The organism is Leptolyngbya sp. GB1-A1 (assembly GCF_039962475.1).
Lineage (GTDB): Bacteria > Cyanobacteriota > Cyanobacteriia > Elainellales > Elainellaceae > Leptolyngbya_A.
Window position 1 is genome coordinate 344,557 of record NZ_JAMPLI010000003.1, and the last position, 56,011, is coordinate 400,567.

31 protein-coding genes and 1 pseudogene (1 of these 32 cut by a window edge) are annotated in these 56,011 nt (G+C 51.3%); 16 read left to right on the forward strand and 16 right to left on the reverse strand.

Annotated elements, in window-relative coordinates; all coding sequences use genetic code 11:
• Window positions 1-1,534 carry the 3' portion of an MFS transporter gene (locus NDI45_RS05395; protein ID WP_348246703.1) on the forward strand. 77 nt of this gene lie to the left of the window's left edge, so only the last 1,534 of its 1,611 coding nucleotides appear in the window; the start codon falls outside the window, past its left edge; it ends in the stop codon at window positions 1,532-1,534.
• Here NDI45_RS05395 and NDI45_RS05400 read toward each other — a convergent pair.
• The 5 genes from NDI45_RS05400 to NDI45_RS05420 form a co-directional block, all read right to left on the reverse strand.
• The gene (locus NDI45_RS05400) at window positions 1,419-3,662 is read right to left on the reverse strand and encodes a family 1 glycosylhydrolase (RefSeq protein WP_348246704.1); all 2,244 of its coding nucleotides are present in this window, start codon (window positions 3,660-3,662) and stop codon (window positions 1,419-1,421) included. The two genes, NDI45_RS05395 and NDI45_RS05400, sit on opposite strands and share 116 nt — an antisense overlap.
• Before the next feature lie 144 nt (window positions 3,663-3,806).
• Window positions 3,807-4,268, reverse strand: a complete 462-nt coding sequence (locus tag NDI45_RS05405; protein ID WP_190790078.1) for a hypothetical protein — start codon at window positions 4,266-4,268, stop codon at window positions 3,807-3,809.
• A gap of 199 nt (window positions 4,269-4,467) precedes the next feature.
• Window positions 4,468-5,982 carry a hemerythrin domain-containing protein gene (locus NDI45_RS05410; RefSeq protein ID WP_348246705.1) on the reverse strand — a complete coding sequence of 505 codons (1,515 nt, stop codon included), beginning with the start codon at window positions 5,980-5,982 and terminating at the stop codon, window positions 4,468-4,470.
• Window positions 5,983-6,021: 39 nt separating this feature from the next.
• Window positions 6,022-7,320 carry a carbamoylphosphate synthase large subunit gene (locus tag NDI45_RS05415; protein WP_348246706.1) on the reverse strand — a complete coding sequence of 433 codons (1,299 nt, stop codon included), beginning with the start codon at window positions 7,318-7,320 and terminating at the stop codon, window positions 6,022-6,024.
• A gap of 26 nt (window positions 7,321-7,346) precedes the next feature.
• Complete coding sequence (locus tag NDI45_RS05420; protein WP_348246707.1) at window positions 7,347-8,243, reverse strand: isoaspartyl peptidase/L-asparaginase family protein; 897 nt, start codon at window positions 8,241-8,243, stop codon at window positions 7,347-7,349.
• Window positions 8,244-8,712: 469 nt separating this feature from the next.
• Here NDI45_RS05420 and NDI45_RS05425 point away from each other — a divergent pair, with 469 nt between their 5' ends.
• The 3 genes from NDI45_RS05425 (at window position 8,713) to NDI45_RS05435 (ending at window position 13,435) form a co-directional block, all read left to right on the forward strand.
• Window positions 8,713-9,330, forward strand: a complete 618-nt coding sequence (locus NDI45_RS05425) for a superoxide dismutase (protein ID WP_190790852.1) — start codon at window positions 8,713-8,715, stop codon at window positions 9,328-9,330.
• A gap of 319 nt (window positions 9,331-9,649) precedes the next feature.
• Window positions 9,650-12,427, forward strand: coding sequence for a CBS domain-containing protein (locus NDI45_RS05430; RefSeq protein WP_348246708.1), 2,778 nt, complete (start codon window positions 9,650-9,652; stop codon window positions 12,425-12,427).
• A 114-nt stretch (window positions 12,428-12,541) separates the two neighbouring features.
• The gene (locus tag NDI45_RS05435) at window positions 12,542-13,435 is read left to right on the forward strand and encodes a DMT family transporter (RefSeq protein WP_348246709.1); all 894 of its coding nucleotides are present in this window, start codon (window positions 12,542-12,544) and stop codon (window positions 13,433-13,435) included.
• Between the two features lie 30 nt (window positions 13,436-13,465).
• Here NDI45_RS05435 and NDI45_RS05440 read toward each other — a convergent pair whose 3' ends face one another.
• A complete protein-coding gene (locus tag NDI45_RS05440) occupies window positions 13,466-13,732 on the reverse strand; it encodes a hypothetical protein (protein ID WP_190790850.1) in 267 nt (88 codons plus the stop codon).
• Window positions 13,733-14,007: 275 nt separating this feature from the next.
• On the opposite strand from NDI45_RS05440, the gene NDI45_RS05445 reads away from it, so the two are divergent.
• Window positions 14,008-14,934, forward strand: a complete 927-nt coding sequence (locus NDI45_RS05445) for a LysR family transcriptional regulator (RefSeq protein ID WP_348246710.1) — start codon at window positions 14,008-14,010, stop codon at window positions 14,932-14,934.
• Window positions 14,935-15,198: 264 nt separating this feature from the next.
• Window positions 15,199-17,082 carry a glutamine--fructose-6-phosphate transaminase (isomerizing) gene (glmS, locus tag NDI45_RS05450; protein WP_348246711.1) on the forward strand — a complete coding sequence of 628 codons (1,884 nt, stop codon included), beginning with the start codon at window positions 15,199-15,201 and terminating at the stop codon, window positions 17,080-17,082.
• 420 nt (window positions 17,083-17,502) lie between these two features.
• On the opposite strand, the gene NDI45_RS05455 is transcribed toward glmS, so the two are convergent.
• The 3 genes from NDI45_RS05455 to NDI45_RS05465 all read right to left on the reverse strand — a co-directional run bounded on the left by NDI45_RS05455 (window position 17,503) and on the right by NDI45_RS05465 (window position 22,455).
• Complete coding sequence (locus NDI45_RS05455) at window positions 17,503-18,630, reverse strand: ATP-binding protein (protein ID WP_190792604.1); 1,128 nt, start codon at window positions 18,628-18,630, stop codon at window positions 17,503-17,505.
• Entirely contained in the window at window positions 18,631-20,736 is a 2,106-nt protein-coding gene (locus NDI45_RS05460; RefSeq protein ID WP_348246712.1) for a histidine kinase dimerization/phosphoacceptor domain -containing protein, read from the reverse strand. It lies immediately after the preceding gene.
• A 1,074-nt stretch (window positions 20,737-21,810) separates the two neighbouring features.
• A complete protein-coding gene (locus tag NDI45_RS05465; RefSeq protein ID WP_190792602.1) occupies window positions 21,811-22,455 on the reverse strand; it encodes a Uma2 family endonuclease in 645 nt (214 codons plus the stop codon).
• Between the two features lie 472 nt (window positions 22,456-22,927).
• Between NDI45_RS05465 and NDI45_RS05470 the strand changes: the two genes are divergently transcribed.
• The 5 genes from NDI45_RS05470 to NDI45_RS05490 all read left to right on the forward strand — a co-directional run bounded on the left by NDI45_RS05470 (window position 22,928) and on the right by NDI45_RS05490 (window position 32,017).
• Window positions 22,928-23,725: a VanW family protein gene (locus tag NDI45_RS05470; protein WP_190792601.1), complete on the forward strand. Its 798-nt coding sequence runs from the start codon at window positions 22,928-22,930 to the stop codon at window positions 23,723-23,725.
• A 336-nt stretch (window positions 23,726-24,061) separates the two neighbouring features.
• Window positions 24,062-24,262 carry a hypothetical protein gene (locus tag NDI45_RS05475; RefSeq protein WP_190792600.1) on the forward strand — a complete coding sequence of 67 codons (201 nt, stop codon included), beginning with the start codon at window positions 24,062-24,064 and terminating at the stop codon, window positions 24,260-24,262.
• A 236-nt stretch (window positions 24,263-24,498) separates the two neighbouring features.
• Entirely contained in the window at window positions 24,499-29,499 is a 5,001-nt protein-coding gene (locus NDI45_RS05480) for a translocation/assembly module TamB domain-containing protein (protein WP_348246713.1), read from the forward strand.
• Between the two features lie 85 nt (window positions 29,500-29,584).
• Window positions 29,585-30,325, forward strand: a complete 741-nt coding sequence (locus tag NDI45_RS05485) for a cytochrome c biogenesis protein CcdA (protein WP_348246714.1) — start codon at window positions 29,585-29,587, stop codon at window positions 30,323-30,325.
• A gap of 294 nt (window positions 30,326-30,619) precedes the next feature.
• On the forward strand, window positions 30,620-32,017 hold the full coding sequence (locus tag NDI45_RS05490) for a cytochrome c biogenesis protein (RefSeq protein WP_190792597.1): 1,398 nt from the start codon (window positions 30,620-30,622) through the stop codon (window positions 32,015-32,017).
• 65 nt (window positions 32,018-32,082) lie between these two features.
• On the opposite strand, the gene NDI45_RS05495 is transcribed toward NDI45_RS05490, so the two are convergent.
• Complete coding sequence (locus NDI45_RS05495; RefSeq protein ID WP_348246715.1) at window positions 32,083-32,601, reverse strand: hypothetical protein; 519 nt, start codon at window positions 32,599-32,601, stop codon at window positions 32,083-32,085.
• 49 nt (window positions 32,602-32,650) lie between these two features.
• Window positions 32,651-33,703: a hypothetical protein gene (locus NDI45_RS05500; RefSeq protein WP_348246716.1), complete on the reverse strand. Its 1,053-nt coding sequence runs from the start codon at window positions 33,701-33,703 to the stop codon at window positions 32,651-32,653.
• A 278-nt stretch (window positions 33,704-33,981) separates the two neighbouring features.
• Here NDI45_RS05500 and cobA point away from each other — a divergent pair.
• Together cobA and coaE are read left to right on the forward strand one after the other, a co-directional pair.
• A pseudogene (cobA, locus tag NDI45_RS05505) lies at window positions 33,982-35,639 on the forward strand (uroporphyrinogen-III C-methyltransferase).
• The gene (coaE, locus tag NDI45_RS05510; RefSeq protein ID WP_190792591.1) at window positions 35,632-36,291 is read left to right on the forward strand and encodes a dephospho-CoA kinase; all 660 of its coding nucleotides are present in this window, start codon (window positions 35,632-35,634) and stop codon (window positions 36,289-36,291) included. Before cobA ends, coaE begins: the two are co-directional and overlap by 8 nt.
• 32 nt (window positions 36,292-36,323) lie before the next feature.
• Here the strand turns inward: coaE and NDI45_RS05515 are convergent, their stop codons facing one another.
• On the reverse strand, window positions 36,324-39,476 hold the full coding sequence (locus NDI45_RS05515; protein ID WP_348246725.1) for an SMC family ATPase: 3,153 nt from the start codon (window positions 39,474-39,476) through the stop codon (window positions 36,324-36,326).
• 558 nt (window positions 39,477-40,034) lie between these two features.
• Between NDI45_RS05515 and NDI45_RS05520 the strand changes: the two genes are divergently transcribed.
• Window positions 40,035-40,565: a GerMN domain-containing protein gene (locus tag NDI45_RS05520; protein WP_190792590.1), complete on the forward strand. Its 531-nt coding sequence runs from the start codon at window positions 40,035-40,037 to the stop codon at window positions 40,563-40,565.
• Here the strand turns inward: NDI45_RS05520 and NDI45_RS05525 are convergent.
• Window positions 40,562-41,266 carry a cation diffusion facilitator family transporter gene (locus NDI45_RS05525; protein ID WP_190792589.1) on the reverse strand — a complete coding sequence of 235 codons (705 nt, stop codon included), beginning with the start codon at window positions 41,264-41,266 and terminating at the stop codon, window positions 40,562-40,564. The two genes, NDI45_RS05520 and NDI45_RS05525, sit on opposite strands and share 4 nt — an antisense overlap.
• A 594-nt stretch (window positions 41,267-41,860) precedes the next feature.
• On the opposite strand from NDI45_RS05525, the gene NDI45_RS05530 reads away from it, so the two are divergent.
• Window positions 41,861-45,907, forward strand: coding sequence for a PAS domain-containing protein (locus NDI45_RS05530; RefSeq protein WP_348246717.1), 4,047 nt, complete (start codon window positions 41,861-41,863; stop codon window positions 45,905-45,907).
• Here the strand turns inward: NDI45_RS05530 and NDI45_RS05535 are convergent.
• A complete protein-coding gene (locus NDI45_RS05535) occupies window positions 45,904-47,571 on the reverse strand; it encodes a D-Ala-D-Ala carboxypeptidase family metallohydrolase (RefSeq protein WP_348246718.1) in 1,668 nt (555 codons plus the stop codon). The genes NDI45_RS05530 and NDI45_RS05535 overlap by 4 nt on opposite strands.
• A 114-nt stretch (window positions 47,572-47,685) precedes the next feature.
• Entirely contained in the window at window positions 47,686-51,060 is a 3,375-nt protein-coding gene (locus NDI45_RS05540; protein ID WP_348246719.1) for a S41 family peptidase, read from the reverse strand.
• 811 nt (window positions 51,061-51,871) lie between these two features.
• Here NDI45_RS05540 and NDI45_RS05545 point away from each other — a divergent pair.
• Window positions 51,872-52,993 carry a glycosyltransferase gene (locus tag NDI45_RS05545; protein WP_348246720.1) on the forward strand — a complete coding sequence of 374 codons (1,122 nt, stop codon included), beginning with the start codon at window positions 51,872-51,874 and terminating at the stop codon, window positions 52,991-52,993.
• A gap of 248 nt (window positions 52,994-53,241) precedes the next feature.
• Here the strand turns inward: NDI45_RS05545 and dnaK are convergent, their stop codons facing one another.
• Complete coding sequence (gene dnaK, locus NDI45_RS05550) at window positions 53,242-55,143, reverse strand: molecular chaperone DnaK (protein ID WP_190792584.1); 1,902 nt, start codon at window positions 55,141-55,143, stop codon at window positions 53,242-53,244.
• Window positions 55,144-56,011: the final 868 nt, after the last annotated feature.

Below are 56,011 nucleotides of genomic sequence, written 5' to 3' on the forward strand. Positions count from 1 at the left end.
TTTTTCTAGCGTGACTGGCGGAGTGCTGATTAGTAATTTTCTCGTCGAGCTGAAGGCAACGCCGCTTCAGATTGGGATGCTGGCTTCGATGCCAATGGTGGCAAATCTCTTGCAGCCCCTTGGGGCTTATTTATCAGATTGCACCACGAGCCGTCGTCGCTATAGTCTCTGGGTTTACGGCTTTTCCCGCTTGCTGTGGCTGCCGCTGGCGATCGTCATCCTGATTTCTAGCCGACATCCTAACCAGTTGCAGCCGATGATTTTCGCGACGTTGGTGGTGATGCTGATTACGCATTTGATAAATGCAATCGGCAGTGCTTCCTGGCTGTCTTGGTTGGCGACACTGGTTCCCCGACAGTTGCGCGGACGGTATTTCGGCTTGCGGAATAGTGCCTTTAGCCTGACCGGTTTGATTGCCCTGCCGCTGCTGGGTGTGGTTGTCTCGCGCTGGACGGGGGGCAGCATTCAGGGATTTGGCGTGATGATGATTGTGGCAGTTGTTGCAGGAGTCATTAGCCTGGGCTTTCAGTCGCGCATGGTCGATGTAAATCCACAGGCGAATATTGGCTCTCAGGCAAATATTGGTTCTCAGGAAAACATTAGTTTTCAGGGAAATATCAATCCGCAGGCAAATGGTTCTGGCCCGGCAGTCTCTCAACCCGAAAATGCGGTGATTTGCGATCGCGCTCAAGAGGAAACTGTGGAGCTTTGTCCTGGAATGCAGGAGATCGAGGAGAGCCAGACGAGCCACCCGGTCGCCAGTTTGCCTCAGACAGCTGACCCCAGCCTTTTCTACAAACTATTCCACAACTCTCATTACGGGCTATTCCTGCTCTACTTCGGCTTGTGGGCATTTGGGATTAACCTCAGTAATCCCTTTTTTAATCTGTATTTACTGAATGATCTGGCTCTGGATTTGAGCTGGGTCACGCTCTACAACGGGATAGGAGCAGGCGCGAATCTGCTGATGCTTCTTCAGTGGGGTAGGCTGGCAGACCGGATTGGCAATCGATCGATTCTGCTGCTGAATGGGCTGCTGGTTGCGGTGACGCCGCTGTTCTGGCTGGGGACGGGTGCAAATTCACACTCGCTCTGGCTCTGGTTTCCGCTTCTGCATCTTTTAGGCGGTGGGACGGGGGCGGCGATCGACCTGTGCATCAACAATCTGCAATTTGCGATCGTTCCGGTGCAGCACCAAACCAAGTATTTTGCAACCACGGCGGCGATCGGGGGTGTGGCGGGGGCAATGGGGGCGTTAGCAGGGGGCTGGCTGGCGCAATCTAGCAATGCAGGTAACATCACAGAACTATTTGCGCTTTCCAGCATTTTCCGGCTCGTTGCGCTGCTGCCGCTGGCCTGGCTCCAGGAACCTCAGCGGCAATCGCTCAGAAACACCCTGCAACGCTGGTCTACCCCGTTCAGGCTGAAACGCGCTCTTTCAGATATCGCCCGATCGCCTGCTCCAGGTCCGGCAACAGCACCCCTCGTTCACTTGTCAGCGCACTGTAAACCGGACGAGGCGCAACCCAGTTGAGTTCTTTAGCAGGACGGGCATCAATGCGAGTGTGATCAAGTCCTGCAAGCCTGGCAGCTTCCCGTGCGAGGTCTGCCCAAGCGATCGCCCCCTCGTTTGCCAGATGCCACAGCCCAGATTCGCCATCAATCAGCAAGTCCAGCGTCACGTTGACCAGATCGGGCACATAGGTAGGCGAAACGATCGCATCCGATGCGGCAATAAACGGTTGTCCGGCTGACAGGGTGCGAAGGGCGATCGTCAAGAAGTTATAGGCATCCCAGGGGCTAAAGAAGGCACTGGTGCGAATCACTAGAGAATTGGGATGAGCGGCTAGAACCTGCTGTTCCGCGATCGCCTTACTCCGTCCGTAAACGTTAAGCGGCGCGACTTGCTGACTTTCCGTATAGGGTTCAGCGCGGTTGCCGTCAAATACCAAATCCGAGGAAAATTTCACCATTGCAATGCCGCGATCGGCACAGGCTTCCGCTAGAATCGTTGCCCCTTCGGCGTTGACGCGATGGCACAGGTGCGGTTCCCGCTCGGCATCATCGACTCGCACGTATCCTGCTGCATTCACGATCGCCCACGGCTGCAATTCCTTCAACGCTTGCGCTACCGAAGTAGAGTCTGTAATATCCATCTCCTGACGAGACAGCAGGTGATAGGGAATGCCGCGAATTTCACAAAGGCGAGCAAAGGCTTGTCCCAGGGTACCCGTCGCGCCCGTAATGAGCAGTGGCGGCGTGGAAGCGGCAGCAGAATCTTTTCCAATCCGCCTCATCTCGACGGAGCGACAAACCGCCCCTGATTCTGTATCAATCCATCCGCCTGATTTTTGTGAATAGTTAACAGGTGGGTAGAGCAACCGCTGCGATCGCTGCCACCACCCGGGGAGATCCAGTAACGGGTGGGTATATTCCTGCCCTGTGGCGATCGATTGCACCATTTTAGCGATCGCCGTCGGACGGGGCACCGCCGATCGGACATCAAATACACCCGGCTCGTAAAATCCATCGTCGCGAGTCACCAGGCTATTCCAGTCGTAAGTCCCCAGCAGCGACCAGACTGTGACGGCTCGAAAGTCTACCCCTTCATTTCGTACTGCCTGAGCCACCTGCCAGATTTCTTTCAGCCAGCGCAACTGCTCCTCGCGAGTACAGCCTAAATGGGCTTCAGTAATAGCAATCGGCTGCCCATAGCGTTGCCAGACTTCCTTTAGCAGAGCCGCGTGATCGTAAATGCCATCGGCACAGACCCACACCGCTTCCACATCGGCGTATTGATGCTTGCCATTGCCGCCCCGCGTATGTTCGGGATAGCGTTCCATTCGTTCATCAATAAACCGATCGCCGCACACATAACGATTAATGCCGATAATATCGGGCGGACAGGAATTGTCTTCAAACCACAGCAGTTCGTCTGCCTCAACGCCTGCCCCCAGCAGATAGCTCCACAGGGGATGGTCAGGATTGACGCGCCCGCACAGCAAATCGAGCGACAGCCAGCGGCGATCGTTCTCAAGCTGTGCCTGGTATGTCAGCAGAGGCGTGCTAAAGGTTTTGCCCAGATCTTCGGTTTGTACGAGCTGTGCCCGCGGATTAATTTCTCGAATTGCCTGCATGGAAAGCACCGTGGCACGGCACTCGTGAATCAATGCTTTGGCAAACATCAGGTCATCGCGCTCATGCGGATACCAGTGACCATACAGCCCGCTAAATCTGGCAGTCGTTAACGGCTCATTCACAGGCGTGTAATGGCTCAGCCAGGGATATCGCTCGGCAACCGCCCGCGCATATTCTGCCAGCTTTTCTGGAAATGCCGGATCGATCAGGCTGGTATCGCGAGGACCGCTGCCGTGATGCACTAATCCGGCGATCGGACAAATGCCCAACTCATCCAGCATTTTCAGCCGCTCATCTGCCCATGACCAATCTGCCTGTTCTACCCCATTCGGCGCAATGCGTTCCCACAGGATCGGATAGCGGATCATTTCCACACCCAGCGCGGCGAATCGTTTCAGATCCTCAATTCGATTGGCGTGTCCATTCCATTCCATTTGGTCAAAATATCGATCGCCAATTCGATTCACCGTACATTCCAGTCCAGCCCACACGGCTGGCGGGGACATCTTTTGCGTTGAATTCATCGACTTCCTCACTTTGTTCTACTGCGTCAGCTTGTTCTATTGCGTCAACTTGTTCTACTGCATCAATACTTTGTTCAATGCTGCGTAAGCTACTGTGTTCGATCACGTCGTGATGCACTGCCGCGCTGAATGTTCAACCCATCTCTAACGCACTTCCTGAATCAATAAAACTGTCCAAGTGGAGATGAAAAGCAGGGGTAAGACGATCGCAGGCATTTGGGCTAAACGACGAGTCAGCGTTGTACCTTGGATTGGCGGATAATGCTCGGTTGTATCATCCTGCGGATAGGTTTGAAACAGGTTCCGTAATTCAGCCATATAAACCAGGGAAACCAGAATTCCGACATAAATCAGAATGCTTGTGATTAAAGAAATGCCAGGAACGATCCAGAGCAAGAGTTGATGTAACTCTGCATAGCCGCCATTCTCTGGGTCAGGCGGTGAAGTTAAAAGTGTCGCAAACCCGCTAAAGAAGAATGACTGTGAAAGAATGAGCCAGTTTACCCGCTGACTCATCGAGTCATCTTCATTGCTGATTTGCTCATGGATCAATTGGTAAAAATCAGCCGTAGGCAGCGGTTTAGATAAGTCGATCGATTTGGACATTTATTGATTTACAACTAATTGATTTAGAGGTTAAAGATCGATGATCGAAATCCGAACAGCCCCCCAATTCCAGGGAAACTGAGCCAGCCTTCCCTAAGTTTCAAAGTTCGCCAAAGTTGGGGAATTTAGAGGGAAATGCAGCCCCTCGAACACTCCTCAAACTCACTTCCGCCATCGATCGCCTGCTATGTGATTCTGACTACTCTAAAACTCCATTCGTTGGAACATCTTGTTTCGCCTGGGAATCGAAGTAGAGGAACAGAACAAATAAGATTGCAAAGGTCAAATCAAACACACCGGACAGCAGATAAAACGGATGAAGACTGCCGATCAAAGTATGATAAGCAAGCAATCCAAAAACGCTAAATTGGGCGAAAATCCCGAGTTTGACAATGCCGCGATTTTGCGTAACGTCCTGGCTCACCCACCAATAACCAATGCCGATGATGAAAACGAAGCCATAGAAGAGCTGTGAGTATTCGAGATTGACGAGTGGTTCTGTATTCAAAAATTCTCGTACCCATCGATCGCCTATCAGAAACAAAACGGCTTCAACCCAGTTGATCACAGCCTTCGTTTGAAACACAAGCTTCCACGGAATTCTATGATTCATATAAACAAACCAGGGTTTTGTGTTGCCACCACCTCTGCTCTGACTCATCTGCGGCTCTAATACAGGGATAGCTCTATGGTGTTCCTGCTCCTGTTCCTGTAACTGACTTTTAGCGGCTTTGAAATCCGTCGCCAATTGTTTCTGCTGATCGTTACTGAGATACTGTTTAATGCGGGGAAAGATATCATTCTCCTCTTGATCGACATGACCTCGAACCGCAAGCCTCACCTGTTCAATTCGTGTTTTAAAGCTGGGGTCGGCAGGATCGATTTGCTTGACCTCATCCAGCAGCTTGATCGCATCATCGGTTTGATCAACAATTTCCTGCATCTGCTCGTAGTAGGGGCTGAGAGCCGGATAGAAAACCTGTTCTTCAGCTAAGCCGTGAACCTTGACATCCCGATAAAGCTGCCCAAAATACTCCTGAATTTTTTGTGGATCATCACTTCCTAAAATTTCGGCAAACAGAATATCTGCCTTGCTGTGATCCATCAAAAGCAGATCGCGGAGGCTCATCTCATCATCCGATCGCGTCACCACACTGCCCACGATGCCTGTGAAAGCTGCAACCGCATCTTCGCCTCTTGCCAATAGTCCCTGAGCCGGATCTTGTCCAGTCAGTTCACGCACCCCCAGCACTTCTAAGATTCCTTTGAGCCGTTCTTGATGAGCGCGGTTTTCAAAGTTGATGGCATGTAAGGGCGCGATCGCTGCTTCAATATCAGCCCCAACTACCTGTGCTGCTTTGTGAATGATCAGTCCTGCCATCGTCTGCTGATGCTTCAGCAATTCATGCTGCAAAACTTTCTCAGACAGGGTTAATTCAGTATCTTCTATCAAGTGTTGGGTGTTCTCAAGACTTTGCTCAACCGTTTCCTTTAACTCACCCGGAACCCCATACTGAACGATGACCGTTTCCAGAATGCCCAGGTTCTTTTCATCCTGTTTTAGCATTTCCTGCAACTCATGATGAATCTCATCATCTTCGATCGCATTCAGGAGTAGCTGATCGTTGTGAATTAGCAGATTTTGCAATGCTTTCATCTCTGCTAACTGCATGGCGATTGCTATTCGTTTTGTATCGTCGATCGCTGCCGTCATTTTGGGTTGCCTTCCAATTGTTTATCAGCGGTTTATTATTTAGCCTGTTAAATGCAATCCTTTTTGGTGCAAACTCTGCTCAACCTGCTGCATCTCCTCTACGGTTTCTCCAGTGACAATGCCGTAAATTTCGGTGTAGATTTTTCCATATTTCACTTTTTCCAGAGCCGAGAGAATCAAGAAATCTCTGCGATCGAGATGCAACTTGAGCGTTGTCAGAATGGAGTCAAGCGTTCCTTCCATGCGATAATCGCTGGAGTATTTTGCGATTGTTTTATTCAGCTTCAATAGCTGATGCCGCTGGAGACAAAGAGGTGTAGAACCATTGATGCGGAAGTTAGCATCGATCGCGTAAAGTTCGCCGTTCCGATTCTCTAATACATCAAAACCAATGACTCCAAAGTATCCTTGCTGATGGGCATATTTTCCAACTGCCGCAATCATCGAGGAAAACTTGCTCAAATCATTGGTGTAGTCAATCACGCCTCCCAAGTATGTCCCTTCAGAGCTGACAAGCTGCTGAGTTACGCCAATTAACGTGATTTCTCCAGCTTTATTAACGTAAAACTGTACACAGTAATTATTTACTTCATGCTTAACAAAATCGGAAACAATAATTGTTTCGAGCAGTTTAATTTTGAGATACTTCTCTAATTCTTCCAGGCAGTAGTTCAGGTCACTCTGAGTACGGATGATATAAGTTCCCTCACCGGAAAGACCATGCGACGTCTTGATTAAGTAGGGGAATTGGGAAGGGAGCGGAATTTGATCAAGACGAACTTCACTTAACTGATAAGTTTGATAAGTAGGGCAGGGCACTCCTAATTGGGAAAGCGTTGCTTTACTGAGCAAGCGGTAATGAATTTCTGGATCAACAGCGTGTCTTTCGGGCAGCAGGTGATCAAAGGGAAAGAGGGTAATGACGCGATCGATTTGGTTACTTTGCAGTTGCCCAGAGGAGTCATTACCCTGACTGAGATCATCCAGATATGTTGAGCAATCCAGCTTCTCTGCTTGTAAATCGCGAAAGCCAAAATGCTCGCGCCAATAGTGGATCAGTGTGTTACTAGGTGGACTGATGACCACACCGCGCAGCCCGTGCCCCAACACTGCTAAATTCTTCCAGGGTTCTTTCTGGCAAATCTTATCGAAGGATGTTTTGGTTGATTCGCCGCTGCCATCTTGCAGAAAGTATTTTTGCGTGTTTGGATAAGCTGCCCAGCTTGCTGTCGCTGGGTAGTTCAAAATCAGCGCGTAGTTTCCGTTGCTAATGTCTTGAGCAAACAAATCAGAAAGTGAATTGCCCTGAAAAAACTGGAAGGAGGTTTGAGAAGCCATAGCGGGGAGGGGGTTAAACAGAGGAGTTAAACAACTGTGAACTTTTGATCCTGACGGGTAAAAAAGGCAGGCTGCTTTAGCTCATCGGACATATAGGCAACTGCCATTTCAGATGAGTTATGTGCCCAGCCAACTTGTCCCTCTCGATCGATCAAAATACAGCCTGCTTCTCCCGCCACTCGATCGATTAGGGTGTCGATCGCATGTTGCGCTGCATCATCGGGATGCTTTCCGGCAACCAAGGCATCGATCGCGGTTTTTGCCAGTACGACTGGAATAATCGACTCACCATCTCCTGTCGTCGAACAAGCTCCAGAGCGGTTATCGGCATACAAGCCGCAGCCGACTAATGCAGTATCGCCGACTCGCCCCTGAGGTTGCCCAGTGGTTCCGCCTGTGGAAGTTCCGGCGACCAGATTCCCATTGACATCTAACGCGACACAGCCCACCGTATTGGGGCGGTCTAAAACCTCAAGTTCCTCTTTCCACTCCTGATACTGTTCTTCACTGACCAAATCTTCTTTAGCACACACTTCTAGCCCGTGTTCTAGCGCAAACCGTTCCCCGCTTCGTGCCACGAGAAATCGGGATTTTTCCTTCATAATCTTGTGAGCAACAGAAATCGGATGGCGAACGCCCTGGACAGCTGCGACGGCTCCCCAGTCTAGTGTTGCCCCGTCCATGATTGCGGCATCGACTTCAACTTCGCCTTCACTGTTCATCGTCGAACCGAAGCCCGCATTAAACGTCTGATCCGTTTCAAGGACACGAATCGCTGCCTCAACCGCTGCGGCTGCACTGCCTCCGGTACGTAACACCTCCCAGCCCGCCTCAACTGCCGCTAAGCATCCCGCTTGATTTGCTGCCACCTTATCTTCTGTAATTGTTTTTGCTCCACCATGAACGATGATGACTGGTTTCATACTTTTTCTTTTCCTCACACAGTATTTTTTAGAGGATTTTTTTAGAGGATATTTGCGGCAAAAAATTACGCCGCTTTGAGCCTTGAAAGCACGTCCAGCTTTCCAATTTTGGAGACTTAAGACAGAGCAGTAATAATCATCCCGAAGCATACCAGCTTGATTTTCTAAGGCATCTCTATCCCAAGAGTCACCTAAGACAATTAGAGGAATGAGATCCGATAACGCAAGTTTGTAATCGGCTGTTTTAGCTTCTGAGCAGCCTGGCTTTGGAGCGAGCCTGTATCCTCTTAGCGTTGAATCCGATCGATCTAAAGCGATACAGCGACAGCAACTTTTCCGCTATATCCTTCCGCCTCTTTACTGGTTTTGATAGAAATTTCTGTTGAAAATTGGTTTTGATAGTTTTCTCTTTCAAAAGATTCGTTAGAATAATCTGTAGAAACAGTTGAGAGAATAATAAGGATTCACTATGGCATTTGAAGTCCCCGCACTGCCCTATAACTTCGACGCGCTCGAACCCTACATCGACGCTCAGACCATGCAGATCCACCACGACCTGCATCACGGCGCATACGTTAAGAACCTGAATACGGCGACCGAATCCCACTCTGACCTGCAAAGCAAGAGCATTGAAGAACTAATTCGCGATCTCAATACTGTTCCAGAAGCCGTTCGGACTGCCGTTCGCAACAATGGCGGCGGACACCTCAACCACACGATTTTTTGGACGCTGATGGCTCCTAATGCAGGCGGTGAACCGACTGGGGCGATCGCAGAAGCAATCAATGACACCTTTGGCAGCTTTGAAACCTTTAAAGAGCGGTTCAACGATTCTGGCGTGAAGCGGTTTGGTAGCGGCTTTGTTTGGCTGGTGCGCTCTAGCGACGGCAAACTCGAAATCGTCAGCACCCCCAACCAGGACAACCCGATCACCGATGGTCACTACCCGATCATGGGCAACGATGTTTGGGAACACGCCTATTACCTCAAGTACCAGAACCGCCGCCCCGAATATCTGAAGCAGTGGTGGAACACGGTGAACTGGGAAGAAGTTAATCGCCGTTTCGCACAGTGTTCTGCTGGTTAATGATTCGCAAATGGCATGACGATCAGGGAGACGATCGCTGGATTGCCTTAAGAAACAGGTGCGATCGTTCATCCTCAGCTTTGTGCAGCGTTAGGCGGCAGAGTTAGGCTGCTCACTTGCCTATTCATTACACCCCTTTCACACCCCTTTAATTAAGTCGTTTAATTAAATCGTTTAGGGCGAAGCAGGTGCGATCGAGTTTTCCATTGAATTGGGGAGGCTCTTTCGCATTGCTTCGTCTTTTCAGGTTGTTTGGTCAAAAGCGGGGAGACGATCGCTAAAGTAAAGAAATCGTTTTGCCATTATTTCTACAGTGACTATGGATATCATCCTCTGTCATACCACGGCTGACTTTGACACCCTGGGCGCGGCGATCGGCTTAACGCGGCTGCATCCGGGAGCGCGAGTTGTGTTGACGGGGGGAAGTCATCCCACAGTGCATGATTTTTTGGCGTTGCATCGGGATGAATATGCGCTGATTGAGCGACGATCGGTAAATGCTGATCAGATTCGATCGCTGATTGTAGTGGATACGCAGTGGCGCGATCGGTTGGGCAAGGCGGCGGAATGGCTGGATTTGCCGGGAATTAAAGTTACGGTGTACGACCATCATCCCGATGGAGATATTGCGGCAGACGAAATGTGTGTGGAGGCGATCGGGTCAGCCACCACGCTGATCGTGGAGCAGCTTCAGGCGGCACAAATCACGCTGACTCCGGCAGAAGCAACCGTGATGGCGTTGGGCATTCATGTGGATACGGGGTCGCTCACGTTTGATCATTCGACTGTGCGAGATGCAGCAGCGTTGACCTGGCTGATGGCTCAGGGCGCAAACCTGCGATCGATCGGGGAATATGTAGAGCCAGGATTATCTCCAGAGCTGCAAGAGCTGTTGACGATCGCCCTGGAGCAAATGCAGACGGAAACCATTCGCGGCAATTCGATCGCCTGGGTGCTGCTGCCCGTGGGAGGTCATGTGGTGGGGCTGTCGAATCTAGCATCGCGGCTGCTGACCCTGACCGAGGCGGATGTGCTGCTGCTGGCGACGCGCTTTAATTTAGGAGACGGTACGGAAGAACGGTTGACGGTCATCGGACGATCGCGAGGTGGACTGGGATTAGACGAATTGAATCTGGGTGAGCTGTTCCAGCCATGGGGTGGCGGCGGACATTCGCGGGCAGCATCGTTATCCCTGAGGGCGGCTGATCCGGAAAGCGAGTTTCAGCAGATTGTTGATCGCTTGACGCAGCAGATTCCCCAGCCGCCAACGGCACGAGAAATGATGTCTTCTCCGGTTCGCACGATTCGCCCAGAAACGACGATCGAGGAAGCACAGCGAATTTTGTTGCGGTACGGTCATGCGGGGCTATCAGTGGTGGATGCGGAAGGGCAGTTGGTTGGCATTATTTCTCGACGGGATATTGACATTGCACTGCATCACGGCTTCAGCCATGCTCCGGTGAAAGGCTACATGACGACGAATCTAAAGACGATCGCCCCCGATGCCTCGCTGCCGGAAATCGAATCGCTGATGACCACCTTTGATATCGGTCGATTGCCTGTGCTGGAGGACGGACAGCTTGTTGGCATGGTGACACGAACCGATGTGCTGCGCCAGCTTCATCAGGATAGGCAGTATCAGGGCAGGCAAAACCAGGCAAGGCAAACGGTACGCGATGCGAAAAAACCCTCACTGCGTCAAGCTTGCCTCCTTCCAGAAGTTGTGCAGGGAATGTTCCGAAGTCGCCTGATTCCAGCTTTGTGGAATGTGCTGATGCAGGCAGCAACACTGGCAGAGCAGCGCGGTTGGCAGCTCTATGTGGTGGGCGGTGCAGTGCGCGATATGCTGCTGTCCCAGAGCGGTGAACCCCATTTGTATGACATTGATTTAGTGGTAGATGGCTTTCATCGATCGGCAGACCAGGCAGCAGGAGTCGAGCTAGCACGAGCATTGCAGGAAAGCTACCCGCAAACGAAGCTGCAAATCCACGGACGATTTCAGACTGCAGCCCTCCTCTGGCACAACGATCCCGAACTTGGCTCGCTCTGGGTGGACATCGCTACGGCTCGCACCGAGTTTTATCCCTATCCGGCGGCAAACCCTGAAGTCGAGGCAAGCTCAATCCGGCAGGATTTATATCGGCGCGATTTCACGATTAACGCGATGGCAATCCGGTTGACTACCCCCCGACGCGGCGAACTGCTCGACTTTTTCGGCGGTGTGATTGACCTGGAAGCAAAGCAAATCCGTGTCCTCCATGCCAATAGCTTTATCGAAGACCCGACGCGCATCTATCGCGCAGTGCGTTTTGCCACGCGACTTGGATTTCAGATCGAACCGCAAACTGAAGGTTACATTCGCCATGCGATCGCCAGCGGGGTTTATGACCGAATCCAGCTCGAAATGGAGAAAACCCCCGCACTGCAAACCCGCCTGAAGCAAGAGTTGAAATACATTCTGGAAGCTTCCTATTGGAAACGGGCGATCGCGCTTTTAGATCATCTGGGCGCAATTTGCTGTATCCATCCTGAGCTGAAACTCACCGATTCCCTCTGGTACCAGCTCCGTTTTGCCGATCGCTGGCTGAAACAATTTGCCCCTTCCAAAACCTTTTCTCACTGGCAAATTTTGCTCGAAGTCATGCTGCTGCACCTGCTACCCGCAGCCCGAGTCAAAGTCGCAACGCATTTTCAGCTTCCTGCCGACAGTCTCGATCGATTAGGACAGTTTGACGATCGACAAAAATGGATAAATGAGCAATTGCCTGAATGGGATGCGAAGCACTTCCCTTCTGGGACAACCCGTCTTAGTAAGGTTTATCGGCTGCTGCAACCCTTGGATTTTGAGACGCTGACGCTGCTAGCAATCACCAGTTCTCGCGCAATTCGACGACGTATTTGGCAATACCTCACTAAGGATTCGGCGATCGAACCTTTGCTCAACGGCAACGATCTCAAACAGCTTGGCTTCAAACCCGGACGGCAATATAAGGAGATTTTAGAAACGGTTTTTGATGCAACGTTGGATGGAGTGGTGCGCGATCGAGCCGAGGCAGTGCGGTTTGTTGAGGAACAGTTTGGAAAGGGAGAGCGGTAAAGCAAAGAGACGTATTGAGCACGATCGCTCACTCCAGGCTTTGCAATTGCCAATTCCGAATTCCAAATTATTTACACGGCAGAATGGAAAGGTTGACTCGGACGCTGAGAACCTGTGGATTGGATTGAGACTTATAAGGGTGAAATCGCCGGATTGGGGGCTGCACTGATCTGGGCGATCGCTTCCTCGATTTATGTGGGGTTGGGGAAACAGATGCCGCCCCTAATTTTGAACTTTACGAAGAGTGGGATTGCGATCGGCTTTATTTTGCTGACGCTGCTGCTGCGGGGCGATGTGCCTGACTTGAGCGGGATGAGTGTCTTGCTGCTGGGGTTGAGCGGGGCAATTGGAATTGGGTTGGGCGATACCGCGTTTTTTGCCAGTTTGAATGCGCTGGGGGCAAGACGATCGCTCTTATTTGAGGCGTTGTCGCCTTCGATGGCAGCAATTTTGGCAGGGTTATTCCTTAGCGAACAGCTAGGGCTGCAAACCTGGATCGGAATTGCCTTAACCCTGGGAGGGGTTGCCTGGGTCGTGGTGGAACGCACACCCAATGAGCCGCGAGATCGATCGCACCGCTGGCTGGGAGTTGGCTTCGGATTATTGGCGGCACTGGGTCAGGCAGGCGGAGCCGTTTTGTCCAGAGCAGCGTTAGCCGGAACCACAGTCAGCCCACTCTGGAGTACGCTGATTCGTCTTGCAGCAGGTGTGCTAATTTTGCTAGTCTGGATGGTGGCAAAGCGTCAGGCCCTCCGAGTTTTCCAGCCGCTTCGATCGCCCCGCTTCCTGGCTATCCTGGCTCTTACTGCATTTAGCGGCACGTATCTGGCAATCTGGCTCCAGCAAACTGCCCTCAAATTCACTGCCACGGGCATTGCTCAGGCGCTCACCTCGACCAGTCCGCTGTTTGTGATTCCGATCGCTTTCTGGGCAGGAGAACGAGTGAGTTTAAGGGCAATTTTAGGAGCGACGATCGCCTTAGCAGGAATTTGGCTACTGTTCGATTAAAAGAGAGCCAATCAAAATTAAGTCGGATTTTCATCTGCGATAGCGTTCTTCGAGCCAGATCCGAACTTCGTTTGCGCTCCCGAAGGTGAGTGATTGATGGGTCGTCGGGTCGTAGACGCTCCAGTAATGTTCACCCGATCGATCGCGCTTCAGCGTAATTTGCGGTTCAGAATAACCGAGACAATATTGCACAAATCGATCCCAGATCCGCTTGAGGCGTCCATTTTGCCAGGTTTGCGGCGATCGTGGATTAACGAGGGGGGAGGATTGCTGAATCGGATTGAAATCAGTTCTCATACCATGACTCCCGGATGCGAAGGGTGAATCAGACGGTTTGCAGGCAGATTACTCCTTTGGTCATGCTCGTGCTGGAGCACGATGAGTAAATTGAATGGCGGAATAAACTCCATCGCCGTAACAAAATTTCATCTGATAGCCCCACTTTAAGTAGCTGCAACGATGAAATCAAAAAGCGCACTGCATCGTTTCCATGAAAAAAATTCATGTTTACCTCTGGAGTCTCCTGAGAATTTAAGCGACAATCTGGGAAGTGCAGGGAAGAGGTGGACGCGATGAATCTTGAAGGCATTAAGCTATCGCAACTGCGGGCACTGGCTACGATCGCCAAGTATGGCAACTTCAGTGAGGCGGCTTTTCAGCTTGGTGTGTCTCAATCCGCCATCAGTCATGCAATCGCGGCGTTAGAAGCTGAATTAGGCGTGGTGCTGCTGTCGCGGGGGCGACATGGGGCTTCGCTAACTCCCGTAGGCGAACGCATTTTGGCGCATACTCATACCATGCTGGATAATCTGGAGGCGATCGGCAAAGAAGCAAACCTCGCGAAGGGGCTTCAGGGCGGTCATCTACGAATTGCATCATTTCGGAGTGCGGCGACTCACGTGCTGCCCGGCGTGATTGCAGAGTTTCAGAAGCGGTTTCCGGGCGTGAGTATTACGATTCGCGAATGTCGTTTCGGCGTTTCCGTTGCTCAAGCCCTGCGGCAGGGTCAGGCAGACCTGGGCATTACCATTTTGCCGACGACCGATGAATTTGAATCCTGGGAACTGCTGCGCGATGAGTATCTGGTTCTGTTTCCCCCCAGCTGCAAGCTCAAAGACTCCCTCACCTGGCAGGATCTGTACAGGCTGCCCTTAATTTTGCCTTCGTCGCAGGACGAGTGCCGCATCCTGATTGATGCTCACTTCGATCGCTTTCAGCAGCCCTTAAAACCCACCTACGAAGTAACGGAAGATTCGACCGCTGTGGGCATGGTCAGCCAAGGCTTGGGCATTACGATTATGGGACGATTAGCCGCCGAGCCACTGCCACCCCATGTTCAGGTGAGAAGTCTGCCCGTGAAACTAGAGCGAATTATCGGCGCAGCAATCTTGGCAGAAGGGTTACATTCTCCGGCGGTTTATGCGTTTCTTGACAGTTTGAAAGCATCAGGGTCAGTTCAGCCCGGCTCTGCCTTGTCTGATTTAAGCGCCGTTGTTTAGCGTTCAGCGATCGCCTAATCACAATCTCGTCAGACTAACCTCACTTCACAAAACCCAAAACAAACCCATTAATCCCATCTCCTCCAGGGAGGGAAGTCCGCAGGGCAGGGTGGGGCAAACCTTCGCGATCGAGCCAAGCTCCACCTTTCTGGAATCACCTTTCTGGAATCACCAGATCGACTGCTGTATATCCAGGTGCGTGAACAATAATTGCCCCCATTAAAATAAATCCATCCACTTTAGCCTGAAGAGGAGCGTCAGCCCATGTGTGGAATTGTTGGCTACATCGGAACTCAAGCAGCAAGCGGTATTTTGCTCGAAGGGTTACGCAAGCTGGAGTATCGCGGCTATGACTCCGCGGGAATTGCCACCATCTGGGAAGGCGAAATTCACTGTGTCCGGGCGAAGGGCAAACTGCAAAATCTGCAAGACAAGTTAGAAGGCTTACATATTCCCGCACAGGTCGGCATTGGACACACGCGCTGGGCAACCCACGGCAAGCCGGAGGAATACAACGCCCATCCCCACATGGATACGGCAAAGCGATTGGCAGTCGTGCAAAATGGCATTATTGAAAACTATCGCGAACTGCGCGAACACCTGAAGGCAAAGGGACACGAGTTTCGATCGGATACCGACACCGAAGTGATTCCCCACCTGATTGCCGATTATCTGGCAGAACTCTCTACCAGCCCCAATCCCTTACTCGAAGCGGCACGCCTGGCAGTGAATGACCTTCAGGGCGCGTTTGCGCTGGCGATCGTTTCAGCCGACTATCCCGATGAACTCCTTGCAGTGCGGCAGCAGGCTCCTTTGGCAATCGGGTTTGGGCAGGGCGAATTCTTTTGTGCGTCGGATACTCCGGCTCTGGTGACGCATACTCGCGCTGTGCTGACGCTGGAAAATGGCGAACTGGCAAGGCTGACCCCGCTGGGCGTAGAAGTGTATGACTTTGTCGGGCATCGACTCAAGAAAACGCCGCGAATGCTGGACATGAACCCGATTCAGGTGGAAAAGCAGGGCTTCCGGCATTTCATGGTGAAGGAAATCTATGAACAGCCGGGTGTGGTGAGAACTTCGTTGGAAGCCTATCTGGATAGTGGGTGGACAGCCGCTAGTTCTACTTCCCCAATTCGCTTGAATCTGCCGGATGAGTTTTATGCGGATATTGAGCAAATCCAGATCGTTGCCTGCGGTACAAGCTGGCACGCCGGACTGGTGGGTAAGTATTTGCTAGAACAGCTTGCCGAAATCCCCACACAGGTGCAGTATGCCTCTGAGTTTCGCTACGCACCGCCCCCACTCACGCCCCATACGCTAACGATCGGTGTGACCCAATCCGGCGAAACCGCAGACACCCTTTCTGCCCTGGAAATGGACAAGCGACGCAGAACCGATCTCGATCGCAAATTTCAGTCCCGCATCCTGGGTATCACGAACCGCACCGACAGCACTTTGGGACATTTAGCAAATCATCTGATCGACACTCGCGCCGGAATCGAAATTGGTGTGGCAGCAACCAAAACTTTTACTGCGCAACTCGTCGCCTTCTACTGTCTGGCGTTAGAGTTTGCCTATCGGCGCAAAACCGTTCCGCTCGATCGCCTGGAGCAAATCATTACCGGGCTGCGCCAGCTTCCCTCAGAAATGGAGCTAATTCTTGAAAGCCAGGAACGCTACATCGAAGAACTCGCCCACGATTTCGCCGAAACCCAGGACTTTATCTTTTTAGGACGGGGCATCAACTTCCCGATCGCCCTCGAAGGCGCACTCAAACTCAAAGAAATCAGCTACATCCATGCCGAAGGTTACCCCGCAGGCGAAATGAAACATGGTCCGATCGCGTTACTGGATGCAAAAGTGCCTGTGGTGGCGATTGCCATGCCGGGAGCGGTGTATGAGAAAGTGATTTCTAACGCTCAAGAAGCGAAAGCTCGTGATGCGCGTTTAATTGGTGTGACACCGATGAATGATGCTCATGCGGCGGAAGTGTTTGATGATATTCTGCCCGTGCCTTCGGTCGAGGAACTGCTTTCTCCAATTCTGACGGTCATTCCACTACAATTCCTGGCGTATCATATTGCGTCGCGCCGAGGCTTAGATGTGGATCAGCCGCGTAATTTGGCGAAGTCAGTGACAGTTGAATAGTTTAACGAAGCTGTTCTAACGAAGCTGTTCTCGATGTTTGTATGCAAACAATAAAGTCTTGAACTCGCGCGTAAAGTTCTAAACTCGTGCGTAAAGTCTTAAACTAACTGTCACACTGAAGGAAGGTTGTGGCAGTTAGCTTGTCTATATGGAGAATGTTCTAACCTAGAAGATGAGAAAAACGGTGGCTTGTCCCTTGTGTACGCAATCAGCCCATCAAGTTCGTTTGCCATTCAGATATTTTTTGCGACGCAACACTGTGGCTACATTAGCCTAATTGAGACAGTCCCAATTAAGACAGTGAAGCTGTTCCTATAGTAGATATTACAAACATTATAAATATCACAAACATTGCTAAGCCCGACTACCGTTGTCAGTCGAGAGTTTTTTGTTGGCAGTCTTGCGCCTTGTCATTCCTGTTTAACTCGGTGCAGTTCTTTCCAGTTGGCTATTTAGCGGCTGGAACAGCTTAACAACAAAGGTTGTTCCTTCGCCCACTTCACTCTCTACATCAATTTGCCCGCCATGCAAGTCTAAGCAATGTTTTACGATGGTTAGCCCTAGCCCAGTTCCAGGAATTTTGCCCACATTGTTTGCTCGTTGAAAAGGTTCAAACAAATGCTTTTGAGCATCAGAAGGAATTCCAATTCCCATATCTCGAACTTGTAAGGTGACTTGTTCTTCATGACAGGAAAGGTCAAAATAGACGGGGCGATCTTGGGGAGAGTATTTAATTGCGTTTGAAATTAAATTCGTGAGAATGTGCCTGAGGAGTTTTTGATCCAGACAAGCATTCTCGCAGTGCCCCTGACTGTTGAAAAGGATGCGGTGCTTTGAACCTGTGCTAAATTGGATTTCCTCGACTAGTCTTCGACAGAAGCGATCTAAATTTAAAGAGGCTGGCTTAAACTTCAAGCTTCCACCTGCGGCTTGACCAACAGATAATAAATCATCCAACAATTGATTCATCGATCGAACCGATTGTTGAATTATGTATAAAAACTCGCGTCGTCTTTCTTCGGTTAAATTATGATTTTCCTGCTCCAGCAATTGGGCACAGCCCAGAATTGAGGTCATCGGACCTCGAAGTTCATGAGCTGCCATTGACCAAAACCGAGATTTTAGCTCACTCAACTCTTTCTCTTTTTCTAGAGCGACGCGAATCGCAGTTTCTGACAATTTCCGGCGGAGGGCAACTTCGACCGCAACATGCAAGTCCCGCTCATCAAACGGCTTCACGATATATCCAAAGGGGTCTGTCACTTTGGCTCGTTGCAATGTGGCTTCATCAGCATAAGCCGTTAAATAAATGACAGGCGTATCAAAATCGGCTCGAATTTGCTCTGCCGCTTCGATGCCATCCATTTGACCTTTAAGTCGGACATCCATTAAAACTAACTCTGGTCGTAATTCCGCGACCTTTTCAACCGCTTCTTCTCCAGAGGCGACTGATGCAGGTACACTGTACCCCAACTTTTTCAATCGCTTCTCGATATCACGGGCAACAACTCTTTCATCCTCAACGACTAAAATCCTTTCATTAGCCATTTATTGTTCCCTTCCTATACTTTCTAATTCTGAAAATGTAATTCTAAAGGTCGTTCCTGTTCCTTCTGTTCGATCGAGTTCTATAGTGCCTTCGAGTTGTTCAGTAAAGACGCAGACAAGTTCCAAGCCGAGTGATTCTGTGTTACGGAAGTCTAGCTCTAACGGAAAGCCAATTCCATTATCCTGAACAGTTAATATGAATCGATTGTCAGAAGTGGGGGAAATTTCAATAAGGATTTCATTTTCTGAGGTTGGCGTAGGAAAAGCATGTTTTAAGGTATTGGAAACTAATTCATTGATGATTAATCCACAGGGAATGGCTGTATCAATATTGAGCCAAACGCCTGCTGCCTCAGCTCGTAGCGTTGCTGCTTGCGAATTTGCCGTATAGGACCGAAGCAGATTATTCGCCAAGTCACGAATATATTCATCAAAGTTGATTTTGAGTAAATCACTCGATTGATGCAGTTTTTCATGAATCAGCGCCATTGAACGAATTCGATTTTGGCTGTCCTTGAACAGTGCAAGTACCCTTTCGTCCCTGATGTAGTCTGATTGAAGTCTCAAGACACTTGAAATCACCTGTAGATTATTTTTGACCCGATGGTGGATTTCTTTCAATAGGGCTTCTTTTTCCTTCAATGACAGTTTTAGCTGCTCCTCGGTTCGCTTGCGTTCTTTCAGTTCGTTCTGGACTTGCTGATACAGCTCAGATTGTTGAATCGCGATCGCCATATGAATTGCGAGTTGCTTCAATAAATCAACTTCAAACGATCGCCATTGTCTGGGGCCAGAGCAGTGATAGGCACATAATAATCCCCACAAGTGTTCTCCTTGCAGGATCGGGACAACCAGGCTTGCTCGTATATCGTATAGGACCAGAATGTCAATATGACACTGAGTTAAACCAGCTGTATAAATATCCTCACAAACCTGAGTCCGTCCATTCTTATAAGCTTGGGCATAGTTTTGCCCAAAGCACTTATCCTGGATGCTGCTATTGAGTGCAGGCCTCCAACCGTCTTCGACTGACTCGACCACGACGGTGCCACTCCAGTCTGGATGGAACTGGTAGATAATCACTCGATCTGCTTTGAGAAATTGCCGGACTTCCTCGACACTCCGCTGCAGGATGTCATTAAGATTCAGGGACTCTCGGATGTGGAGTGCCATCGCGGCTAGAATCTGGCTGCATTGCAGCTGTTCCAGCAAGCCTACCGGATTTTCTAGCAGATGAAGAGCCAATTCTGAACCCTGTTCTTGAGCCAATTCACCGCTTGATGCCTCAAACTGCTCGATCGATCGCTGCAGTTGTTCCGCAGCGTCATACATCTCATTAAGAGCCAGAACCTCTAGAAAACTTGTGGGTGAGACAACGCCTAAAAGTTCTCCCTGGGGTCCGTATACCCCAAACCGCTGCACTTTTGCTTGCTGCATCTTCCAGTAAGCAACTAATATCGACTCTGAGGATGGGAAGTGCAGGAATGGGCTGCTCATCACTGTCTGAGCTTGTATCTGCGATAAATCTAGCCCTAATGTCCAAAGCTGAAGCACATGCCGCTCTAAAAGTAATCCCACAGGGTGGGAATTATCCTGCGTATCATCTGCTGCTGTCAGCACGACACAATCCGCTTCACAATCAAGCATTAATTGAGCTAACTGGAGAACTGATGTAGCTGCAGGTGCTTGAACGATCGGCGGAGAAACAATTTCTGCTAACTGCTTTAATTTCAGTAGTTCATCTAGTTGTAAGACACAGCGGAGACTCGCCGGGGTGATGATACCGAGCCACTGCTCCTGCTCATCCACAACAGGAAGATGATAAATCTGATGCTGACGGAGCTGAGCGAGGGCAGTAAAAACGTTTTGATCTTCAGTTTGGGTCAAGGCGATGACTGGTTGACGCACAACGTCAGCAACTTTCACTGCCGTTAAATCTCGCCCTGAAACAATCGCCTGTAGGGCGTCTCTCTCTCCGAATACCCCCAGGAGCCGTACCCCTTCTACAATCAGAATGCCACTTGCTCGCGCTTCGCTCATCAGTACGGTATTGAGCGAGAGTTCTAAACCCGGAAGAACACAGCTGCTCTGCGCTTTGCTCATCATCCTAATCGCGCTGCCCAGGGACGCATCAGGAGCTATGGTCAACGGGCGTCGATCAATTGCAGAATCTAAAGATAAGGAAGGGGCTGATGAATTTTGCGGATGCATGAATCAGTGTTTTTAGCAGCAGGGCTTTAACAAGAGGTTTTATTCGGCAGTAGTTAAGTTAACGTAACTTAACTCAAAATGATAAATTGAGCTAATTCCTATACAAACTATAAGTCATGAATCATAAACTTCTTCTTGGCATGTGGCATTGCTGAACCGGAGTAGGATTAGCCCCCCTAGCCTTCCAAAGTTGGAGGGAACTGGTGCTCAAAGCCCCCCTCGCTCTGGGTGTCGTGCTCCGAGGACTCCGTAGCCCTTTACCCTCTTACCCTTGTGCCCTCTGCCCTTTTTTCTCTTCCCTCTGGCGCGAAGTGCCTCAAAATTTTTTCTAAACATCAGCCACCCGTATGCTTCGCAGTTCCCCAAAGGGGTAATCGCCCCTTCCCCACGCTCCTCTCCCTCCTTCCCTTCTCTCGCTTCACCACAGGCGGTTGTGAAATGCCACCTCTCAAGGACTCTTGGACTGGAAAAATATCAGGTCAGGCGTAAATCCTTTTTCTCCCAACCGCATGACAACATCCCGAACAAACGATCGCTCTCCTATCCACAGCGCCTCGATTCATATTTCAATAGGAGCAAAATTTCAATGGGAGCAAACGTGATCGCCGCAATCGCTCGCCAACCCTGAAGAATCTGTCGCAGCAGTAGTTGGCTACCGACGATCAGGTGATCTTCGATCAGTTCGAGCTTGCCCTCCGGTCGGTGGTGCAAGAACGATTCAAAAATTCTTTAGTAGTAGGATACAAGGTACGATCGCCTCCTCATTGTGGGTCGGCTGCCATGTGGAATGTAGTACCTGAAAGCCTTAATTTACAAAGGCATCAAAAATTGGCAATTCATTTTATCACAGAGTAGGATCAAGAAATTGCAACAAATGGAGTAAATTGGCAAACCATTTTTTCGTACCGCCTAAAAACTGTACCTAAAGATGAGGGTTCTAGACGACGAGATTGGCGATTCGTTTTATTGCTATACAATTTTTGTTCTTAAATTGCGCTTAGCCTGGGTTTCTCCTTGCTGGGCGCATTCTTTTAGAAATTCATAAAGCTGTTCTTTTGACGTTTGCGGAAAGGTAGCACTAGCTTCTACTTCTTGATATTGCCCATTGTGCAATTCGTAAATTCTTAGCTGTTTACCGTTGTATCGCCAGAATTCAGCTACTCCTATTTCTGCATAAAGCACATTTTTGTTGACATCGGTGTGAGTAATATCCACTTCGACAATCAGATCAGGAGGTGGATCAACTGCTAAATCAACGGTTTTGCCTCGCACGATCGGCTCATTCGCAATATAAAATCCTTCGTCGGGTTCCGCTCCAACTTGCAAGTCAGGACGATTCAGCGTCGTTGACCCCATGCTTTTAATGTTGAGATCCAGCTCATCAACCAGGATTTTAATAAAATCACTGATTAAACGACTCAGATTCTCATGTGCCTCCAAGGGGGTCATAATCTCTAACGTTCCTTTGTAGTAGCGCAGAAGAGCCGCTCGCTTCTCCCCCAACGCTTCTAGAATTTTCTGGTAAGCCTCCCAACTCACACCATGCAATGTGACGCGCTTCTCGGCAGGTAAGCGATCGATCGGTTGAGCAGAAATGGAATGGGCAGTAGGCATAATTGCACCTTTCCCGGCTTCATGGCTGGCGATGCAGCGTTTTATCTAGATTTGTGTTTACGAGTTTAGCACTGGCACAAGGCACGGTTGGCAGCAAGGACGCATGACAGGCAGAGACGATCGCGTGATGCCCTCATGATAAAGGCGGTATGCGAGCGCTCCCTTTTGTTTGACTGTGTTAGCTTGCGATCGGATTTCTTTTTCAGCCCTACCGCTTGTGCTTCGTTGCTGTTTGACCCAAACTGTCCTTTCATGACACTGTGAAAAGTAACAACGCTTTTGATAATTGATTCTGGGGACGATCAGAGAGACGATCGAACAATTTGTAAAGCGATCGAATAATTTACCTCAGTCAAACTATAATCGCTGAAGGGGAGTCGATCGGTGAGTTTTCTCAATCTGAAGATATTGTTGAGCAGACGAAAGCGATCGAGTGGTGTTGATCGAAAACAAATTTCCCAACAGAACAATCATGCATCTTTTCTGGGAGAACTGTAAGCGACCGATTCGTAACCGGCTGAAACAGGGTAAAGCGTTTTTACGAGGCTATCCCTTTTATTACGCTCGAACGCAAGACCCCGAATTTGCTGACCGCTACGGTTATTTATGGAGTGAATTTAGAACGCCGATTCCCGATCGCGGTACTCCCGAAATTCGTGCCAATCGTCTGTGGAATTTGCAGCTTGCAGCCGAACGGATTCACTGCTTGCGCTTAGCACCGGGAGCAGTTTTCAGTTTTTGCGATCGGATCGGTGAACCTACTTTAAAGAATGGATTTCGAGCCGCTCCAGTCTTTATTCGAGGTAAAGTTTTGACTGATGTGGGTGGTGGTTTATGTTTGATTGCAACCAATTTGTTTAACACATTTTTGCAGGCAGGCTGCGAGATTTTAGAACGTCATTGTCACAGCATTGATGCCTATGGCGACGAACGCTTTTATCCGCTGGGGCAAGATGCTGCGGTTGCCTATGGCTACAAAGATTTAGTCGTGAGAAACTCCAGTCAAATTGCTTTGCAGTTGCGCTTTCAAGTTCTGGGCGATCGGGGTGAAGTGCATTCCAGCGTATGGGGTGAACAGCCTTACTCGATTCAAATTAAGATTGAATCTCAAGTGTTAGAAGAGATTCCTCCTGCCAAAGCAGACGATTGCTCCGGCTGGATTGTGGAAACAACGCGCTCCGTTCAAAAGACTTCCGATCTGTCCCTGTCCCCTCAATGGCAGTTAGACTATCGCACCGTTAGCCATTATGCCCCCTGTGAACGATCGTAGATAATGAGCGATCGTAAAAAAACACTGCTTTCCTGACTGCTCCCATTGCCTCGAACTGTGGCTTAGATATCAAGATTGACGGTGAGGGGAATCGTTTCGGTGTGAATCAGGAGGGTTGTTCTGATGAATCAGCAATCAATGGTAGAAAACGATGGTAGAAAACGATCGACTGCCTTTGTGATACTGGCTACTTGCGATCGTCCCCGCTTGCTGATGCGTTAATGTGCGATCGATGCCGCCTTGGGGTAACAAGCCCTGGAACTAAATTTAGTTATCTAAGAACCTTTTGCGTTTCGCGATCGTCTATCTTATGAGAGGCGCAGTGGAGATCGGGCAGTGCAATTTAAGATTCGTTCGTGGATTATTGAAATTGGGTTTGGTATTGGCCTTTTGCTGCTAGCAAGTCTGGCTCTGCTGCTGGCGATGGAGCATCATCCTCAAATTCCTCAGCCCCATAGCTCGACAAGACAGATCATGCCAGGCAGTTCTCTAGCGAGAACAATTATCCCTTTGGGAAACAGCGAAGCGATCGGCTGAGAGACGTAGAAACTTAGCGACAATTTAGACACAGGGGAGTCCGCAAAATCTGGTATCCTGCTGTCATTTGTGTTGCTCCCTCTCCCAAAGACTCGGCTATAGTGCTTAAGGACAATTTGAGAAAACGATTCTGAAGAAACGGGTAAAATCTTTCGGCAGTTCTGTCCGTCGTGAGGCGGGTTGCGCTGGTGCACAGCCGAAGGACAGCGGTGGGAAAGGCGAGTGGGGTGAGACGGATGACGAATTCTCCCAATGATAATAAAGAGAATCAGCCTGAGCAGCAAACGTCTACAGCGAGGCAAAACCGTACGGGGGGCAGGCGGCGCACGGTAATTCGGGCGGGTTTCGTCGCGGGGGGTCTGCTGCTCGTGGGGCTGGCAGGTGGCGTGTGGTGGGCATGGCGATTTGTGAACGAGGGTTTGTCTCCCCTGATTGCTCGTCAGGTCAGTACGCAGCTCAATCGTCCGGTGCAGGCAGGCGAGGTCGAGCAGATTTCTTTGACGCGGATTGTCTTTGGTCCTTCTGCAATTCCGGCAACGCCAACCGATCGCGATCGGCTAGAAATGCAGCGGGTTGAGGTCACGTTTAACCCGTTTGAAGTGTTGTGGGATCAAACGCTCAGCGTAGATGTGACGCTGGTAAACGCCCAAGCATTTGCCGACCAGAATGCAGAAGGACAGTGGATCACCACAAGGGCAAGAAACAACGAAAATGCACCTGACCCTTTTATTGCCGTTGAAGTCGATGCGCTGCGCGTGCGGGATGGCACATTAACGCTGCTGCCCTATGGAAACGTAGAGGAATCAGAAGTGGTTGACCCGGATGAGCCGAATCCGCAAAACCCGACGCCCGAACCGCGTGACGATGATTCGCCGGAAACCCTTTCCCGCAATGCCGTTGCCCGTCCGCAAATTGTGATCCGAGATGTGGATGCCGCTACGCTGTTTCGGAATCAAAACAGGCTGATTTCCTACGAAGTCACGGGCAGACCCGATACTGGGGGCGAACTGCGAATCGAAGGCGAGTCTAACCTTGATCGCGAACAAACCACGCTCCGCGCCCGAGGTGAAAATCTGCTGGGTCCTGATGTGAATCTGCTGGTTCCGCTGCCTGTGGAAATTAGAGCCGGACGCTTATCGAGCGATCTGGAGGTGGTGTTTCCCCCCGAAGACGAGTCGCTTCAGCTCAACGGAGTCGTGCAGTTTCAAAACGCGACGGGCAAAATTAAGCAGGTTCCACAGCTCTTGACGCAAGTCAACGGCAGGCTGCGGTTTCGCGGTCAGGATGTGTTCTTTGAAAACGTGCGCGGCAGATATGGCTTAATCCCGACTCGGGTGGGCGGCAGCCTCAACACCCAGCGCAACTACAACCTGAGGGCGCAGGTCGATCGCACCACGATTCGAGATCTCTTCAATACGTTTGACGTGGATTCTCCGGTTCCCGTATCCGGTGAAGTGCGCTCTCAGCTTCAAATTACTGGGGCGATCGATAAGCCAGTGGTTTCGGGCGTGGCGGAGAATTTAACGCCTATCGTTGCCGATCGCGTGACGTTTCAGTCGGCGCAAACTCGTTATCGGGTCGGGGATAGCGTTCTGGCGTTTGATGGGATTCGGGCAGTGCCGCGTGGGGGCGGCTTGGTTACGGGCAGTGGACGCATTGGCTTTGGCGAAAACAGCAGCGTTGCCTTTAATCTACAGGGACAAAACCTGCCTGGTGACACGATTGCCCGTCAATATGGCGCGAATCTGAATAATTTTACGATCGGCTTAGTCGATGCCCAGGCGCGGCTTTCGGGTTCTCCCGATAATCTGGTGACGACGGTAGATTTTCAGGCTCCTCAGGCAACCTATGCGGCACGGGGAAGAGTGCGAATTGCGGGCGATCGAATCCAGTTGCAGGATGGGGCAGCTCTGGTGGCAGGCGGCATTGTTCGGGCAGATGCAGAATCCGTCAACGGACGATTCACCGCAGATGTTCAGACTTCGGGGGTTGCGCTGCGGCAGTTTTCGCCGGATTTGCGGGGCTTGCTGAGCGGTGATTTCCAGCTTGCAGGCAGTTTGAATAACCTGAGTCCAAGGGCGATCGCGGCATCGGGACAGGTGCGGCTATCGGAGGGGCTAGCAATTATTAACTCGCCTTTAACGGCAGATGTGCGCTGGCTGGGCGATCGGCTTCAGGTTCGCAATGCGACGGCGACGGGCTTTCAGGCAGACGGATTGGTGTTTGCGCGGCTGGAAGGCACGCCTGCGATCACCAATCTGGATTTGAATGTGAATTTGCAGGATTATGCGCTCTCTGAACTGCCGATTAATACTCCAGAGCAAATCCGGCTGGCAGGCCGCACCGACTTTAGCGGACGAGTCACGGGAACACCCGATGCGCCACGCGTCGCCGGACGGCTGGGCTTAAACGATTTCCGCGTGAATCAGGTTGCCTTTGAACCGCGCCTGACCGGAGACTTTCGCTACACGAATCGCGGTATCAGCCTGGATGTGGCAGGACAGCAGGATCGAGTTGCCCTGACGCTGGACGATCGCAACCGTCCGGTGAGCTTCCTGGTGCAGCAAGGAGAGTCGATCGCGCAAGGACGCACCGCAGGCGATATTCTCACGGCAACGCTGGAAAACTTTCCGCTTCAGGTGTTGGGTCTTGCCCCCGCTGCAGATTACGGCATTGGCATTGTCGCGGGTGAGGCAAGCGGTCAGATCGAGGCGAATATTGCCAATTTGAATAATCCCAGCGTCATCGGCCAGTTGACGATCGATCGTCCGGCGTTAGGCTATATTGCAGCCGAGCGGTTTGCGGGACAGTTCCGCTATGTAGACGGGGTGGCGGTGCTGCAACAGGGTGAACTGCAACAGGGCGGTAGCCGCTATTTGCTATCGGGAACGTTTAATTCGCGATCGGACAATCCGCTGCAAGCTCGCATTGTGGCAGATCAGGGGCGGATCGAAGACATTCTCACGGCACTTCAGTTCTTTAATTTTTCTGACTTTGGGCGTGGGCTACGTTCCCCGGTTTTTGCGACTGCTGCCGAGGTTCAGCCCTTTTCAGTGGGTCAGCCGGATGCCGCTCTCATCAATCAGCTTCGCCGTTACTCAGAAATCAATTTGTTGCTGAGTCAGCAGGCTGCTGCACGGGAACAGTCTTCGTTTTTGCCCGATCTCTCGAAGCTGCAAGGCGTGTTTACCGGGGCGATCGACATTGCCTCTTCTGCCCAAACTGGCGTGGATGTTCGATTTGACCTCGCTGGGCGAGATTGGCGATGGGAAGATTATCAAGTCGATCAGGTAATCGCACAGGGACAGTTTCAGAATGGCGTGCTGACGCTGCTGCCGCTCCGGTTTCAGTCGGATGAGTCGTTTCTCACGTTTTCGGGGCAGGTGGGCGGTGAACAGCAGTCTGGACAGTTGCTTGCCGAAGGAATTCCGGTAGAGGCACTGCGCGATGTGTTCCGGCTGCCGATCGACATTGAGGGCGATCTAACCGCAAACGCCACCCTGGCAGGCTCGATCGGAGATCCGCAGGTGATCGGGGAAATTCAGCTCAATAATACGATTGTCAACAATACGGAACTTCCGCCGCTTCGCAATTTGTTTGGCTACAACGATGCACGGCTGACCTTTGATACAGACTTTGTGCGTGAGCAGCCGCAGACCACTGCAAACAGTGCGACAAACAATAATGGGACAAACAATCCAGATGGCTCCAGAAACATCACGCCCGAACCCACCGAACCCACCTCAACCGACGAGTTTTCACTCACGGGCAGCATTCCCTACAAGTTTCCCTTTATGACAGTGGAGCCAGCGTCGAGTGCCTTTAATGTCAATCTGAATGTGCGAAACGATGGGCTGACTCTGATTAACGCCTTTACCGATCAGGTGGCATGGCGCGAGGGACAGGCAGATGTGCAGGTTCAGGCAAGCGGCATTTTGACCGACACTCAGCAAGATCTGACGATCGGCGGCACGGCTGAATTTGCTAATGCTCGCGTTTCGGCGCAGGCTTTGCCCGAAGATATCACCAATCTCAACGGCACGATCGTCTTCAGAAACGATCAAGTTCAGGTGCAAAACCTGCAAGGTGAGTTTAGCGACGGGCAAATCGTAGCGCAGGGAACGCTGCCGATCCTCCTGCCGCTGACCGTGAATAACCCCGACAACCAGCCGCCGCTCACACTCAACCTGGACAATATCGCGCTCGATCTGCAAGACCGCTACGAAGGCGATGTCGCCGGACGGGTCATTCTCACCGGAACAGCTCTGGCTCCAGAAATCAGCGGCGAAGTTTTGCTAAGCGATGGGCAAGTGCAGTTACCCGAAGACAATGGCTCAACGATCGCCGCTGCCCCAACTTCACAGTTTGGCAATACAGAGTCCTCGCTTTTCACACCCCCTCTCTTGCAGAGTCTGCGGCTCACGCTAGGTGATGATTTGCGCGTCACCCGCGATCCGCTGCTGAGCTTTGTGGTGACAGGAGATTTAATTGTGGATGGCACGATCGACGATCTGCGCCCGGAGGGAACTGTGCAGTTGCGGAGTGGTCAGGTCAACCTGTTTACAACGCGCTTTAATCTCGATCGCGATTACACCAACACGGTCGTGTTTCAGCCCAGTCGCGGACTCGATCCATTACTGGATGTGCAGTTAGTTGCCTCTGTCCCTGAAATCACCCGATATCCGGTTCCCAATACTTCTCCGTTTGCCGCTGCTGAAGTTGCCGATCTACCCTTAGCTGCCGATTTTGGTCGCCTGGAAACTGTGCGAGTGCAGGCAAGCGTCGCCGGACCTGCCAGCCAGGTGTTCAACAATCTAGAGTTAACCAGTAGCCCCAACCGCAGCGAAACCGAAATTCTCGCGCTGATCGGCGGTGGCTATGTCAGCACCCTGGCTCAACAGGGCGGCGTGACAACCGCGATCGCCTCCCTTGCCGGATCAGCCGTATTAAGCCAGCTCCAAAACCTGATCAGCAACGCCCTCGGCTTAACCGACTTCAGCCTCTTCCCCACTACCCTCGTTTCCGATGATGCCCGCACTTCCACCCTGGCGATCGCCGCCGAGCTGGGCTTTGACATCACTGACAACCTCTCTGTTTCCACTCTGCAAATCCTCACCGCCCCCGAACCTACCCAATTAAACCTGCGCTACCGCCTCACCGATGAGCTCTCTGTCCGAGGCTCCTCCAACTTCCAGGGAGAAAGCCGCGCCATCCTGGAATTCGAAACCCGATTCTAACTCGCCCCTCTACCCCTCCATCCCCTCCGCATCCCCCACTCGGTAGAATAGAAAAGGAGAACCTCACCGATATCGATCGCCCCCAATGCTGGATTCGCTGCAAACTTTCCTTTATCATCTTGCCCATTCCGCCGATACGTTGGTGTCCGATCAGCTCGTTCACCTGAGTCCAGTCAGCGTTGGGGTGATTTTTCTGGCGGGACTGCTTACCAGTCTCACTCCCTGTATGCTGTCGATGTTGCCCATCACGATCGGCTATATCGGCGGCTACGAAGCCAGAAGTCGGATTCAGGCAGCCGTTCAGTCAGCATGGTTTGCGCTGGGCTTGGCGACTACACTGGCAGGGCTGGGTATTGCAGCGGCGATCGTCGGTCAGGTTTACGGTCAGGTCGGGATTGGTTTACCGATCGTCGTCAGCATGATTGCAATTTTGATGGGGCTGAACCTGCTGGAGCTACTGCCATTGCAGTTGCCCAATTGGGGCGGAACCGCATGGATTTCAAAAGAGCTACCGGAAAGCGTGCGATCGTATCTGGTCGGCTTAACGTTTGGCTTAGTCGCTTCCCCATGCAGCACCCCCGTTCTCGCCACCCTGCTGGCATGGATTACCGAAACCGGAAACCCGCAACTGGGCGCAATGCTGCTGCTGGCTTATACGGCAGGCTATGTCTCTCCCCTGGTATTGGCAGGAACATTCACTGCATCGATTAAAAAACTGTTAGAGCTGCGTCGCTGGTCGGGCTGGATTACGCCTGCAAGCGGTGCGTTGCTGGTCGGGTTTGGCTTATTCTCGCTGCTGTTTCGATTATTTCCCACAGGGGTTTAGCGCAGCGAATTTCTAAGAGGAGGTTTGAATTACGATCGCGATTCGAACCGTCCCCCTTAACCCCCCTCGATTCTGGAGGAACCGAGCCGTCCCCCAACCTCTCACCAGTTAACCCTTTACCTGTGAAGCATTTCCGATCCAGTTCTCAATTCAAAGCCTCCCGTTTATACCCATCGATAGGGAATTTAGGGGCTGTAGCACTCCAATCCTCACAGACATTTCCTAAACAATAACTTTTCAAATTTCCACGTTTATTATTCTCTGTTTTTTCTGTCCTCAAAACTATCTTTAACTATGTCTGCCGATTCCTCCTTTCGCTCTGCCCTGGCTCAATTCACAAATGTTCCCAAACAATATTTCAAAAAAGAACTATTGCCGTTACTTGCCGATTTGCGATTGGCGATCGTCCTCCTTCTCGTAATTGCCATTTTTAGCGTCTCTGGAACCGTGATTGAACAGGGTCAAACCCTTGCCTTTTATCAGGCGAACTATCCTGAAGATCCAGCTTTGTTTGGCTTTCTAAGCTGGAAGGTCATTCTCACGCTAGGATTCGATCATGTCTACCGAACCTGGTGGTTTCTGGCACTGCTGATTTTGTTTGGCTCCAGCCTCACTGCCTGCACCTTTACCCGCCAGTTTCCCGCCCTCAAAGCTGCCCGTAAATGGAAATATTATGAGCAGCCACGCCAGTTTGAAAAGCTTGCCCTGAGTGCCGAAGTGGATAAGGTTTCGATCGACTCACTCTCCCACCTGCTGAGCCAAAAACGCTATCGCATCTTTCAGGAAGGCGACAAGCTCTATGCGCGGAAAGGCATTACCGGACGCATTGGTCCGATCGTGGTTCATGCCAGTATGCTGCTCATTTTGGTGGGGGCAATCTGGGGCGCAATGACGGGCTTTTTTGCCCAGGAAATGATTCCCAGCGGCGAAACGTTTCAGGTGAGGAATATCTTTGATGCAGGGCCGTGGGCAGCGGCGCAGGTTCCCAAGGACTGGTCAATGCGGGTGAATCGCTTCTGGATCGACTACACACCAAACGGCACGATCGATCAGTTCTACTCCGATTTATCCGTTCTCGATCAGCAAGGGCAGGAAGTCGATCGCCAAACCATTCATGTGAATAAGCCCTTGAGACACAAAGGAGTTACTTTCTATCAGGCCGATTGGTCGATCGCCGCTCTCAAGTTCCACATCAACAATAGCCCCAGCCTTCAACTTCCGATGGCGCAGCTTGAAACTGGAGGCGCAGGTCGCCTGTGGGGAACCTGGATTCCTACCAAACCGGATTTAACGGCAGGCGTGTCGATCGTTGCCAAAGATCTTCAGGGCATTTTGCTGGTCTACGATATGCAGGGCAAGCTGATCGCAACCGTCCGCGAAGGAATGTCTACTGAGGTGAATGGCGTGACGCTGGCGATCGAGCAGGTGGTTGGCAGTACGGGACTTCAGATTAAAGCCGATCCGGGTATTCCACTGGTTTACACCGGGTTTGGCTTGCTGATGCTGGGCGTTGTCATGAGCTACGTTTCCCACTCGCAAATCTGGGCACTGCAAACTGCAAACAGAACCTACATCGGTGGCAAAACGAATCGGGCACAGGTCGCATTCGAGCGGGAGATGATCGAAGTCCTGGAACAACTTGAAACGCCCCAGCCTGACACGACTGAAGCGTTTGCAGAAGCAAAATCCTGATTGACTGACAAATCTAGATCAAGCGACAGAGGCACATCACGGCGGCTCCCATCTTTCGATTGCTTTTACAGCAGGTTTCCAGCGGCTTTGGCAAGCAAGTTAAATTTACCGGATGAGAGTGAAACCATCGCTGCGACCAAGCTGACAACGATCGCGATCGCCCCAAATGACTCGTTCAGCTCTTTGAGCTTATCCAGTGCCTCTTTTAAGTCTTTGGACGCATCGTTGATCGTCTTTTCATAACTACTCATGCCAGCAATAATCTTTGTTAAAAGAGTACTGTTGAGTTTGGCTCGAAGATTAATCAGCTCAAGTTCCAGGGCGTGAACTGTGGGTTTGGCAGGGCTACTTTTTGCCAGTAGATCTGTCACTTCTTTCACCAGATTTTTCTTTTCTGAATCGGTCAAGCCAGCCCTATCTGCCACTGCTTTCACATAGTCCAGAACTGCGGTTTGATCTGCTAACTCCCATTTAACTGTGGAAATCTTGCCTGCTTTGAAGAGTGCTGTTCGTTCAGCAAACGAAGCATCTCCAATTTCTTTGACTGTCGTAATGAGTTCGGCTAACTTTGTTGTGCTTGACATAAGATCTCCTGAAGAAACTTGTTAAAGATCGCTCAATCGAAGACAGGAATTACTGCTTGAAATCAACTCGTTTCATTTTTTCAATCATGGGAGCCGTAGTTCTTTCGTAATCCTTCAAGATGTTGACAATTCTGCTGACATCCGACGGCGTGAGCTGAATCGACACGGGTTCCTGATAACGCTGAGTCGCACGCTCGGCACAAAAAGCATCTCGTTTAAGCGGATCAATTTCTGGCTGTTTCTCCTGATTCAACTTCGTTAAGTCAAGCTTTTCTGCAAAGACTAAACTAATCGATTTGTGGCTCCCACGAGTTGCGTCCAGAACTTTTACAAATTCTTCAGCAAATGCTTTCTTCTCGTTAATCTTGTCGATCGCCTCGTTATATTCGCGATCGAGCCGAAGCAAGCTAAGAGCCTCAGACGGTGTGAAAACAGTGCCTGGTGGTGGCGTCAGGAGTCCGAAATATTGTCGATGCTGGTCTGCTTCTAGCTGAAGCTGATTCACATAAACAACCGACGCAATTTCGATTAATCCCTGGGTGTAGCTGTCAATCGCTTCGTCTGTACAAACCATCACCGGGGGAATTGTGTCTCCGCGAATGTCAGCCGCAACCGCATCAAAAATGACGTTCAGGATACTTGAACCTTGTTCCAGAATTGTGCTGACTGGCTCTGGAACCGAGCCGCTTGTATCGCTCAGCGAGGTAGACAAATCTCCCAACGCGCCCTGTAGCTTTTTCTGATTTTCAGGCGTAATCACGCTGGAGCGATTGTCCGCTAGCATCATCAGATTGTTCAGGTAAGCGATTATCACTTGATTTGCATCTGCGATCGCCATCCCTAACTCACGATCGTTTTGCCGACAAGCCTCTTCTGCCGCCGCTCTAGTATTGGCAATATCTGGAAATGTGTCGATCGGAACCCTGGCACGCCTGAGGCAGGACTGATAGTAATCAGTTGCCATTTCCTGTGATTTTGCCGCAATTTCTTTGGAGTTCTCGCCTAGCTTTCGCACATTGCTAAAGTCTCGGCATCCCACCAGAGACATTCCAACCAAAAAGCAGAGAGAAACTGTCCTGAACCTGAATTCTTTGTGACGCATCGAAACGACTCCCATCGAAAAGCACTAGGCTGGCGATCGTCCACCGTCTGACATAGCAAGTTGAGGAGATTGCTTTAGCTGCTGAATGCTATGTACCGAGCGACCTTTGACGATTTCTGCCTTTGTAAGAACTTATCCAGCCTATAAAAGAAAAAACTGAAAGTCAGCTAACAAGCATTAGGAACTTTCAAGGAACTAAGGTAAGAAAGTGAGGTTATACGGTTAGGAAAAAAGAGCGAATGAGCGGTGAGCAGCAGTTTTCTCCAGAAGAAAATCGGATTGGGAAGGTTTATCTGGTGGGTTCCGGCGTGGGGACGATCGACCTGCTTACGGTCAAGGCGTATCGGCTGATTAGTCAGGCAGAGGCGATCGTGTATGATGCGCTAGTGGATCAGGAAATTCTCGATCTTGCGCCCTCAGGCTGTGAAATTTTGAACGTGGGCAAGCGAGGCGGACAGCCCAGTACCCCTCAAGCGGAGATAAACCGTCTCCTGGTCAGCCTTTGCCAGCAGGGAAAGCAGGTGGTGCGGCTCAAGAGTGGCGATCCGTTTATTTTTGGGCGATCGACCAGCGAGATTCAGGCATTGATGGAGGCAAGCTGTCCGTTTGAGGCAGTTCCGGGTATTTCCTCAGCGTTGGCGGCTCCGCTCTTGGCAGATATTCCCCTGACCGATCCGGTGCTGAGCCGAGGCTTTGCAGTGGTGACGGCACATGAACCTGATGCATTGAACTGGCAAGCGTTGGCACAGCTTGAAACGCTGGTCATTTTAATGGGCGCAAAACAGCTCCCGACCATCATCGAGGAATTGGTGCGGCATGGGCGATCGTCTACTGCCCCGATCGCGATTGTTCGCTGGGCAGGACAGCCCAATCAGCAAATTTGGACAGGAACGCTGGAAACGATTGTGCGGCAAACCGATCGCCAGTCTCTCTCGCCTGCGGTCATTGTGATCGGAGAAGTTGTGCGGCTGCGCCCCTATCTTCAGTTCCCCTTAAACAGGCACAATAGTCGTGATCAGTAAGATCAGTAGATTTACATAAAAACAACGATAGCGATAGAACCGTGGTAAACCTTTTTCTTCCCCGACTACCGCTGCCGCTTGCGGGCAAAACCGTTCTGGTTACGCGAGCGGCTGGACAATCGAGCCAGTTTACGCAACTGCTCCAACAGCAGGGTGCAAGGGTGATCGAGCTGCCTGCGATCGAGATTACGCCCCCCTCAAGCTGGCATGGCTTGGACCAGGCGATCGATCGGCTGCACGAGTTCGACTGGCTGATACTCACCTCGACCAACGCCGTCGATTATTTCATAGAACGATTAATGGCTCAGGGTAAATCCCTCAGTGTGCTGTATCAGCTCAAAATCGCGGTGGTCGGGCAAAAAACGGCTGCCTGTCTTCAGCAAAAAGGAATTCAGCCCGATTTTATTCCGCCCAACTATGTTGCTGATTCACTGGTCGAGCATTTTCCCGATCGCGATCGGTTGCCTGAACTAAAGCTGCTGTTTCCCAGAGTCGAGACGGGCGGACGGGAAGTGTTGGTGAAAGAGCTATCTGCACAGGGCGCAACAGTGGTGGAAGTCGCAGCATACGAGTCGGGCTGTGTTCGCACGATCGCTCCTGAAATTGCCCAGGCACTGCAAAAGGACGCGATAACCTCAGGCGAAGCTCCCTTGCACATTGATGTAATCACGTTTGCTAGCTCTAAAACGGTGAAATGCTTTCATCAGCTTGTGCAAAGCATCGCCCCTGCTGCATCTCAGCCGATTCCTTCTCCCCGCACCTGCCTTGCCTCGATCGGGCCCCAAACCTCGATCGCTTGTCAGATGTACTTCAAGAGGGTCGATGTAGAGGCAGCCGAGTACACCCTGGAAGGACTCACGCAAGCGATCGGGCAATGGGTTACCGGAGGAAATTGCTCTAACCGCTATGACTGATTCAAATCAACCATCGGGGAATTCACGTTCAAATTCTGCATCTTCTCGTCAGCGCATTATTGGCATTACTGGGGGCGTTGGCATGGGTAAAACAACGGTTTCGGGCTATCTCGCACAAACCTATCAAATTCCGGTTCTGGACGCCGATCTGTATGCCAGAGAAGCCGTTCATCCCGGATCGCGGGTGCTGCGCGAAGTTGTCGAACGCTATGGAAAAAGTGTACTCCAGTCAAATGGGCAGCTCGATCGCCGTCGATTAGGCGACATCATATTCAGCAGTTCGGCAGAGCGGCTCTGGCTGGAGCAACAGATTCATCCCTACGTGCGCGATCGAATGCAGAGCGATTTACGCCTACTCCCTGCAGACACTTATCCGATCGTCGTGCTGGTGATCCCCCTTTTGTTTGAAGCCCGTATGACTGATCTAGTCACCGAAATCTGGGTGGTGCGAACGTTTCCAGACCAGCAGCGACAGCGGCTTCGGCAGCGCGATCAGCTTGACTCAGTCCAGATCCAGGCACGGATTGATAGCCAAATGGCGATCGAGCGAAAAGTTCAGCAGGCAAACGTGGTGCTGGACAATACCGGAACGCTGGAAGACCTGTATCACCAGATTGATGCCCAGATCTGCAAAGCTCAGGACGGTGCTTAAATAGGTGCTTAAACAGGGGCTCAAACGGGGGCTTAAACAGATAACTGAATCTGCGATCCCTGCTCGGTTTTATGAACTTCGATCCGGGTCTGAAACGCCTCTTTCAGGTGGGGAATGTGGGTGACGGTGAGAATGCAGGCAAAGTCCGGGGCGATCGCATTAATGGCAGCAATTAGCCGATCGCACCCCGCATCGTCCTGCGTTCCAAAGCCCTCATCGATAATCAAGAGCTGTAAGGCAGTGCCCGATCGCTGTGCCAAAAGTCTTGCCAGGGCTAAGCGAATCGCAAAATTGACCCGAAACGCCTCGCCGCCGGAATAGGTTTCATAAGGGCGCGTGCCCTGGGTATCGCTGATCAAAATATCTAGCGTGTCGATCAGTTTATTGGCAGATTGATGATTCCCTGACTGTGCCGATTTGCGGCTACGCTGGGTGACAAACTGTACATGAAGCTGGTTTGCGCTGAGCCGTCCCAAAATTTGATTGGCTTCGGCTTCGAGCTGGGGCAGCACGTTTTCGATCATGAGGGCCTGAAGTCCGTTTTTGCCGAAGGCTTGCGCGAGTTCCTGATGCACCCGGTACTGGCGGCGCAGGGTTTGAAGCTGTTCGACCAGGGCGGTTTGCTGATTGCTGAGTACGAGGAGCTGCTGTCGCTGCTGTTCAAGCTTACCCAGGGCGGCAAATTGGGTATCGAGGCGCGATCGTCTCAGCAGCAAATTTTGCTCGATCGATCGAATGTCTGCTGCAGGATCGGGCGTTTGGGCGAGGGTGTGATCGATCGCCTGAAGCTGGGCGGCAAGGGTTTGAAGGGCCTGGGTGCGATCGTGCCAGAGTTCGGTCAGGTCACGCATTCGCTGACGCAACTGAGGATAGTGCTGCTGTGCCTGAAGCAGTTCCTGATAGCGCAGCGGGATATCCTGCGCCTGTTTGAGCGTTTGCCGCAAAGCCGTATGCCGTTCCAGGTCATAGCCGATTTCCTGAATGTGACGATCGATTGCCTCGATCTGCTGCTGCAAGGGCGAATGGGGAATCTGCTGAAGCTGCTGTTCCAGGGCGGCGATCGTTTTGGCAATGTGCGGTTCGCGTTCGAGGAGCTGGCTTTGTTTGCGCTGAGCCTGCTTTAGCTCTGCCTGCTTGACTTCTGCCCATCGCCAGCGATCGACCTGTCCCCGTGCCAGGGCATGATTGCGATCGTCGTAGCCGAGTTGGGTAAGCCGCTGATCCAGTAACCGCAGTTCTTCCTGAAGGTCGGCGGCGTAATCCTGCTGCTGAAGTGATCGTTCCAGATGGATTTGTTCTGATATCACCTGCTGAAGTCGGGTTTGTGCTTCCGAAACGCCGTAAAGCTGCTGCTGTAACTGTCCGCGCCGCTCCAGAACAGTGCCATACTGCTCTAGCTCGATCTCCACTGCCCGATATTCCTGCCGCAAGACGCGAATTTCACGATCGGAGGTCGTGAGCTGCTCCCGAATTACCCAGAGCTGATTGCGGATTTCCTGCTGTTGTGCCTGATGCCGCTCGATCACCAAATGCCAGTGATCCTCATCCAGAGGACGATCGCACAACGGACAGGGCGGAAAGGCGGAAGGGAATCGAGATTCAATTGCTGCCACGACCGAGAGTTGCGCGTCTTCGCCGTCGTGGATTGCAGGTCTACTCGCCTGAAGCAATTGCTGAACGCCTGCTTGAATCCCAGATTCGGCGGTATCGTGCTGAAGCATTCGCAGTTTGTGATCGAGTTCGGCGAGTTCTCGTTCGCATTTGCGCTGCTGTTCCTGCAAGCGTTCCATAAAGGTGCGCCGCTCCATGCCTTTCTCGCGAACCTGCTGCTGATAAAGGCGGCGTTTTTCCAGATAGCTGATCTGTTCGGAAACCGTCAGGGTTGCTTTTTGCAGGTGAGGCTGGGTTTGCTGCTGTGCTTCTAGCTGCTGCCGTAAGGATTGGACTTCCTCAAGACGGGCTGTGAGCTTTGCTTGAGCGCGATCGAGCTGAGTCTGCACTTGCTGTCTGCGCTGTGTCAGCGGAGAAGCCTGCATCTGTATTTGATCAAGCTGTGCGAGGTGCGATCGCGCCTGCCGGAGTTGTTCCAGTGCCGCTTCGATTTCGGGTGCTCGGCTGAGAATCTGTCCAATTTCTTGCTGCTGTTGGGCGATCGTCTCTTGCTGTAACTGTGCCTGCCGAAGCTGGTCTTTAATCTGCCCCAGGGCTGCTTGCTGCTGTTGCTGGAGTTGGCTCCGCTGTGCCAGAGCATTCTGATGCGCCTGAAACTTTGCCGTGAGCTGCTCTTCTTCGCGCTGAAGCTGCTGATATTGGGCGTACTGTGCGCCGATCGCCTCCCCGTTTTGCAAAAGCGACTCAAGCTGAAGCTGCTGCTGCTGAAGGGTTTTTAGCTCCTGCTGAAGCCGCTGGCAGTCCTGCTTTAGGGGATGAACCTGCTGCTGCTGAAGGGTTTGCTGCTGCATCCACGCCTGCCGCTGCTGCTGCAACTGACGCAGTGCTGAGAGCCGATCGCCATCCTGCTGCTGTTCGGTCTGCAACTGCTGAATGGTGTCGCGTAGGCTGGCTTCGTCTGCTTCTAGACTGGGCTGTGCCAACTGAGCCGCGATCGATTCTAGCGTGCGTTCCAGCACGGTCATTTCCGCTTTGAGCTGGCGCGATCGTTCTTTTGCCTGCTCGGCTAAATCATCGTACTGTTCTAGCTTGAGCAGATCGGCGAGAATTTGCTTGCGATCGGTAGGACGCTTGAGCATAAACTCGTCTGCCCGTCCCTGACGCAAATAGGCGGAGTTGATAAACGTTTCATAGTCCAGCTTCAAATGCTGCAAAATCAGCTGCTGCGTTGCCCGAATTCCCTTTTCCGTTAAGGTGCGAAATCCATTGGGCGTTGAAATCTGAAACTCTAGCGAACTGGCTTGCCCTCGCCGCCGGGTGCGAATCACGCGATAGGCGTGCTGCTGATACTCAAACACAAAATCCACCTGGGCCTCGATCGCTCCCTGGTGAATTACATCATCTTCGCTCAATGCCCGACTCGCGCCCCAAAGTGCCCAGGCAATTGCTTCTAAAAGCGATGATTTTCCGGCTCCGTTTGCACCACAAATACAGGCAACATTTAAGCCGCGAAAATCGAGCGTTGCCTCGCGGTAGCTCAGAAAGTTTTTGAGAGTAAGCTGCTGCGGAATCACGGAGAGCAAGCCATACGCATATTCATAAGATAACAGTACGACTGCACTTTAATACAGCCGAACTTAAGTTGATTAGGAGGATTTGTTGTGATTTGGAAAGTGATTTTTGGGGAAATGAGGGCGGCTCAGTGATTAAATAGTGCGCTGCGGCGAGTTTATTTTGAGGGGGATTAAGGAATTGGGCGATCGTGGGTTGAATTTAATTGGGGCTGGTATCCGAGTTGCCTGACTCGATTGAAACTCGATGGAAAAGGAGTGAAGAAAACTAAGGGCGTTGCTGAATCATGCAATGAATTTGACTTGAAACGCTCACTAGGGCAAAACTTTCAACGCTCAAAATCTGCCAGAATTGACCGATTTAGGGAGCTGCCCAGCATAGTCAAACCCAACCGTTTATCCTTTAATTCAGCAACGCCAAATAATTCAGCAATGCCAAAGCAGGTTCTTTTCCTGCCGAAACTTCCACCCCTGCTCGATCGTCACTTGTCATGTCATCCGAGATCAGCTGGATTGCAACTCGGAGTTCCTGAAAATATCACGATGTTCAAGATGTTCACGATGTTTAAGTCTTCTCTTCGCAATAGATTTCTTTTAGGGTTAGTCACCGTCGCAGGTTTAACGGCTGCCGTCACGCCTACGATCGCCGCTCAGCTTGAAGCAACGGCTCCCCGGCCTCAAAGGGTAAAAGTTTTCTTTCCCAAAAATCCGCAGCAGCAAAGCGACCTGAGCTATGTAGAACCTGTGTGGCGACAGGCTCAAACTGCAAGCGTGGCTCGGTTTGCCGTGAGCCAGGTGGTGGCAGGGCCAACTCGCCAGGAAAGACAGCAAGGGTTTATCGCACCCCTCACCTTACAGGGCAATTCTAACTGTGGCGGCAGAGACTTCACGCTGTCGATCACTTCAGCAACAGCAAGGCTCCAGTTTTGTCGGCAGGTGGTGTCAGCCGGAGTGGGGGATGATGCGCGGATAATGAGTTCTCTAAATGCCACGCTCAAACAATTCCCAACGGTTCGATCGGTAGTCGTTCTCGACCAAAACGGAAACTGTGTGGGAGATATGAGCGGAGAAAACCTTTGCCTGCGCCGCTAAGCCTGCGAAGAACGACGCAACGCCTGCAAACTTTCACGCAAAAAGGGCAGTGTGCTCACAGCAATAAAGGCAGCAGCAAGTAAGCTCACGATCGCATCTGCCCATTCCCAATGAAACACCAAAATTAATAGAGCGGAGATAACGACGGCGATCGAACTCACGGTATCGGCGAGAATGTGTAAAAACGCGCCGCGAACATTCAAATCAGAATGGCTGTGAGCATGAAAAAGACGAACAGTGAGCAAATTAAACAGCAACCCAACGATCGCCGTCAGCAGCATCGCTTCGCTCACGATCGCAGTATGGCTCTGAAACCGATCAATCGCTTCCCAGGCAACCCAGCCTGCCAACACCAGTAGCCCAATCCCATTGGCGATCGCAGCCAGCACTTCCGCCTGTCGAATATTCAGAAAAGACGGGTGACGGTTTGCTAACTGCGCCACACAGGTTGCCAGCAGCGATAGCCCCATTGCCAGACAGTCAGACAGCAAATGACCTGAATCGGCAACCAGCGCAAGACTGTGGCTCCACCAGCCCATGCTGTATTCAATCAGGGAAAATCCGCCTGTTAAGATCAGCCCCAGCGTCAGCAGTTGCAGCTTGGCGGCAGGGTTAGAATTTTCTTCAGGAATGGGTAATTTTCCTTGAAGCGGGTCACAGTTCAGGCATTCACAGGGCTGCATCATGGTCGGTAAAGTCACGCTCTCCTCATTGCTGGACGAATTTACTGACGAATCCACTGACGAATTGAATTTGCGTAAAGTTGCGCTGCTCAAAGGTTAGCCTCGATCGGTTCGTCTGGCAATGGTTGGTCTGGCAATGATTGGTTTAGTAACAGTGGATTTGGAATGGGTTGATCTGGCAGAGGGTTGCTTTGCCGGACGTTGCTGAATCAGGCAATGAATTTCACTGCACAAATTCTTCCCCGTTTCCTACGATTAAACGACGGGGTGTGGAAAAAATCTGGCGCATCGTTTAGCAAAGAGCAGTCTTGATGCAACTGGAGGCAGCGGGCTTCAGGGCGTTTTGTATAATAAGTTAAATCAGGGGAGCTAAGCCGTTGATTGGGGTTTGTTTTATCCCGCTAATCTTTAAACGCAGAATGAAAGGGGCATTTTTTGTCTCATTACGAACTAATCATTCCTTGGAAAGGCAACATAAGCATATTAGTATCGCCGCTTGCTGTTTAGGTTTATTGTTTATTGATTCACTGTTTAGGTTCTATCATTTGGGTTCACTGTTGTAAAAGTTTGGGTTCGCTGTTGTAAAAGGGTCATTCGCCAACTGAAAATCTTGTGGCACCTGCAAATTCGGGCTCCTCGCTTTCGCTTGAGAAGATTTTAGAGAACATTTCCGCTCTTGCCCTTCAGATTCAACAGTGCAGGGATTTAGAGGAGATTCTACAGTGGGCGATCGCTGATACCAGAAGCCGACTGCAAACCGATCGCGTCTTGATCTACTGCTTGCGAGAAGATGGGAATGCTGTCATTGCCTATGAGTCTGCTGGTGCGGAGTGGACACCGCTGATCGGGCAGGTGATTTGTGATCGCAGTTTTAATGAGATCTGGGTCGAACGATACCGCCAGGGCGAAGTCGCAGCGATTTGTGACATTCGAGCAGGAGATTTGCCAGCCAGTCCGGCTGAACGGTGGGAATGGTTGCAGGGGCAAGCCAATCTGGTCGCGCCGATTGGGAGCCAGGGCAACTTGTGGGGACTGCTGATTGTTCATGACTGCCGCAGCTCGCGTGAGTGGCAGCCGATCGAAATGCAATATTTGCAGCAGGTCGCGCTTCATCTGGGCATTGCGGTTCAACAGGCAAATTTGCAGCAATCTCAGCAGGGGCTAGTCGCTGAGCTAGACGATCGCCAACGGCAAATCTATCAGGCATTGCAGACCAGTGAAAATCGTTTGTCACTTGCCTTGAAAGCAGCAAACGCGGGGATGTGGCAATGGGATCTGATAACCAATCAAACGTTTTGGTCAGAAGAGAACTACCGCTTGTTGGGCTATGAGCCGCAGATCCATAACCCCAGCTATCAAAACTGGCTTAACGCGATTCATCCAGACGATCGAGAAGCTGCCGATCGGTTTGTGACCCAGGCATTAGCAGAAAAACGGAACTGCAGCATAGAATATCGCGTGCTCTTGCCGGATAACCAAGTGCGCTGGTCTGCTGATATAGGTGAAATTCTATATGACGCAGACGGCAACCCCACGGGCATCATTGGCATTCAGATTGACATTACCGAGCGCAAGCGGGTCGAAAACGAACGCAAACAGGCTGAGCTTGCTCTGCAACAGCTTAACCAGGAACTCGAACTTAGGGTGCAGAAACGCACGCTCGCCCTTCAGCAAAGCGAGGCTTGCTGGCAGTTTGCGCTAGAAGGGGCAGGCGATGGCGTGTGGGATTGGAATATTCAAACCAATCAGATCGCCTTTTCCTGGCAGTGGGGAGCGATCTTGGACGATGCTGAGCCTGGGGGAATCAAGACACTGGAGGAATGGAATCGTCGAATTCATCCTGATGATCGCGCCTCGTGCAACGACAAGCTGGCTGACCATCTCAGCGGCAAAACTCCGATTTATCAGAATGAATACCGGGTTTACTGCAAAGACGGCAGCGAAAAGTGGATTCTCGATCGCGGCAAGGTCGTGGAGTGGACGGCAACGGGCAAACCGCTAAGAATGATCGGCATTCATGCCGATATCACCGATCGCAAACAGGCAGAGGAACAGCGACAAGCCCTAGCCAATCGCCTTAAGCTGGCGGTAGAAGCAGCCCATATGGGGGTTTGGGATTGGGATCTGGTCAACGATTGCCTCGTTTCAGACGATCGCATTCATGAACTTTATGGCATTCAGCTGCCTGGAGCAGTCGATTCCTACGCAGCCTGGGAAGCCTGTGTTCATCCTGATGATCTACCGACCCGCCGTGCGGCTATCCAGCAAGCTCTTGTAGAAAAAACAGCGGTTAAATCAGAGTTTCGGGCAATTTTACCAGACGGAACCCTGCGCTATATCGAATCCTGTACGCTGGTGCTGCGCGATGCAGCGGGCACTCCGATTCGGATAATTGGCATCGATCTAGATATTAGCGAACGCAAGCGCGTTGACAACGAACGAAAAGCTGCCGAAGCCGCCCTGCGAGAACAGCAGCAGTTAACTGAGCAAATTGCGGAATCGACTCTGGCAATTTTGTATATCTACGACTTGATTGAACAGCGCAACGTCTACTGTAGCCAGCAGGTTGAAGCGGTATTGGGATACTCCTCCGCCGAGGTTCAGGCAATGGGTGATCTGCTGTTTGTGCTGCTGATTCACCCCGATGATATGCCCAGAGTCATCCAGAATCAGCAGAATTTTTCTCAAATGCAGGAGAATGAGTTTCTCGAAACCGAGTACCGAATGCGGCATAAATCGGGAGACTTTCGCTGGCTACTGGGTCGAGACAAAATTTGGAACCGCACTCCTGCGGGAAACCCCAGACAGGTGGTTGGCGTTGCCGTTGACATTACTGCGTTAAAGGAATACGAAGCAACGCTGCATCAGCAGGCAGAACGGGAACGGCTTCTGACCACAATCGCCCAAAATATTCGTAAAACGCTGGATCTAGAGCAAATCCTCGACACGGCGGTCATAGAAGTTCGGTGGCTGCTTCAGGTCGATCGCGCGATTATTTATCGCTTTGAAGCCGGCTGGAGCGGCTTGGTTGTGGCTGAATCCGTGGCGGAAGGATGGCAATCGCTGCTGGGCAGGCAGATCACTGATACCTATTTTGCAGAAACCCAGGTACAGCTGTACTTTCAGGGACAAATCACTGCCGTCGATGACATTTACCGTGCCAGCCTGACTCCCTGCTATCTCGAAATGCTGGAACAAATTCAAGTGCGGGCGTTGCTGGTGGTGCCCATTCTTCAGAACGACCATTTGTGGGGGCTTCTGGTGGCACATCATTGCCACAACACTCGCCAGTGGGAATCCTTTGAAATGGCATTGCAGGAGCAGTTGGCAACCCAGCTTGCGATCGCTATTCAGCAGTCAGAACTGCATCAGCAGGTGCAAATTCTCAACGCTGAATTAGAGTTGCAGGTGCAGGAGCGAACCGCTCAACTTCAGCAGTCTCTCCACTTTGAGGAATTGCTGAAACGCATTACGGATAAGGTGCGAGACAGCCTGGACGAACAGCAAATCTTGCAGGTAGTTGTCGAAGAGTTAGCCAAGGATTTACCGATCGAAGCCTGCGACACTGGAATTTACAACGCCGAGCAGACGCTTTGCACCATTGTGTACGAGTTTACCAATACTCTCTCTCCGATTCAGGGACAAACCTTTGAGATTGCCAAGGCTCCTCACAGCGAGATTCATCTCTCTCTTTTGCAAGGACAACTCTGCCAATTTTGTGGGCTGACGACCAATACCCTTCGCTCCGGGCAGCAATTGTTGACGATTCTGGCTTGTCCCATTCGGGATGAAAAAGGAATTTTGGGAGAGATCTGGCTGTTCAAATATTCGCAGGAACTGTTTAACGAGCTAGAAGTGCGGCTTGTGCAGCAGGTTGCCAATCAATGTGCGATCGCCCTGCGTCAATCTCGGCTTTTCCAGGCAGCGCAGCAGCAGGTGCAAGAACTGGAGCGGCTCAATCAGCTCAAAGACGACTTCCTCAGCACTGTTTCCCACGAACTGCGAACGCCAATGTCCAATATCGGTATGGCAACCCATATGCTCGGAATTAGCTTGGAGCAGTTGGGCATCCTCACCAATGAGTCAAATCCGATCGCTCGCTACTTCAATGTGCTGCGAACTGAGGGACAGCGCGAGATTAGCTTAATTGACAATCTGCTCGATCTCACCCGTCTGGACGCCGGGACTGACCCGCTCAATTTCACAAGCATTGGGCTTCAGTACTATCTTCCCCATCTTGCTGAAAGTTTTGTTGAACGTGCCCGCCAGCAACAGCAGCAATTCGCCATCCACATCCCGCCCGATCTGCCTCCCCTCATCACCGATATGTCCTATCTGGGGCGCATTCTCAGCGAACTGCTGAACAATGCCTGCAAATATACCCCCTCTGGAGAAGCGATCGCCCTTGCTGCCCAAGCCACACCAGAACATTTAGCAATTCGGATTAGCAACTCTGGTGTCGAAATTCCTCCAGCGGAACATGAGCGGATCTTTGACAAGTTCTACCGTATTCCTAACAGCGACCCCTGGAAATACGACGGGACAGGACTGGGATTAGCGTTAGTGAAAAAGCTTGTTCAGCGATTAGGCAGTAGAATTCGCGTGGAAAGTGCAGCTGGACAAACTGCCTTTATTGTCGAATTTAAGATTTCTGCTTAATGTGTCCACCGGGCACGATACTCCCGCGCATCCAGATGGCAGAGAGCCGGAAAACTGCTGTAGCGTCCTAATCCGCCTGTCCACCAGGGATCGAGTGCCCGATAAACCTGATCACCCGTCAGCCCATCGCAGTAAAAATCGATCGCATCCCCAATGAGGTGACGGCTAAACGAAGCTCCGCCCACGTCCTGATTAATTGCCGGAGGGCGATACCAGCTTGTCACTCGAAACGGACGACCAATGCGATCGCGGGCTTGCTGGGCTAAAGCTGCAATTCGCACAATGCCGTCTACCGTTGCCTGATTGGGTGGCATTCGGGTTCCACCGTGGGTGGCTTCTGCCCAGGTAAAGCTGCCGTTGGGCATAATGGCCGCATAAAGCTGAATATTCTCCGGTGTCCAGCGGGTTGGACGGGGAGGCAGAGGTTCAGGTTCAGGCGCAGGGGCAGCGTCGGTTGATCCACGCCCAGCCGTTTCCATTCGCCGCACATCTTGCAGTAAAGACTGAAGTGCCTTTTCGCGGGTATCCAATCCTCGCCAGAGCTGCACCAGTCGAATCAGTGCCTCTCGCTGCTGGTCAGTTTCGCGATAAGTAACGGGCACACGGCGCATAAAGTCCAGCAGAGCGCGATCGAGCTGAGTCGCCGCATTGATGAGCTGTGTGCGATCGGGATTGCTGGCGGTCAGAATCTGCGAATTCACGCCCAGAGCCGTCAGAGCCGAGGTGCGCGAGTCTAACCCTGCCCAAAGGCGATAGGTTTCTGTGAGTGCGTTGCGCTGATCGCCCCGTCCCTGATAAAACTGCGGAATGCGCTGCACAAAGGCCATCAACGCCGGGTCAACAATTTGAATATTCGTTTCTGCCGAGAGATTATTTTGCAGCGCGCCGATCGCCTCTTCCCGCGAATCGAGCTGCCGCCAGAGCTGCACTAATCGCACCAATGCCTCTCGCTGATGAGGGTATCCGGCAAAAAAAGGTGAAACCTGCTGCATAAACTGAAGCAAAGGCTGATCCAACCGGGTCGCATCCAGGGTCAGCAAAGCCGGATCGTTTTCCGGGATTCGGAGCAAGCCTGCGATCGTCGCCTCACGAGTATTCAGCTTGCGCCAGATTCGTACCGCTTCCAGCAAAGATTCCTGCTGATAGCTCAGTCCCAGATAATAGCGCGGCAGTCGTTCCACAAATCGCAGCAGCGCATTGTCGAGATAATCTAAGTTCTGCGGCAACTGGCTTCCGCTAAAGTCGATCGCCAAATCTGCAATCAAAGCCTGCTTTAGTGCATCCCGATCGCCGGGTTCTAATCGAGCAGAAGTCGGCTCACTCACAGGCGGAATATAGCCCAGTGCAACCGTTTGAATGAATCGATCGCTATATCGCCCCTCTGCCCCATTCCACAAATCCGCCCCCTTCCACCCCTGAGCCGTCAACTTATCCGTCAGGCTGCGAATCGTATTGGCCGCAAACTGTACCTGCTCTGGAAACGTATCCACCTGCTCCGGCGGAATCCGATTGGCAGGCGAAATGCCCAACCCCGTTTCTCCATCGCTCAGTGCAGGACGACGCTGGACGGCATAAAGGGCGGCAAGAATGGGTTTATGAATCCCAGTGCGGGCGGCTTCGAGGAGATAGTAGTAGTTGCGCTGCTCTGGGTTGAGTCCTGCCATAGCGATCGGTGGGGGGAATCAGATGGTCTGTTTTATTTTGCCTGATTCGGGGGTGAGTGGGTGAGTGCAGGGTGGTTTTGGGAGGCGATCGGGGGAATAGGGCGATCGGGTGGATTACGGCAGGGGCAGGTAAGGACGATCGCCAAAGTCGGGCAAGGAAACATCCTGCTGCTCAAGCTGAATCAGGGCGACCTCGATCGCCTTTTCGAGCTGAGAGTCTTTGCCCTGTCGCCAGTCTTGCGGGGTGATTTCGACTTCAATATCGGGATCAGTGCCGTAGTTTTCAACATTCCAGCCCACATCTTTGAACCAGAAAGAATACTCAGGCTGCGTCACCGTGCTGCCATCCACCAAGGAGTGAGTGGGTGAAATGCCAATGACTCCGCCCCAGGTGCGTTTGCCGATCAGCGTACCGATTTTCATCAGCTTAAAGCAGTGGCTGAAGATATCTCCGTCTGATCCGGCTTGTTCGTCAGTCAGGGCGACGACCGGACCCAGAACGGAATCGCTCGGATAAGGTTCTGGCTTGCCCCAGCGCGGCACATCGTAGCCAACTCGCTCTCTCGCCAATTTTTCGAGCAAAAGCTGAGAAACATGACCGCCGCCGTTATAGCGCACGTCTACAATTAAGCCCTGTTTGTGGACTTCTGCGAAATAGTAGCGGTGAAACTCTGCATACCCACCCGCGCCCATATCCGGGATGTGCAGATAGCCAACTCTGCCCTGGGTTGCTTCTGTCACCTGGCGATGGTTGCGCTCGACCCATTCTCGATAGCGAATATGGGTTTCCCGGTTCAGCGTTTTGACTGAGACAGTGCGAGTCGTCGGTTTCGATTCGCTGGCTGTGTTATCTGTTGAATTATCGGGTGAGTTCTCTGGGGGTGCAGCTTCAGTAGGTACAGCTTCAGTAGGTACAGCTTCAGTAGGGGCAGTTTCAGTAGGGGCAGAATTGGTTTGGGCGGTTTCGGCATCGGTTTCAGCCTCTTCAGGACGGGCGGCAAAGGTAAGGCTTACTTCACAGCCCGACTGGTGAACGAGCAATTCCTGGGGCGATCGGTGTAACCCCACCCGTTGCCCGTTGACCGCCAGCAAAATATCGCCTTCCTGCACATTCAGCCCGACCTGATTCAAAGGTGAATCGTGCTCGGTCCAGGAGTCTCCCTGCACGATGTGGGTAATGCGATAGCCGTCTGTATCTGAGTCGTACTGGAAATCTGCACCCAAAAAGCCTAGGTGATAGTGGGGTTCATGGCGATAGTCGCCGCCGTATTCGTAGGCATGGGACGTGCCCAGTTCGCCCTGCATTTCCCAGATCAGGTCAGAAAACTCCGATCGCGTTGAAATCCGATCGAGCAACGGACGATAGCGATCGTACACGCGCTCCCAATCCACGCCGGACATATCTGCCGTCCAGAACTGCTGCTGCTGAAGCCGCCAGATCTCTTTAAACATTTGCTGCCATTCCTGGGCAGGCGTCACAGAGACCCGAATGCGATCGAGCTTGAGCCAGCCGCTTTTCTTACCCGGTTCTTCTCTGGCGCGTTCCTTATCTTGGGGATTGGTGGAACAGACCCGCAGCCGATGACCCGATCGATAAATCACCGTCTTGTGATCTCTTGAAACTCGGAAGCTCGACACTTCACAGGCGAGACGTTCCTGCTTTTGTGCTTCAAAGTCATAGAGTTCCAGCGTTGCTTTGCCGTTGCCATTGCCGTTGCCCTGCTCCAGGCTGCCCGTGACCGGATATGCCGTAAACAGCACTTTCCCTTCTACGCCCCAGATTTGCCCGTAGCGTCCTTCGCTGACCGGGAATCCCAGAATGCGGCGATCGATTCCTTCAAGGTCAACTTTGACAGGCTGAATTTTCTTTTCTGCCTTCTCTGAATCTTTCTCTTTTTCTTCTTCTTTCTTATCGTTTGTCTTGTTCTCTTCCTTTCCATTTAGCAGCTTTGACTGCATCACAAACGGATTCGGTGTCTCTTTTTGCAGCGAGATTAGGAACGGACGCATTCCCTTTGGAAAGCCCAGATCAAAGTAGATTGAGTCATACACCGGATTAAAGTCGCGCACTGAAAGGAAATAAATAAACTTACCGCCCGGATCAAAAGCAGGCTGTACATCCCGGAAGCGGGGCGGTGTTAGGCGATGCAAGGTTCCGTCTTCCAGGTGACAGAGCTTGATCGAGAAAGTGAGCTGGCTCTCGGCGCAGCTATAGGCAACCCATTGTCCATCTGGCGACCAGGAAAAGCCCTGGATCCAGGCAAAATTGCTGCGATCAAGGATTCGATGCTCCCTGGTATTCAAATCAATCCAGATCAGCTCGTGTCGATGGTTAGTCAAAATTACCTGATCGGCGGTCGGCGATACCTCTAGCCCGTTCACCCGCCCAATATCCAGCCCTTCCAAAACTTCTGCTTCTGTATCCAGATTCAGCGACAGGATTTCCAGTGCCTCAACTCCAGTGCAATCGCTCACCGATACCAATCGCTTTTTGTCATTTAGCCAGCGCGTTAATCGATAGCGTCCGGCTTCAGATTGCCCCAGCGACAGCACTGCCCCTTCCCAATTGCTCAAGGCAAACGGTTTGCCTCTGGTGCTCAGCGTCGTGGAATGTCCTTTTGGGTGCAGGTCATAGCTGTCAAGAAACTCGCTTGCTTCGACAAATTTTCGCTGTCGCTGCACTCTGGGACTGTAGAAGTCAACTTCAATTCGAGTGTTAGTGTTGGCTGCGGGATCAAAGCAGTACAGCTCTGCTCCTGCATGGTAGACAATGCACTGTCGATCGGTAGAAGCGTGGCGGGCATAGTATTTGCCGTGATCCGTGTGACGCTGCAAATCTTCCCCTTCAGGGGTGCAAGAGTAGATATTGCCGATGCCTTCGTGATCTGAAATGAAATAAATGCGATTGCCTACCCACATGGGCGCAGCCAGATTACCGTTGAGCTGAATCAGCAGCCGAAAGTTACCGTCCCCCTGCACATCAACCCACAACACGCCCACAGTGCCGCCTCGATAGCGTTTCCAGCGTGCCGGGTCCGCAATATTTCTGCCGATGACGACACCCCCGGCACGACCAAAGCTCACTGCATTCGCCACACCCCAGGGAAGCTCTTTGGGTAGACCGCCCTCAGGCTCGATCGTGTACAGCCGGGGCATTCGAAAAAAGGGCTGCGTTGCGCTGCTGCAAAACACAATCTGGCTGTCGGGAGTCCAGCCTACGGTTGAAGCGGAACCCGTAAACGTGAGCCGAGTGGCTTCGCCCCCGGTTGCGGGCATACAGTAAACCTCTGGGTGTCCTTCTTCCCGTCCGGTAAACGCCAGCAGCTCGCCATTGGGAGAGAGAACAGGATGCCTCACTTCACCCAGATTTGCCGTTAACCGGACTGCCGCACCGCCCGATCGCGGAACCGTCCACAGGTCATCTTCGCAGACAAACACAACACGATCACCGCTCAGGGTGGGATAGCGATAGTAACCAGCTTGATTCATGGAATTCGATCGGCTAAGAGAGGCAATTTCCTGATTTTAGACAATCTCCGCTAATTTGAGCGATTTATTGTTTCTCTGGGTACTTGACAAAAAGTAAAACAAATTCACCACAGTTTTCTTTTAGTCATATCCTCACTCGTATAGCTGAGTATCGTTTAAGTTTACTTAGGCTTCAATTTGCTACCGTCTCAATCACACTTCCCCTATCCCCATTGCTCGCCTGTTGTTCAATGCCTTCAGCAGCCATAGTTCACGCAGGAGGATTGATTAAAGTTTTTACAGAAGTTGTTTCTGATACTGACGTAAACCGTGAATTTGCGGTTTGAGGTCGAGTAAGGGAGGTCGAGAAATCAATAAAGTTTCTACAAAGACGATCGATTCTCTCAGTTATAGGCAAACACAAGCATTATTCAGACTCTCAAAGTACTGTGAGGCAAGCTTTTTAGTAGGGTTAGCAACCTTTGTTCTCCTTATCCTTTAGGATCACTCAGACGGAGGCGTAATAAAGTTTTTACGAAGACGACCGTTTCATGCCTTTTTCTCTAGGGGAGATCAAGTATTATCTTTAGTTCAATTGCATTAAGAGACGCTGAGGCTTTCTTAGAAAGGTACTGCTCTTAACCACCGTGCCTTAATTGTTTTGGAACGTCCGTAACGTGAGGTTGGAGACTGAATTGAACATAATTAAATCGAAATTAAATCGAACACTGTAGCTTCATAAATTCCAGATTGGTTTTGATTGGCTTAATTAGTTTCTATTGCTTACCCTGAATTCCCTTACCAAGCTATTTGCAGCACGGAGATACTGAATATGCTTCTTACAGATCGCCTCCGGGAGCTATCTACTCAAAATCCTTACTTCACGGTTACAGAAAATTTCTTCAAGCCCTTGCCCTATCCTGTCTATTTCGTAACCAAAGACCCCAAATGGCTTCCCTTAATTAATAACCCCGATTTGGCGTTTGATGATTCGTTTTATGAACTGTGCGTCACTGGACATGACATGTGGTCGGCTCAGGCATATCTCGATCTAAAGCGGCGCGGCTTTGATGTTCATCTGGTATCAGAGCCAGTACCAGGAAAAATTTGTATTATTCCTTACTATTACCTTCAACCTAAAGATTGGCTATTTAAAAGCTATGTTATCGGCTGCCGATACGATACTCCTCACCCCCAACTTTGTAATCACCGAATTGTTATCAACCCGCTACAGGTTCGAGATCAAACTCATCACTACTTACCCCATCGACCTCAGCCCAATCTTCGACCTCGTGATGCTTTGCGGGGCATAACGCTCAAAAATCTTGTCTTCAAAGGACACTCTTATAATCTTGCAGAACCGTTCAGAACTCCAGAGTTTCTATCAGCATTGGAAGCAATGGGAATTACTCTGAGAATGAGTACCGAAAATTTAGATTCAAGTTTTGCGGATTGGGCAAACTACACTGAGGCGGATGCCGTAATTGCAGTGCGGAATAACACCGTTTACGATATTTCTCTAAAGCCAGCTCTGAAGTTGATCAATGCTTGGTTTGCAGGATGTCCAGCTATTTTGGGTCCAGAGCCAGGATATCAACAAATACGCCGATCGGAACTGGATTACTTTGAGGTACGCACCCCCGAAGAAGCGATCGCAGCTCTCCAGCGGCTCCAGCAAGATCCCGAACTTTATCTAGCAATGGTTGAAAACGGCTTTAAGCGCGCTCAAGAATATACCCTCGATCGCGTCATCCTGGAATGGCATCACTTCTTGACTGGACCGATCGCTCAAGGATACGAACAATGGCTGCGTCGATCGGCGATCGAAAAACAGTTTGGGCGCCCCCTGCGCTATGCAGGGCAAATCATTCGCCAGAAATTGGCAGAGAAAGAGTATAAGCACAAGATTCATCACGGACCTCGAATCCTTGAGGGAGCGCAAAGCAGCGTCTAAATTTTGCCTGCTCCTAACTTTTGCGTCTGACTTTTGCTTCTAACTTTGCGAGTGATGTCCCTTGCCCTGTCGTTTCCCAAGAATAGGGCAGGGAAACCTCGTTTAGCGATCGAGTTTACGAAAGCAGCTCAAAGTCCCTTACTCTTAGGGAGCATCCCGTAAAGCAACAAAAAAGGCGGCAGAGCCGCCCCAGTTGTTTTATCGGAGGTTTACCAGATCACTTGCACTCCACAGGAGTTCTAACTGGCTTACTTGTCTTCTGTGAATTCGGCATCGATCACGTCATCGCCGCTGGGAGCCGAACCGCCCGTGCTGCCGCCATCATCGCTCGGACCTGCGCCCGGTGCGCCTGCGCCCTGATACAGATTGCTACTGATGTTATAGAGCAATTGCTGCATTTCGTTCGGCAGGGAGCGCATCTTGTCGTAGTCTTCGGCGTTGATCGCCTGACGCAGCTCTGCCACCATGTCTTCCAGCTTGGTTTTGTCGTCTGCGGGAATTTTATCGCCCAAATCCTTGAGCTGCTTTTCAGTCTGGTATGCCAGCGATTCAGCCTGGTTCTTGATGTCGATCTTCTCGCGTCGCTCCTGGTCAGCCGATGCGTTCATTTCGGCATCGCGCACCATTTGCTCAACCACATCCTTCGGCAGCGTCGAAGCACCCGTAATGCTGATCGACTGCTCTTTGCCCGTGCCCTTATCCTTCGCGCTCACATTCAGAATGCCGTTAGCGTCGATGTCAAAGGTGACTTCGATTTGAGGCACGCCACGGGGAGCCGGGGGAATGCCATCCAGACGGAAGGTTCCAAGGCTCTTGTTGTCGTTTGACATCTGACGCTCGCCTTGCAGAACGTGAATTTCTACGTTGGTTTGACCGTCAGCTGCCGTCGAGAAGGTCTCAGATTTCTTGGTGGGAATGGTGGTGTTGCGCTGAATGATCGGGGTCATCACGCCGCCAAGGGTTTCAACGCCCAGCGAGAGCGGAGTCACGTCCAGCAGCAGAATATCTTTCACTTCGCCTGCCAGCACGCCTGCCTGAATTGCCGCACCGACTGCCACCACTTCATCCGGGTTCACCGACTGGTTGGGGTCTTTGCCCAGCACGCGCTTCACAACTTCCTGCACAGCGGGAATCCGGGTTGAACCACCCACCAGGACGACTTCATCGATCTGGCTCTTGTCCAGCTTCGCGTCGCGCAGCGAGTTTTCAACGGGAATGCGGCAGCGATCGATCAAATCAGAGCAAAGCTCCTCAAACTTGGCGCGGGTCAGAGTGACATCTAGGTGCTTGGGGCCGTCCTGCGTTGCGGTGATGAAGGGCAGGTTGATTTCAGTCTGAGTCACGCTGGAGAGCTCGATCTTGGCTTTCTCGGCTGCCTCAGTAAGACGCTGGAGTGCCTGCTTATCTTTGCGAAGTTCAATGCCTTCGTTGCGCTTAAACTCTTCTGCTAGGAAGTCTACGATCTTCTTGTCGAAGTCGTCGCCGCCCAGGTGGGTGTCACCGGAGGTCGATCGCACTTCAAACACACCGTCGCCCACTTCCAGGATCGATACGTCGAACGTACCACCGCCTAAGTCGAATACCAGAACCGTCTCGTTGGTCTTCTTATCCAAACCGTATGCCAGTGATGCAGCAGTCGGCTCGTTGATAATTCGCAGCACTTCCAGACCTGCGATCTTGCCTGCGTCTTTGGTTGCCTGACGCTGGGAGTCGTTAAAGTAAGCAGGAACGGTAATCACTGCCTGAGTAACGTCTTCGCCCAGATACTTGCTGGCATCTTCCTTCAGCTTCCGCAGCACTTGGGCGGAAATTTCTTCGGGGGCGAACTGCTTGCCTTGCGCCGTACAGTCAATTTTGACGTTGCCGCTAATGTTCAGCACTTTGTAGGACACTTCGGTCATCTCGTTGCCGACTTCATCAAAGCGACGACCGATAAACCGCTTCACCGAGTAAAAGGTGTTCTCCGGGTTCATCACTGCCTGACGCTTTGCAATCTGTCCGACAAGACGATCGCCATTTTTCGTATAAGCAACAACCGAGGGTGTCGTGCGGAACCCTTCTGCGTTTGCAATAACGGTCGGCTTACCCCCTTCCATCACTGCCACACACGAGTTGGTTGTTCCTAAGTCAATTCCAACAACTTTAGCCATATACCTTTCAAATCTCCGGTTCTAGAGTTCTCGATGATCTGGTTGCTCACAAACCAAATGGATTGGGGTGTCCGTCCCTCGGCTGCCGGGTGTCCCGGTCGTCCTTTGTTCTAAGCAACGAGACTGCAATAAACAGCCAAACGCCGCCACAGCTCAGGATGCAGCACTACCTCTATAGTGTGTATTTTTGCTCATTCCTTGAAGGCGGGTTTACCGAACAAGGGGTGGGACGGTTTGATAATTCGGGATTGATGAATGAGTTTGTCTATTCTGTAAAAGATCCAATCTGTAGAAGATCCAAACGCAAGGGTGCTGATAGAACAAAACCACGATCGATCGCAGAACAGATAGGCTTTATCCGAAATTTCAAATCCCAAACTCAAAGCTCACATGGTCTTAGTGTAAGAATTTCGATCGGGTGGCGCGTGGGGGCGAACCGTAACAGACAGGTGGTATTTGCCGTGCCGAGATAGATTTGGCTTCCGAGAGGAGAGCCATAGTCTCTGTAAGGGCAGGTTTTGCCAGAGGAGTAATGTTGGTTACGCTTTGTTGATGCGATCGATTGTAACCGTAGAAGGCAGTTTCCCTAATGTTGTGGTGATACAGTCACCCAGTAATTCGCAAGGTTCGAGTATCACTGCCCAACCGGACAATTTCTATAAAATTTCTAGGTAGAATCTAAGTGTATTTTCTAACCTTTATGTAGAATCTACGTAGGAACTATATTTTTTCGCAGAAATAAGTAAACTGTGAACGGTAGTGCCTCAGGATAATGTGGGATTGGTAGAGTAGAGAGGAACCTCGACTAGAAGCAAAGCGATGGAATGTCCTCTGTGCGGTCATAGCAAAGCTCATAAACATGGCAAGA

Bases quoted from the DNA above. Each gene is read 5' to 3' on its own strand.
- NDI45_RS05400 (WP_348246704.1), bottom strand. From the start codon at position 3,662: ATGAATTCAACGCAAAAGATGTCCCCGCCAGCCGTGTGGGCTGGACTG.
- NDI45_RS05405 (WP_190790078.1), bottom strand. From the start codon at position 4,268: ATGTCCAAATCGATCGACTTATCTAAACCGCTGCCTACGGCTGATTTT.
- NDI45_RS05410 (WP_348246705.1), bottom strand. From the start codon at position 5,982: ATGACGGCAGCGATCGACGATACAAAACGAATAGCAATCGCCATGCAG.
- NDI45_RS05415 (WP_348246706.1), bottom strand. From the start codon at position 7,320: ATGGCTTCTCAAACCTCCTTCCAGTTTTTTCAGGGCAATTCACTTTCT.
- NDI45_RS05420 (WP_348246707.1), bottom strand. From the start codon at position 8,243: ATGAAACCAGTCATCATCGTTCATGGTGGAGCAAAAACAATTACAGAA.
- NDI45_RS05425 (WP_190790852.1), top strand. From the start codon at position 8,713: ATGGCATTTGAAGTCCCCGCACTGCCCTATAACTTCGACGCGCTCGAA.
- NDI45_RS05430 (WP_348246708.1), top strand. From the start codon at position 9,650: ATGGATATCATCCTCTGTCATACCACGGCTGACTTTGACACCCTGGGC.
- NDI45_RS05440 (WP_190790850.1), bottom strand. From the start codon at position 13,732: ATGAGAACTGATTTCAATCCGATTCAGCAATCCTCCCCCCTCGTTAAT.
- NDI45_RS05445 (WP_348246710.1), top strand. From the start codon at position 14,008: ATGAATCTTGAAGGCATTAAGCTATCGCAACTGCGGGCACTGGCTACG.
- glmS (WP_348246711.1), top strand. From the start codon at position 15,199: ATGTGTGGAATTGTTGGCTACATCGGAACTCAAGCAGCAAGCGGTATT.
- NDI45_RS05455 (WP_190792604.1), bottom strand. From the start codon at position 18,630: ATGGCTAATGAAAGGATTTTAGTCGTTGAGGATGAAAGAGTTGTTGCC.
- NDI45_RS05460 (WP_348246712.1), bottom strand. From the start codon at position 20,736: ATGATGAGCAAAGCGCAGAGCAGCTGTGTTCTTCCGGGTTTAGAACTC.
- NDI45_RS05465 (WP_190792602.1), bottom strand. From the start codon at position 22,455: ATGCCTACTGCCCATTCCATTTCTGCTCAACCGATCGATCGCTTACCT.
- NDI45_RS05470 (WP_190792601.1), top strand. From the start codon at position 22,928: ATGCATCTTTTCTGGGAGAACTGTAAGCGACCGATTCGTAACCGGCTG.
- NDI45_RS05480 (WP_348246713.1), top strand. From the start codon at position 24,499: ATGACGAATTCTCCCAATGATAATAAAGAGAATCAGCCTGAGCAGCAA.
- NDI45_RS05485 (WP_348246714.1), top strand. From the start codon at position 29,585: ATGCTGGATTCGCTGCAAACTTTCCTTTATCATCTTGCCCATTCCGCC.
- NDI45_RS05490 (WP_190792597.1), top strand. From the start codon at position 30,620: ATGTCTGCCGATTCCTCCTTTCGCTCTGCCCTGGCTCAATTCACAAAT.
- NDI45_RS05495 (WP_348246715.1), bottom strand. From the start codon at position 32,601: ATGTCAAGCACAACAAAGTTAGCCGAACTCATTACGACAGTCAAAGAA.
- NDI45_RS05500 (WP_348246716.1), bottom strand. From the start codon at position 33,703: ATGCGTCACAAAGAATTCAGGTTCAGGACAGTTTCTCTCTGCTTTTTG.
- coaE (WP_190792591.1), top strand. From the start codon at position 35,632: ATGACTGATTCAAATCAACCATCGGGGAATTCACGTTCAAATTCTGCA.
- NDI45_RS05520 (WP_190792590.1), top strand. From the start codon at position 40,035: ATGTTTAAGTCTTCTCTTCGCAATAGATTTCTTTTAGGGTTAGTCACC.
- NDI45_RS05535 (WP_348246718.1), bottom strand. From the start codon at position 47,571: ATGGCAGGACTCAACCCAGAGCAGCGCAACTACTACTATCTCCTCGAA.
- NDI45_RS05540 (WP_348246719.1), bottom strand. From the start codon at position 51,060: ATGAATCAAGCTGGTTACTATCGCTATCCCACCCTGAGCGGTGATCGT.
- NDI45_RS05545 (WP_348246720.1), top strand. From the start codon at position 51,872: ATGCTTCTTACAGATCGCCTCCGGGAGCTATCTACTCAAAATCCTTAC.
- dnaK (WP_190792584.1), bottom strand. From the start codon at position 55,143: ATGGCTAAAGTTGTTGGAATTGACTTAGGAACAACCAACTCGTGTGTG.